This is a genomic window from Caballeronia mineralivorans PML1(12), assembly GCF_001028175.1.
In the GTDB taxonomy this organism is placed as follows: Bacteria; Pseudomonadota; Gammaproteobacteria; order Burkholderiales; family Burkholderiaceae; genus Caballeronia; species Caballeronia mineralivorans.
On sequence record NZ_AEJF01000173.1, the window covers coordinates 1 to 56,844 of the forward strand.

The window sequence follows — 56,844 nt, forward strand, 5'->3', positions numbered from 1 at the left end:
AATCGCGCTCGGGGCTCACGTTCGACTGGGCCACCGGCGGCGCTGTTGCCGGCATCGCGTGCGGCACGCTGGCGGGTTTGTTGTCCCTGCGACGCTCGCGGCCGTGGCGCGCAACGCTCGCTGGCATAGCGCTCGTCGTTGCGCTCGTGCTGGTGAACATGCTGCCGGTGAATCCCTATTTCGATATCGTCCTCGCCGACTGGCGCCAGGGGCGTTATGTGCATTTCAACGGTCTTTCGCAGTGGCTTGCCTGGGTGTGGCCGTATGCCGCACTTGGCTGGCTGGCATCGACTGCGGAGCGCGCATTTCTTGCCCGGCCGCGTGACGACGGTGAAAAGCGCCGCTCGCTATAATCGGTCGAGATCGACTAAAAATCCTACGACATCACCCTCTTTCGGCCAAGCCCATGGACCCGTTCTACAAATATCACGTGTTCTTCTGTCTCAACCAGCGCGACCCCGACGCCGGGCGCCCGAGCTGCGCGAATTGCAATGCGCAAGCCATGCAGGAGCACGCGAAGAAGCGCGTCAAACAACTCGGACTCGCCGGCGACGGCAAGGTGCGCATCAACAAGGCCGGCTGCCTCGAGCGCTGCGAACAGGGACCGGTGATCGTCGTGTACCCCGAAGGCACCTGGTACACGTATGTGGATGAAGCGGATATCGATGAAATAGTCGATTCGCACCTGGTGAACGGCAAGATCGTCGAGCGTTTGCTTATCGATCAGCCGGTGGTCTGAGGGCTCACGCGATGAACGCACAGACCGACAGGTTCCTGATCGACGGGCCGGTGGGCAAGATCGAAGTCGCGCTGGATCGCCCCGGCGAAGGCGCCGCGACAAGAGGCATTGCGCTGGTCGCGCACCCGCATCCGCTGTACGGCGGCACGATGGACAACAAGGTTGCGCAAACCCTCGCACGCACGCTCGTGCAGCTTGGGTACATCACGTATCGCTCGAATTTCAGGGGCGTGGGTGAAACGCAGGGCGAGCACGATAACGGCACCGGTGAGCGCGACGACCTGCTTGCCGTGGTCGCCCATATGCGCGCGCAACCGGGGCAGGCCGATGTGCCGCTGGTGCTCGCCGGTTTCTCGTTCGGCACCTTCGTGATGTCGCATGTGGCGAAGCAGTTGCGCGAGTCGGGCGAGGTCATCGAACGCATGGTGTTCGTGGGGACGGCGGCAAGTAACTGGCAGGTGGCCGAGGTGCCGGACAACACGCTTGTGATCCATGGCGAAGTTGACGACACCGTGCCCATAACCTCGGTCTACGAGTGGGCGCGGCCGCAGGAATTGCCCGTCGTGGTGATCCCGGGCGGCGAGCATTTCTTTCATCGGAAGCTGCATGTGCTGAAGAAGATTATCGTCGACGCATGGCGTTGAGTTTGGCTCGACGCCGCGCTTCACCGATACAAACCTTCTGTTGAATCAACGCGCGGGGCGAGGCTTTCAAAGGCTTTGCGCCGCGGCCGGTTTTATCCCCGCATTCACGAATCCCCGGCACATCACGCCACTTTCGCGGCAAAAGCCGTTGGACGCGCGCGTATAATGGCGCAGACTTTTGCGCGACCGCCTGTCGGTTTAGCGCTCGCCGTAGCGCATGCGGCACGTATCCGGCGTCTGTATAACCGGGTGCGTATTGCCCATGCGCCGCTCGAGTATCGAAGCGCGCGGAGGTCAGTCCAGCGAGCGTTTTATGCTGCGCCGGCGGATCAAGGATTCGACCGGGCTGCGTCGGGTTTGTCTTGGGTTTTGCTGTGTTGCGTGCTTCACGTCGTGTTTTAAACCTGGCCGCCATTCAGGGTAGTTCAAACGCGATTCAAAAGCGGTCAAACGAAAACCGATACAACCCGAACGGTCCAGACAACGGGTCCAATGAATCCGCTGTCCCGGCGTCGCGTGCGGCGTTGAAAACAAAGCGCTCTACTGGACTGACCCTCCGCCTGTACAACCCGCGAGTCGCGTGTTTCTCCTCGGGAACGCCTGATTCGCCGATGTTTTTTCTGCCGATCCGAACCTATGCGCTTTTCCCCTTCCGGCTTGTCCTTCGTCGCTCCTTCTTCCATTCACCGCGCGGTCACTGCCGCTATCGTTTTGCCTGCGACGCTTGTCGCGGCGAGCGCGTTTGCGCAAGTGCCGCCGCCCGATGTCACGGCGCGCTCGTGGGTTCTCGTCGATGCAACCAGCAACCAGGTGCTCGCTTCCGGCAACCCGGACGAACGTTCGGAGCCGGCGTCGCTGACCAAGCTGATGACCGCTTATCTCGTCTTTGACGCGCTCAAGTCGAAGAAGATCAACATGGACCAGACGGTCATGCCGAGCGAGGCCGTGCGCCGCGTGGGCACGGACGAGTCGCGCATGTTCATCGAGGCGAACAAGCCGGTTACCGTGCACGATCTTGTGTACGGCATGATCATCCAGTCGGGTAACGACGCAGCTATCGCGCTGGCCGAACTGGTGGGCGGCAGCGAGTCGAATTTCGTCGCGCTGATGAACGCTGCGTCGAAACAGATCGGTATGAAGAATACCCATTTCGCCGATGTGAACGGCATGCCCGACCCGCAGCACTACACCACGGCGGGCGATCTGGCCGTGTTGTCCGCGCGCCTGATTCGCGATTTTCCCGAGTACTACGCGATCTTCTCGGTGAAGGATTTCACCTATAACAAGATCAAGCAGCCGAACCGCAACCGCTTGCTGTGGATCGACTCCACCGTCGACGGCCTGAAGACCGGCCACACCAAGGCAGCCGGTTATTGCCTGATCGCTACGGCGAAGCGTCCGCTGGATGGCGTGCCTGACGCCAGCCGGCGTCTCGTCGCCGTCATGATGGGCGAGCCGAAAGAGCACAACCGGGTTCAGGACAGCCTGAAGATGCTGAACTACGGCTACACGGCCTATGACGCGGTGCGCCTTTACAAGGCCGGTCAGGTGATCGAGTCGCCGCGGGTGTACAAGGGCACGGAAAATCTGGTGAAGGCGGGCGTGGAGACGGATCAATACATCACGGTGCCGAAGGGCATGGGCGACAAGGTAAAGCCTACGGTCACGCATAACGACACCATCGTCGCGCCGATCAAGAAGGGTCAGCAGATCGGCACCGTGAAGATGGTGGCCGACGGCAAGGAAGTCGCGCAGTTCCCGCTGGTCGCGCTGCAGGACGTACCGCAAGCCGGATTTGTCGGCCGGACGTGGGACTCGCTGCTGATGATGTGGCAAAAGCGCAAGTAAACGGCAAGGCAGGGCGGTGGTTGGAATTGCATGATCCGGCTCCATCTATGCCTGCTGTATGACGCCCGGGCGGACCGGGCGTCTCGTGATGGAGGACACCATGAGCTCACCCGATATCGACGCCCTGTTCGATTTCCCCTGCGATTTTCCAATCAAGGTCATGGGCGCGACGCATCCGGAATTCCGCGATGCCGTCGTCACTGTGATCCGCGAATTTGACGACCAATTCGACATCGAGCGGATTGAAACGCGCCCGTCGTCGGGCGGTAAATACACTGGTTTGACGGTGACTGTGCGCGCTCAAAGCCGCGCGCATCTGGACGATATCTATCGCGCGCTGACTGGCCACCCGATGGTCAAAGTGGTGCTTTAAGCCTGAGTTCGGGCGCTGCAAGCGGCTGCGCGGGGGCATCGCATGCAGCCGGCGTGCACTCGTAGAGCTGCTTGAAGCGCGCGATTTCATCGAAGAGCCAGGTGCGAAAGTCTTGCACGCGCTGCGTCCCAAGCAGCGCGGGCGGGCACACGAAGTAGTAGTTCCACGGGCTCGGTCCGTCGACATTGAACAGCCGCACGAGCCGGCCCGCCACGATTTCGTGCATGGCAAGCGATCGCCGCACGAGCGCAATTCCCTGGCCTTGAATGGCCGCCTGCAGCAAATTCGACGAATCCTCGTATAAAACCCCGCGCTTCGGCTCTTGAAAGTCCACGAGCCCGGCGGCGTCGAACCACGGTTTCCAGAGCTCGTCGTGCGAGCGCAGCAGTGGCGCGTCGGCCATGTCGGCGGGCGTGCGCGGCAGTTGACCGCCACGGAAATTCGGCGAACACGCGGGGAAAAACACTTCGTCGAGCATTTCCTCTGAGTGCAGTCCGGCATATTTGCCCAAGCTGCTGAAACGGATGGCGACGTCCACGTCGTCACGCGTGAAATCGGTCAGCGTGTTGGTCGAGAGCAGTTCCAGATTGATTTCCGGATGCTCCTCGATAAACCCGCCTATGCGCGGCGTCACCCAGCGCGCCGAAAACGACGACAGCATCGATACAACCAGCCGCCGATGCCGGTCGCCGGCTCGTACCCGTTGCGTGGCGTCGGCAAGCGCGACCAGCGTGGCGCGAACCTCGGTGGCGTACTGGCGGCCGATGTCCGACAGCCGCACGCGTTTGCCGTCGCGAGCGAACAGCGTGATGCCGAGATCGGCTTCCAGCGCGCGGATCTGGTGGCTGACGGCGCCGTGGGTGACGAAGAGTTCATCCGCGGCGCGCGAAAAGCTTTCATGGCGCGCGGCGGCTTCGAAGGCGCGCAGCGCGTTGAGGGCGGGAAGTTGTCGAAGGTCCACGGGCGTTCACTCGAGTTGCGTATGTGAATTTATCTCACAAACCCAAGAAAATTGCTCGTTTTGCTTAAAGCCATGCTGAGCCTAACCTTGTAGCCATCAAGACGATTTTTGGCGGAGGCTGTCATGCGAGAAATATCTACAAGCATCACGTTTGAAATTGGCGATGGCGAAACCGTGCCGATGAGAATTGGCCACAGCGTCAAGCTGGTCGTTCAAGGTGCGCCCGTCTGGGCGACGCGTAGCAACGACACCGAAGACTATTGGCTCGTTCCCGGCGATTCGTTGAAACTGCGCTCGCGTGAGCGGCTGTGGCTCAGCACGGAAAAGGGACGCACGGCGCAGGTCGTATTTACGCTGGCGCCACGGCCGGATCAGCGTGCGATTGGGTGGCTGGCGCGCGGGTTCGAGAAACTTGCCGGGCGGTTCCGGTCGGGATGGCGGACGGTTTGAGTTCATTCGCACCGGGGTCATAAAGGGGTTCTGCCAGCGGCTAATTTGGGACGAATGTTGCCCGACGTTGGCGATTGGCAGAACCCGCCCGAGTGCCGGCCAAAACGCTCCTCGGCGAGGGCGGCGGGATTTCGGTAAACTGACGAGATCATGTCCGCCACGCCGGTAATAACTTCCCCCGTCGCCGAAACCGAGCGAGTGCGCCCTGCAAGCGGCGCGCTGACGCAGCCGGTCAACATCCACTGGCGCGGCCTGGAGCCCTACTCCAGCAGCTTCGACGCCATGCGCGCCTTCACGGAAGCGCGCACACCCGACACCGTCGATGAAATCTGGCTCGTCGAACATCCGGCCGTTTTCACGCTAGGCCTCGCGGGCGATCCGGCACATCTGCTTAATCCCGATAGCGACATTCCGCTCGTCAAAGTCGATCGCGGCGGCCAGATCACCTATCACGGGCCCGGACAAGTTGTCGCGTACCTGCTGCTCGACCTGCGCCGCCGCAAGCTGATGGTGCGCGAACTCGTGCAGAGAATCGAGGCTGGCGTGATCGAAACGCTCGCATCGTATAATCTCGCCACGGAACGCAAGGAGCGCGCGCCTGGCATCTACGTGGCGCCAACGCCGCCGCAGCTTGCCCACGCGGGCGCGAAGATCGCGGCGCTCGGGCTGAAGATTCGCAACGGCTGCAGTTATCACGGTGTGAGCCTCAACGTGAAAATGGACCTGCAACCGTTCCTCGCGATCAACCCGTGCGGCTACGCAGGACTCGAGACCGTCGACATGGCAACGCTCGGCGTGGCAGCAGACTGGAACGACGTGGCTCAAACGCTGGCTGAAAACCTCACTCACCATATCGGCGGCCATCGCGCGACCGCCGCCCAACCGCAGAACGGCGTGGCCGTCTGAATGGACCGATCGAATGACTGACGTAACCGGAAACCTGGCTGGCGGTGCTGCTGCATCGAACCCTGCTGCCGCACCCTACGACGCCACCGCCAAACAAAAAGCGCAAGCGAAAACGGCACGCATCCCGATCAAGATCATCCCGATCGAAAAGCTGAAGAAGCCGGAATGGATCCGCGTAAAGGCCGCAACGGGAAGCTCGCGTTTCACCGAGATCAAACAGATCCTGCGCGAGCACAACCTCCACACGGTTTGTGAAGAGGCGAGCTGCCCGAATATCGGCGAATGTTTCGGCAAGGGCACCGCGACCTTCATGATCATGGGCGACAAATGCACGCGCCGTTGCCCGTTCTGCGACGTGGGCCATGGCCGCCCCGATCCGCTCGATGCTGACGAACCGCTGAACCTTGCACGTACTATCGGTGCATTGAAGCTGAAGTACGTGGTGATCACGAGCGTTGACCGCGACGACTTGCGTGACGGTGGCGCGGCGCACTTCGTGGAATGTATCCGGCAAGTGCGTGAGCATTCGCCGATGACGCGCATCGAAATCCTGACGCCGGATTTCCGCGGCCGTCTGGATCGCGCAATCGGCATCCTGACTGCCGCGCCGCCGGATGTGATGAACCACAATCTTGAAACGGTGCCGCGTTTGTACAAGGAAGCGCGCCCGGGTTCGGACTACGCGCACTCGCTGAAGCTCCTGAAGGACTTCAAGGCGCTGCATCCGGAAGTGGCGACCAAGTCCGGCCTGATGGTGGGCCTGGGCGAAACGGAAGAAGAGATTCTCCAGGTGATGCGCGACCTGCGCGCACATAACGTCGATATGCTGACGATCGGCCAGTATCTGCAGCCCTCCGAACATCATCTTCCGGTGCGTTCGTACGTGCATCCGGATACCTTCAAGATGTATGAGGAAGAAGCGTACAAGATGGGCTTCACCCACGCCGCTGTGGGGGCAATGGTTCGTTCGAGCTACCACGCGGATCAGCAGGCGCACGACGCGGGTCTGGTCGGCGCGATGTAACTCTTCTGGCGCCGAGCTGGCGATTAAGAAAAACCCACGGAAAACGTGGGTTTTTTCGTTTCTGGGCCTGTCTGTTTGCCCGGAATCCGTCACGCTCCCCAACGCGATTCAAAAGAGCCAAAAACCTCGGGAAAGCCCGTAGATAAAGCGTCTTAGGGATTACCCGAATACCGTCCGGATGGTCGGACACCGTTCATCGCGAATTCTGGAAACGCGGATTTATGCTGCGGTGAAGCAACAAAAAACCCTTAAGAATCAATGCTTCACAAGTGTCAAAAACTGGCATCGACCTTGCAATAAGAAAGGCAGGCCAAACAGGCCGAAAAAAATACAGGGAGACGATTCGATGCAACCCATCCCATCCAGCTTGACCTGATTTTGCCGACGCCAGACGCGCATCGCCGCAGCCAAGCGCCGGCGCGTTTTTGTCTCACCCCATTTGCTCTACGCCGACCATGCCCGGAACCACTGTGAAGAAACCCTTTTATAAAGTCCTGTACGTGCAGGTGCTTGTGGCTATTGCCCTTGGCATTGCGCTCGGGCATTTTTATCCCGCGCTCGCCACCGAGATGAAGCCGCTCGGCGATGGGTTCATCAAGCTCATCAAGATGGTGATCGGCCCGATCATCTTCTGTACGGTCGTGACCGGGATTGCCGGCATGGAAGACATGAAGAAAGTCGGGCGCGTGGGCGGCAAGGCGCTGCTCTACTTCGAAATCGTCTCGACGTTCGCGCTCGTGCTCGGCCTCGCCGCTACGCACATCTTGAAACCGGGCGTGGGCTTCAACATCGATCCGGCTACGCTCGACGCCAAGGCAGTCGCTTCATACGCCGCCAAGGCGCACGGCCAGACGACCACCGACTTCCTGCTGCACATCATCCCGGACACGATCTCGTCGGCGTTCGCACAAGGCGAAATCCTGCAGATCCTGCTGGTCGCGCTGCTGTTCGGCGCGGTGCTCGCTACTGCGGGTGAGAAGGGCCGCGTGGTGACCGGGTTTATCGAAGGGCTGTCGCATATCCTGTTCGGCATCGTGCGCATCATCACGAAGCTGGCACCGATCGGCGCGTTCGGCGCAATGGCGTTCACCATCGGCAAGTACGGCATCGGCTCGCTCGTGCCCATGCTCAAGCTGATCGGCACGTTCTATCTGACGTCCATCGTGTTCGTTGTGGTCGTGCTCGGGATCATCGCGCGGATGGTGGGGTTCAACATCCTGCGGTTCGTTGCGTACATCAAGGAAGAAATGCTGATCGTGCTGGGCACGAGCTCGTCGGAAGCCGCGCTGCCGCAACTGATGCTCAAGCTCGAAAAGCTCGGCTGCTCGCGCTCGGTGGTGGGCCTCGTGGTGCCGACCGGTTATTCGTTCAACCTTGACGGCACCAACATCTACATGACGATGGCCGTCCTGTTCATCGCGCAGGCCACCAACACGGACCTGACGTGGACGCAGCAACTGACGCTGCTCGCCGTGACCATGCTGACGTCGAAGGGCGCAAGCGGCGTGACCGGCGCAGGCTTCATCACGCTGGCCGCAACGCTCGCTGTCGTGCCGACCATTCCGCTGTCGGGCATGGTGCTGATTCTTGGCATCGACCGCTTCATGAGCGAGTGCCGCGCGCTGACGAATATTGTCGGTAACGGCGTGGCGACGGTCGTGGTGTCGGCGTGGGAAAAGGAACTCGATCGTAACAAACTGCGCGATCAGCTCAAGCACGGCGCGGTGGATACCGAAGCCGAAACCGTGTCCTGACGGTTTGTGATCCATCAAGCAGCGATTAGTTGATCGCAGAAAGGAACACACGGCAATGAAAGCGGCGAAGCATTCTGTGGCGGATGCTTCGCCGCGTCCGTTTACGGAGGTATCGACGCAGGCATCGACGCAGGCATCGACGAAGGCGTCGACGAAGGCGTCGTTCGAAGCAGCGCGTGCCACAATCGCGGGATTGCATCGTCTGGAACCCGTTCACGTGACGCGTCGTTTGCTGGTTTTCCTGCTCCTTCTCGCCGCGCTTGGCGGCGTGTGCGCGCTCACCTGGAGCATCGCGTGGCAACGTGGCCTCGACGCATTGCGTCAAAACGCTGCGGCGCGCGTCGACCGCACGACGGCCGAGCTGAAAAGTACGCTCGACCGTTACGAATATCTTCCTTATCTGCTCGCGCGCCATCCGTTCGTGCAGGAAGTTCTCGCCGATCCAAACCCGCGCTTCACTGCGCGCGCGGACCGTTATCTCGAGGACCTGAACACGCACGCGCGCGCGACAGCGACGTACATCATCCAGTCGAACGGCCGCTGCGTGGCGGCGAGCAACTGGAACAGCCCGGATAGTTTCGTCGGCGCCGAATATTTGTTCCGGCCATATTTCGTCGATGCCGTCAAAGGCGGCACCGGCCGCTTTTTCGGGCTCGGCACGATCTCGCGCGAGCCGGGCTATTTCATCTCGCAGCCGGTTTTCAAAGAGGGCACGCGCGACATCATCGGCGTGGCGGTGGTCAAGCTGAACCTGGAGTGGCTGCAAGGCGCCGATGCCTCCGAGCCGCTGCTTGTCACCGACGATCACGGCGTGATCTTCCTGTCGTCGGTGCCGGCGTGGAAATATCACACGCTGCGGCCGTTGCCGAAGGACATCGAGGCGTCGGTGTATTCCGCGCGGCAGTACGCCCAGCATCCCATCACTGCGTTGCCGATCACCATCGTGCGCACGCTTGCGGGCGGCGCGCAGATTGTGCGGGTGGGGGGCGGGCGCGATGCGCCGAGCTTTCTCGCCACGCAGCGCGCGCTGGGCGAACCGGACTGGCACCTGATGACGATGGCATCGCTCGATCCGGCGGTCGATGCGGCGTGGAGCGCGACCATTGTGACGGCGCTGGTGTTTGTGTCGCTGTGTTTGCTCGCGTTCTACTGGCGCATGCGGCGTGCGCGCGTGCGCGAAATGATCCGCAGCCGCGCGCTGTTGCAGACCGCGTATGCCGAGTTGAACGAGCGCGTAGCGGAGCGGACGGCGGATTTATCGGAGACGAACGCGTTGTTGACCAAGGAGGTCGGTGAGCGCACGCGGGCCGAACAGGACCTGCGCGCCGCGCACCACGAACTGATCCAGGCGAGCAAACTGGCGGCGCTCGGTCAGATGGCGGCGGGCATCACGCATGAGCTGAACCAGCCGCTCGCGGCGTTGCGCAGTTTCTCCGACAACACGCGCGTGCTGATCGAGCGCGGCGATCATGTGGCGGCCAATGAGAATCTGGAGGCGATTGCCGCGCTCACGGAGCGGATGGGGAAGATCACGAATCAGTTGAAATTATTTGTGTCGAAGGCGCGTCCGAAAAGCGCGCGCACTGATGTTGGCCGCGCATTGCGCAACGTGCTCGCGATGCTGCAGCCACGGATGAAGAACGTGGCGCTTGCCTTCGATGCCGAACAACGCGCTGATGCCGGTCCACCGCTGTATGTGGGCTGCGAGGATCTGCGGCTCGAGCAGATCCTGATCAACCTGATTGGCAACGCGCTGGACGCGGTGGCCGCGTGCGATGCCCCGCGCATCGAGATTGAGTTGGTGATGCACCAATCGACCGTCGACATCGTGGTGCGAGACAATGGGCCGGGCATTCCGCCTGATGTCTTGCCGCGTCTTTTCGAGCCTTTTTTCACGACGAAGGAGATGGGACACGGCTTGGGATTGGGACTGGCGATCTCGTCTGCCATAGCGCGGGACTACGGCGGCACCCTGGTGGCGCGTAATCTGGTCCCGCAGATGGAAGTGGATGGACCGGAGGGCGGCACGCAGGCGGACGCGGACCGTTCGCACGGGGCAGAATTCGTGATTACGCTGAGGCGCGCGTGACGAGAGGTGAGTCGGCACGGGCCACATGCTGAGAAAATACGTCCTTTCGCGCCGAAAAGAGCAACACCCAGCAGGAACACCCAGCAGGAGTAAAAACCGATGACCACAGGCCTTCAGGTGATCTTCATCGAAGACGATGAACTGGTACGCCGCGCAAGCGTGCAAAGCCTCCAGCTCGCCGGTTTCGACGTCACTGCATTCGGCAGTGTGGAGGGCGCATCGCGCCTGATCGATGCGAGTTTCCCCGGCGTGATCGTGAGCGATATCCGCCTTCCGGGCGCGAGCGGGCTCGACCTTCTGGCGCAGTGCCACGAACGAGCGCCCGAAGTACCGGTCATCCTTGTGACAGGCCACGGCGACATCTCGATGGCCGTCCAGGCGATGCGCGACGGCGCCTACGATTTCATCGAAAAGCCATTCGCGTCAGAGCGGTTGATAGAAGCGGTGCGCCGTGCGCTGGAGCGCCGCAAGCTCGTGCTGGAAAACCGCGCTCTTCGGCGTGAACTTGCCGGCCAGAGCAGCGTGGCGCCGAGAATCATCGGACGCAGCCCGGCTATCGAACAGGTGCGCAAGCTGATTGCGAACGTCGCGCCGACCGATGCCTCCGTGCTGATCAACGGCGATACCGGGGCCGGCAAGGAATTGATCGCGCGCAGCCTGCACGACTTGTCGCCACGTCGCGACAAACCGTTTATCGCGGTGAATTGCGGCGCGCTGCCCGAGCAGATGTTCGAGTCGGAGATGTTCGGCTACGAGGCCGGTGCGTTCACCGGCGCGCAGAAACGGCGTATCGGCAAGCTCGAACATGCGTCGGGCGGCACGCTGTTCCTCGATGAAATTGAAAGCATGCCGCTCGCGCTGCAAGTCAAACTGCTGCGCGTGTTGCAGGACGGCGTGCTGGAGCGGCTTGGTTCGAACCAGCCGATTCGCGCGAATTGCCGAGTGATCGCGGCCGTGAAGGGCGATATGGCGGAGCACGTCGCGGCGGGTACGTTCCGGCGCGACCTGATGTACCGGCTGAACGTGGTGACGATCACGCTGCCGCCGCTCGCTGAACGCCGTGAAGACGTGGTGCCGCTGTTCGAACACTTTTTACTCGATGCCGCCGTGCGCTACGAGCGCCCCGCACCGTTGCTCAGCGATCGCCAGCGCGCTGAACTGATGCAGCGCGACTGGCCGGGTAATGTGCGTGAACTGCGTAACGCGGCGGACCGGATGGTGCTGGGCATTATCGATGAAACCGGCGTGCCGCTCGAAGCCGCCACGCAGTCGCTCAAAGAGCGCACGGAGCATTTCGAGCGCGCGGTGATCGGGGAGGCGCTGGAGCAGTGCGGTGGCGTGGTCGCTGCGGCGGCTGACCGGCTGCAGCTCGGCAAGGCCACGCTCTACGAGAAGATCAAGCGGTATGGGCTGGCGGTGAAGGGCGAAGGGGAGCGGTAGAGGATTCTTGATCGTCATCGCACGCCTCCCAAAGACAAAACGCCCGCTGACCAGTCAGCGGGCGTTTTCACTTCTCACAACGTCAAGCCCGAACCGCCTTCAAGCTGCGTTCAGTGCCTTGTCCAGAAGCGCATCGAGTTCTTCGAACGTCGGCTCACCGACATAACGCTTCAGGATCTTGCCGTCCTTATCCACGACAAACGTCGTCGGCGTCAGTTGGACATTGCCGAACTGCTTCGCGGCGCTGCCGTCGTCCATGGCGACCTTGAACGGCAGGTTGCGCGTCTGTGCGTAGTTGGTCACGTACATCGGCGCGTCGTATTTCATCGCGACCGCGACGAATTCCAGTCCCCGGCCCTTGAAGCGGTTGTACGTGTTGACCATGGCCGGCATCTCTTTCATGCAGGTTTCACAGTCGGTCGCCCAGAAGTTGATCAGGTAGACCTTGCCCTTGAGATCCGTCGATGTCGATATTTTCTGGCCCGACAACAGCGTGAACGTGGCGTCCGGAACACGTTGTTGTCCGCCGAACGCAAAATAGCCGGTGCACGCGATCACGCCGGCGACGATCGCCATCACGATGTAGCGCAGCGGGCTCTTGCTGCGTCCCGGTGAAACCTGTGAATTCTCTGACATGAAAACCTCGAGCGTGCTCGGTTGAATCGCGACGACGCCAGCCTGACTGGATGCTCCGCATTTTAGCGCCAATCTCTGAAAAGCGTTTCTGCGTGCGGCTTGGTGTGAGGCGTTTGCAAGGCAGGGCGTTATCCAGCGCAAAACTCGCTGCCAACGTATCAGGGGCCAGCAGCGGATAATCACGGTTTTCCTCGCAACATTTCTCATGATCCGAGTTTTCCCACGCGCCTTGAAGCGCGTCGTCACGCAAAATTCCCCGCGCGCCCTGTTCAAATCGGCCGCTTCGACCACCACGCTCCTGTTCGTCGCCGCCGCGCTGTTGGCCTGCACGCCGGCTTACGACTGGCGCACGATCCAGAACAACGACGACGCCTACGAAGTCACCTTCCCGGCCAAGCCGCGTTCCGACGCACGCGATATCGACATCGCCGGGAAGCCGATGCACATGAAGATGCAGATGGCCGAGGCGGGCGACGCCGTGTTCGCCGTCGGTACCGTCGACTTGCCCGATGCCGATCCGGCGACCCAGCGCGCCGCGCTCGATTTTCTTCAGCAAGGGTTGGCACGCAATCTCAATACCGTGCCCGCGATACATCCGGTCCAGATTGACGTGGCGGCAGGCGGACACTTGGCTGGCGCCGAAATTGCCGTGAGCGGCACGAGCGCTGATGGCCAAAAAAGCGGAACACGTCAGATCCGGGCGCGTTTCATCGCCAAGGGCACACACGCGTACCAAGTCGCGATCGTCTCGACCAAGGCGCCGCCGCCCGATCAAATCGATCAGTTTTTCTCCTCGTTCAAACTTTTTTAAGTATTTGCACGAAACAGCGCCCATTCGTTCGCCGATATTTCTCTAATTGGCAGACACGCAGCGAACGTTTCAGGCCTGAGAAATCGCACAAGCATTTTGGGCTAAAACTAGGATTTATCTCAGTTTTTTAAACTATCCACAGAGGTTGTGGATAACTTTGTGGAAAACTTCACCGCACCCTCGCCAAGTGCCCGTCCGACGCGGCTTTCCTTACTTTGACTCGATTCGTGGCAGTCTAAAATAATCAATAAAATCAATGGTCTGCGGATCATTGCCAAAATTGGTGTTTGATCAGATGTTAAAGAAACAAGGAACGATGCAATGTGCATAAGTCAAGTCTTGACAGGCGATTTTTCTTTTTGTCGAGCGGTGCGGTTCCGGTGGTGTTTTATGCGGTCGTGGATGCACGCCGGTATTGAATCGCTTCGGCGAGGTGGGCAGCGGTCGGCGAATCGGCTATAGGCAGGTCGAAGCGGCCCGATTCCTTCGGTAGATCGGCGGGGGCGAGATCATGATGCGGCGGACCGGGAAATCGAAGCCACAATTCTGGAGTGCGGCGCGCACTCGCTCGCGGCTTTCACGGACGTCGAGATCGGGCAGGCCGACGATTGAACTCGGGCGCGCGCCCAGGGGCGGGCGCGCGGCTGCGCACCACGGCAAGCGACATGATTTTTCCCCGCTGCCGGCGCCTCGTCAATCCGAGGCAACGGCTCAATGAGCCAACATCACGGCTCGCTTAGCCGATGACACGCTTTAGCAAAACCAGATAGTCAGTCCTGAGGGCTGGACGACGGCCCGCCGCCTAACTTCGCTTCCAGTTGCGCGACTCGTTGTTCGAGTTCCTCTAGCCGGGCGCGCGTGCGCACGAGCACTTGCGTCTGGGTATCGAATTCTTCGCGCGTCACCAGATCCAGCTTCGAAAAGCCCTGGGACAGCATGGCTTTCATATTCCGTTCAATGTCTTTTGCCGGCGAATTCTTAAGCAGTTCGCTCATCTTGGCCTGGAAGTCATTGAATACGTCGTTGGGTTGTTTCATGCGGTTTTCCTCTTGCGCACCATGAAGGTGCATTCATTGTTAGCTCAGTGCTCCGGCAAACCGGATGATCCATTTTGGTGCGCGCGATAGGGCGCCCCGTCAGAACCGGGACACATCCACGCAGCACGATGCTGCGCTTGCGAACACACCTGTTTGCCCGGACCTTGCGAGCACTCTAGCAACGATCCACGGTGCGCGCCAGCGCACGCAGGCGTTGCTGGCCGTTCGGTCTACGCCCGCGCACGGCGTGCGCCGCAGCCTTGTTCTACATACCTAGACGCGTGCATGGCATACGAGTTGCATAAGTGGCCCGGGCCTCGTCCGTGCGCGCTTTTCCGGGCGGTCGGTAACGCGGCGTGGCGCATCAGACGCTGCTCGCGACGGGCACGAGGCAACGAGGGATCAGGCATGGGACCAGATTAAAGCGCTAAAGCGCCAACTCTGTTCGACACACAGCGAGGGATACATGAAGCTCATTACCGCAATCATCAAGCCGTTCAAGCTCGACGAAGCACGCGAAGCGCTATCGGCTATTGGCGTCTCGGGCATTACCGTGACCGAGGTAAAAGGCTTCGGCCGCCAGAAGGGCCACACGGAGCTGTATCGCGGCGCCGAGTACGTGGTCGACTTTCTGCCGAAAGTGAAGATCGAAGCGGCGGTCTCCGACGACATCGTTGACCAGGCGATCGAGGCGGTAGAGCGCGCGGCCCGCACGGGCAAGATCGGCGACGGCAAGATCTTCGTCACCCCGATTGAACAAGTCATTCGCATTCGCACCGGTGAGACCGGCGCGGACGCTCTCTAAAAAAAGATTCGGCGATAAGAGGAAACAGAAGAATGCGTAAATTATTGATGTCCTTGTTGATGGCGGGGTCGCTGCTAGGAGTCAGCGTCGGCACCGTGATGGCGCAGGATGCATCCGCACCAGCGGCTGCATCCGCCGCGGCTTCAGACACGGCCGCAGCAGCACCTGCAAGCGCACCAGACACCGCCAGCGCGGCAACGGCAGCCTCGGCCGCCGCTCCGGCTTCCGGTGCATCCGACGCAGCACCCGCTGCGCCGACGGAACCGTTCTCCGTGGATTCATCGAAGATCAGCGCTGGCGATACCGCCTGGATGCTGACCTCCACCGCACTCGTTCTGTTCATGACGATCCCGGGCCTCGCGCTCTTCTACGCGGGTATGGTCCGCAAGAAGAACGTGCTCGCGACCGTGATGCAATCGTTCGCAATCTGCTGCCTGGTCACGATCATCTGGACGGTCGTCGGCTACAGCCTCGCCTTCACTCCGGGTAACTCGTTCATCGGCGGCTTCTCGCGGGTGTTCCTGCACGGCATGAACTACATCAAGGGCGACAAGGCGACCACCCTGACCGTCAGCCACCTGGCTCCGACGATTCCGGAAACCGTCTACTTCGTCTATCAGATGACGTTCGCGATCATCACCCCGGCGCTGATCGCCGGCGCGTTCGCCGACCGGATGAAGTTCTCGGCCATGCTCGTGTTCATGGGCCTGTGGTCGCTCGTCGTCTACTCGCCGATCGCTCACATGGTCTGGGAACCGACGGGCTGGCTGTCGGCTGCTGGCATCCTCGACTTCGCGGGCGGCACGGTGGTTCACATCAACGCCGGTATCGCAGGTCTGGTGTGCTGTCTGGTGCTCGGCAAGCGGGTCGGTTATGGCCGCGAAGTCATGGCGCCGCACAACCTGGTGCTCTCGCTGATCGGTGCTTCGATGCTGTGGGTCGGCTGGTTCGGCTTCAACGCGGGTTCGGCAGTGGCCGCTGATGGCCGTGCCGGTTTCGCGATGCTCACGACACAAATCGCGACCGCATGTGCTGCATTCGGCTGGATGTTCGCGGAGTGGCTGGCGAAGGGCAAGCCTTCGGTGCTCGGCATCATCTCGGGCGCGGTTGCAGGTCTGGTGGCCATTACGCCGGCATCGGGTTATGTCGGCGTGACCGGCGCGCTCGTGATCGGCGTCCTGGCTGGCGTGGTCTGCTTCTGGTCGGCAACGTGGCTCAAGACGAAGCTCGGCTACGACGATTCGCTCGACGCGTTCGGCGTCCACGGCATAGGCGGTATTCTCGGCGCGCTCCTGACCGGCATCTTCGCGGTCAAGGACATCGGCGGCGCGGACGGCAGCGTCCTGCTGCAAGCCAAGGGCGTGCTCACCACGCTGGTCTACAGCGGCGTGGTCAGCTTCATCCTGCTGAAGGTTATCGACATGGTCATGGGTCTGCGTGTCACAGAAGAAGAGGAACGTGAAGGTCTCGACGTGACGCTGCATGGCGAACACGTCGAATAAGAAATGTTTTCGAAGGGGGTGAAACCGGGCGCGAGAGGCCGCGGTTTTATCCTCTGAATCGAGCGCCAAGCTATAGCAGCACGGCTCCGAGACAAGCGCAGCGATTTTGCCCGCCCACTTACCGGCGGGCATTTTTTTGTCTGATTTTTGTGCAAAGTGACTGTTTCTGGCAGACGGGATTGGTGCAAACGGCGACACGAACCGTGCTAATAGGCTTGGGAAAAGGGAGTTCATACCCAAATACGTGAGGCGTTTGCTCTACAATCTTTCCTCTTAAGTCCGCGAGTCATCAATGGTTCCGCACCTCGTTACGGCTTTAAACGGCCCTTTGCTCGATCTCGAGCGGAAGATACTCGACGCGACGCCGTCCATCGAACGCTGGTTCCGGCTGGAGTGGCAAGAACACACACCGCCGTTCTATTGCTCGGTAGACCTGCGCAACGCCGGTTTCAAGCTCGCTCCCGTCGATACCAACTTGTTCCCCGGCGGTTTCAATAACCTGCCGGTGGAAGTGCTGCCGCTTGCCGTGCAGGCCGCGATGGCGTCGATCGAAAAGATCTGCCCCGACGCGAAGAATCTGCTGGTGATTCCCGAGCGCCATACGCGCAACGCGTTTTATCTCGAGAACGTCGCGCGGCTCGCCACGATCATGCGTCAGGCCGGGCTGAACATCCGCTTCGGCACGCTCGACGAGAACATCCACGGACCGGTCACCATCGCGCTCGCCGATGGCCAGAAGATCGTCCTCGAACCGCTCGAGCGCACGCCGCGCCGGCTGGGGCTGAAAAACTTCGATCCCTGCTCGATCCTGCTGAACAACGACTTGTCCGGCGGCATCCCGCCCGTGCTGGAAAATCTCCACGAGCAATATCTGTTGCCGCCGCTGCACGCGGGTTGGGCCGTGCGCCGCAAGTCCAATCACTTTTCCTGTTATGACGACGTCGCGAAGAAGTTTTCCAAGCTTGTCGAGATCGATCCGTGGATGATCAACCCGTATTTCGCGCATGTGGAAGGCGTGGACTACGAGGCGCGCACGGGCGAGGAAGCGCTGGCTGAAGCCATCGACGGCGTGTTGAAGAAGATCGCGAAGAAGTATCGCGAGTATGGGATCAGCGAGAAGCCGTACGTCGTGATCAAGGCCGATGCCGGCACGTACGGCAAAGGCGTCATGACAGTGCACGATGCATGTGAAGTCGCCGCGCTGACCAAACGCGAGCGCGTGAAGATGAACGACGCGAAGGACGGCCTCGAAGTCCACGACGTGATCGTGCAGGAAGGCGTGCATACGTTCGAGCGCGTGGAAAACGCGGTTGCCGAGCCGGTCGTGTACATGATCGACCGGTACGTGGTGGGCGGGTTTTATCGGGTACACGACTCTCGTGAGCGCGACCAGAACCTCAACGCGCCGGGCATGCATTTCGTGCCGCTCGGTTTCGAGCACACCGCGCTCCCCGATACTCACGCAAAGCCCGGCGCCGCACCGCCGAACCGCTTTTATATGTATGGCGTGGTGGCGCGGCTCGGGTTGCTCGCGGCGTCGTTGGAACTGGAAAAGACCGATCCCGAAGCGATTCAGGTCTAAGCTTCACTGCAAAACGACGGCCGCACGAGGTTGCGGCCGTTTGCACTTCAGGCGCGAAGGCGCGCGACGTGTTAAAAATCGGCTGCTGCAAGACCGGCAGCAACGCGCATTCACACCGATCAAATCAAGGCCAAACGGCCGCTCTGGACGCTTATGGACATCCTTTTTATCGCCGATCCGCTCGATCATTTCAAGATCTACAAAGACACGACCTACGCGATGATGGCCGAAGCCGCGCGTCGCGCACACACGCTCTACGCGTGCGAGCCGCAGCATCTGGCGTGGGTCGGCGGCAAGGTGGAAGGGACGGTCCAGCGCGTGAAGATCGTCGGCGACGAAGCCGATTCGGCGCGCTCACCGTGGTACATAGCTGAAGCGCCGGAGGTGCTCGATCTCAAGCATTTCGATGCCGTCCTGATGCGCAAAGACCCGCCGTTCGATATGGAATATGTGACGTCCACATGGCTGCTGGAGCTGGCCGAGCGCACCGGCGCGCGCGTCTTCAACAAGCCCAGCGCGATCCGCGATCACTCGGAGAAACTGGCTATTGGCGAATGGCCGCAATTCGTCGTGCCCACGCTCGTCACCCGCGACGCCGCGCGTCTGCGCTCTTTCCACGCAGAACACGGCGATGTGATCCTGAAGCCGCTCGACGGCATGGGCGGCATGGGCGTGTTTCGCGTGAAGGCCGACGGCATGAACCTCGGCACGATCGTGGAAATGCTCAGCGACAACGGCGCGCGCAGCGTCATGGCGCAGAAGTTCATCCCGCAAATTGCCGATGGCGACAAACGCATCTTGCTGATCGGCGGACAACCGGTGCCGTATTCACTTGCACGCATTCCGCAAGGCAACGAAGTGCGCGGCAACCTGGCCGCAGGCGGATTGGGCCGCGCTCAACCGCTCACCGAGAACGACCGCCGAATCGCGGAAACGCTGGGGCAAACGCTCTTCGATCGCGGCTTGCTGCTGGTCGGCCTCGATGCCATCGGCGACTACCTGACCGAAGTGAACGTCACGAGCCCGACGTGCTTCCGTGAAATCATGGACCAGACGGGCTTCGATGTAGCCGGCATGTTCATCGATGCATTGGAACGCGCTGCCGCAGCTTAGTACGACCGTGGCAGGACGCTAGAAATTAGAGGTGACTGTCGAAGAGGGCAGTCTGCCCGTTGATTTCTCCCGGACTGTTACAATCTCCCCCTCATGAGATTCGTTTCGTGGCGCGATCCGGCCCCGAAATTGAAAGTGGAAACTTGCTGCAGTGCATAACGCTGCGCATAGCGTGCGAAATCCGACTAAGCTTATGTATTGGCGCTTGTTGACCTTTCCGCACACGGATCGATGTTGCAGTCGCGTTTGGCGCCGCTTGAAGCAGTCTGGCACCGCAATTGGCATATATAAAAGCAAGTTCCCGCAATTTCCGACGCATCTCGTCGTTTTGGGGCAGCACACTCTGACATGGCTGGCATTCTAATCATTGCGCACGCTCCGTTCGCTTCGGCGTTACGGGAGTGCATTACCCACATTTATGGCGGTTTGCCCGCACGCATTGGTGTGATCGATGTGATGCCGGATTGCGATCCCGTCGAAGTCCGTGCGTTCGCGCGTTCCGAAATCGACCGTCTGAAGGAAGAGAACGGCGCTGTCGTACTCACGGACGTGTTCGGTGCAACGCCTGCGAATATCGCGCAAAGCCTGGCAAGCAGCACGGTTCGCGTGCTCGCCGGCGTCAATTTGCCGATGCTCGTGCGCGCGGTCTGCTACAGGACCACACCGCTCGACACGCTGGCTGAAAAATCGCTGCAAGGTGGATCAAAGGGCATCCAGGAACTCGATGCCTCGACGCCCGCCAATCCTTGCGCGATGGCGAGCGCAGCCGCTGCTGCTGCAAATTGCGCAGTCGGTGCTGCCGCGACCAGTTGCATGCCCGCCAAGGTGGCAACTCACTGAGTCGAGCGCGCCAGCAGCACGTTGAAAAGACCGTTAAGAAGCATTGACCAAGCTGCATTGCGTCAGCCCTCTCACCTAGCGCCCGGAGCATCATGCTGCAACAGGAAACAACTATCGTGAACAAGCTGGGGTTGCACGCGCGTGCCTCAGCCAAGCTAACGCAACTGGCAGGAAATTTTCAATGTGAGATCTGGATGAGCCGCAACGGCCGCCGGATCAACGCGAAAAGCATCATGGGCGTGATGATGCTCGCGGCGGGAATCGGCAGCACGGTGACAATAGAAACCGAAGGCGCCGACGAAGCCGAAGCAATGAAGGCCATCCTCGCGCTCATCGCAGATAAATTTGGCGAAGGACAATGACCTTGTCCTGCTAGCAGCACTGAAAAAAGCCGCGCATCGACGCGGCTTTTTTGTGTCCATTGCCATGACATATCGTGCAATAACTTGCGTCGTTTTGTGACAGAAAGTTGCTGCGCTGCACAGCGTGCCGGATAGCGTTCGAATTTATAATGGTGCGCGGATCGCATCGTCAGCCGGGGATGCGGCAAAACCGTGAGCCACCCATAACTAGAGAGAGGTGCGCGTGTCGTTCACGCTGCATGGAATTCCCGTCTCGCGCGGTATCGCCATCGGCCGCGCGTATCTGATCGCGGCGGCGGCACTCGATGTCGATCACTATCTGGTCGAGCCGGATGGCATCGACAGTGAAATTGAACGCTTTCACGCAGCGCAGGCGCAGGTGCACGCAGAGCTGGACGCACTGCGCGACGATCTGGCCGCCGACGCCCCCAGCGAGATGGGCGCGTTCATCAACGTCCACTCCATGATCCTGAACGACGCCATGCTCGTTCACGAAACTATCGACCTCGTCCGTACGCGCCGCTACAACGTGGAATGGGCGCTGACCGAGCAGCTTGAAATCCTGAGCCGCCATTTCGACGATATCGAAGACGAGTATTTACGCGAGCGTAAAGCCGACATTCAACAAGTGGTGGAGCGCGTGCTGAAGGCGCTCGCGGGCGCGCCGTCCACGGCGACGCTCGTGGTGGATGGTGCCGCGACCAATGGCCACAACGACATGATCGTGGTCGCCCATGACATCGCGCCCGCCGACATGCTGCAGTTCAAGACCCAGGCGTTCAAGGGATTCGTGACGGACCTCGGCGGCCGTACGTCGCACACCGCTATTGTGGCCCGCAGCCTCGGTATTCCCGCGTCGGTCGGCGTGCAGCAGGCGAGTACGTTGATCCGGCAGAACGACTTGATCATCGTGGACGGGGATCACGGCATTGTGATCGTCGATCCGGCGCCGATCGTACTGGAAGAGTATTCGTATCGGCAAAGTGAGAAGGTGCTGGAGCAGCGCAAGCTGCAGCGCCTCAAGTTCTCGCCGACGCAAACGTTGGACGGCACGAAGATCGATTTGTGCGCGAACATCGAATTGCCCGACGACGCCAAGACAGCGCTCGATGCAGGCGCGATGGGCGTGGGCCTGTTCCGCAGCGAGTTCCTGTTCATGAATCACAAGGACAAACTGCCGGAAGAGGAAGAGCAATTCGAGGCTTACCGGCGCGCGATCGAGTTGATGAACGGCCGGCCGGTGACCATCCGCACGATCGATGTGGGCGCAGACAAGCCGCTCGAATCGATGGGCAGCGGCGACGGTTACGAGACCGCGCAGAATCCGGCGCTGGGCTTGCGCGCGATCCGCTGGAGCCTGTCCGAGCCGCAGATGTTCATGACGCAATTGCGGGCGATCTTGCGGGCATCGGCGTTTGGTCGTGCGAAGATCCTGATCCCGATGCTCGCGCACGCGCAGGAAATCGACCAGACGCTCGATCTGATCCACGAAGCGAAGCGTCAGCTTGACGACGCCGGTATCGACTACGATCGCAACGTGCAGATCGGCGCAATGATCGAGATTCCGGCTGCCGCGATCGCCGTGCGTTTGTTTTTGAAGCGGCTGGATTTCCTGTCGATCGGGACCAACGACCTGATCCAGTACACGCTCGCCATCGATCGCGCGGATAACGCCGTTGCGCATCTCTACGACCCGCTGCATCCGGCGGTGCTGCACTTGATTGCGTTCACGCTGCGTGAGGCGAAAGCTGCTGGCGTCCCGGTCTCGGTGTGCGGTGAAATGGCTGGCGATCCGACCGTGACGCGCCTGCTGCTCGGCATGGGGCTGACCGAGTTTTCGATGCACCCAAGCCAGTTGCTGGTGGTCAAGCAGGAGATCTTGCGTGCGGACCTGAAGGCGTTGCAAAAGCCGGTCGAGGACGTGCTCGCCGCTTATGAACCCGCGGAGTTGCTCGCTGCGCTGGCGTTGCTTCAGAAGATCTGAGCGAGGCCGCGCTCGGCCATGAGTTTGTCAACCACACGCATCACGAACTCCGGCGTGATGATGGCCGTGCATTGAAACGGCTGCGCCCTGTCGAAGCGGCGTGGGCACCAGGCGAAATTCTGCGGATCGAACCCGGTGGTCATGTCGTTGAAGCAGCTATTGCAGCCGTGGAAATTGACTACGCGATACGGCGTGCTGAACTCCGTCGACGGGTGCGAAAAACCGCTGATCATGACCACGGGCGTGCCCACGGCCCATGCAAGCCACGACAGTCCACTCCCCAATCCGTTGACGTCCTCCCCGTCCTCAGCCATCGGCTGCCGCTTACGCGGAAAGGGCGGGGATTCCTCCAGCGAGACGGCCACGTCCGACCGCGAGAATGTTGATAGCGGCGGGAGAGTTCATCACACTATTTCTTCGCATGCGTTCCGCACACCGGGCACGTCGCTTGCCGTGCGATGCGCATCGTGTTCCATTCCATGCGTAACGAGTCGAGCATCATCAGGCGGCCTTCGAGCGTCGTACCGAACCTGCCTATCACCCGTAACGCCTCGGCCGCCTGCATAGCGCCGATGATGCCTACCGTCGGCGAGAAGACGCCCATGGTCGAGCACGCGACTTCCTCGAACGCTTCGTCCGGCGGGAACACGCATGCATAGCAGGGCGATTCGGCCGAGCGGAAGTCGAAGGTGCTGATCTGGCCGTCGAAGCGCAGTGCCGCGCCCGACACGAGCGGCACGCCGTGGGCGAAGCATGCAGCGTTGATGGCGTGGCGCGTGGCGAAGTTATCCGTGCAATCGAGTACGACGGAGGCACGCGGGACGTGGGCGTTGAGCCACGCGGCATCGGCGCGAAGGGCTGCCGTATTGACCTTCACGCCCGGGTTGAGCGCGGCGAGCGTGTTGCGGGCGGAGTCCACCTTGGGTTCACCGACCGATGCACTCACGTGCAGGAGTTGACGCTGGAGATTGGTGAGATCGACGGAATCGGCATCGACCAGCGTGATCTCACCGACACCCGCCGCTGCCAGGTACATGGCAGCAGGCGACCCGAGCCCACCCGCGCCAATGACGATGGCGTGCGCATCGAGAAAGCGTTGTTGCGCTTCGATGCCAATTTCATCGACGAGGATGTGTCGGGAATAGCGAAGAAGCTGATCGTCGTTCATCGAGCGCTCAAGTGGGCTTCGACCGGCACGCCGCGAAGTTGGAAACAGGCGGACGGTCGCGAAACCCCTATTTTAATCGCGTGAAGCGAATCACACGATGCGGTGGTGCAGCCGGAGAACTAGCGATGTGGGGCGTGAGGGGTACGGCGGGGGCGGAAGGGTACTACGGCGATACGATTTCTTTGCTTAGTGCTGAATCAGTCAGCGCGGACATCGACTCCGCGCTGACTGAAACCGAAACAAAACTTACTGTGTAGCCGAAGCCGGCACGGGTGCCGACGCGGGCACCGGTGCCGCGTTCGCTCCCTGCGCGCCCGAGGCAGGCGTTGCATCTGCCCCTGGCGTTGCCGGCAAGGCCGGTTTGACAATAATAGGAGCAGACGCCGATGGAGCCGGCTTGTCCTGCGCCAGTTTCCTTTCGGAATAAGACTTCGATTCCATCACCGGCTTGCCTTCGAGCCTGTTCAGCCCTTGCTGGAGCATGAAGTCGTCGGGCGTGCCGAACTCGACCGGCTTGCGCTCGCGATCCTTGCGGCGCTGCTCCGGCGTCTTCTTGTCGTTTTGCTCCTCAAGAAGCCGCAGTTGCTCGAGCCGGTCCGCTTCACGGGCTTCCTGTTCCTTCTTCTCGTTCGGATCCTGCGTATTGGCCAGGTGGTTCGAATAGTCCACTTCGCGGGTGACGAGTGCGTCGTCCGGATCGCCTTCTGCGTACTGATCGACCGGAACGTCCGGGCGAATGCCCTTGTTCTGGATCGACTTGCCGCTTGGCGTGTAGTAATACGCGGTGGTCAGGCGCAGCGCGGTGTCGGCGGTCATCGGACGCACGGTCTGCACCGAACCCTTGCCGAACGTGGTCTTACCGACAATCAACGCGCGATGATGATCCTGCAGCGCGCCCGCGACAATCTCGGAGGCCGATGCGGAATACGCATTGGTCAACACGACCATTGGCACCTTCTTGAAGATTTCCGGCAGGTTCTTCAGCGGATCGGAGTCAAAGGAAGGCAGGCGATAATTGTCGTAGGTATCGCGGAAGGTTTGCTTCGCGTCCGCGATTTGTCCATTCGTCGACACCACCACGGCGTTATCCGGCAGGAACGCGCCAGCCACGCCGACCGCGCTCTGCAGCAAACCGCCGCCGTTGTTACGCAGGTCGACTACGAGGCCCTTCAGGTCGGGTTGCTGGCGCGCGAGATCCTGCAACTTCGCGGCGAGATCAGGCACCGTGCGTTCCTGGAAGCTCGTGATCCGGATGTAGCCGTAACCCGGAGCCGGAATCTTCATCTTCACGCTCTGCACGCGGATGAGCGCACGCGTGACCGTGATCGGGAAGGTGCGGTCGTCGGTCTTGCGGAAGATGGTCAGCGTGACCTTGGTGCCCGGATCGCCGCGCATTTGCTTGACGGCGTTATCCAGCGTCATGCCGCGTACCGGCTTGTCGTTGATGCGCGTGATCAGGTCGCCCGGACGAATGCCGGCGCGGAACGCAGGCGTATCTTCGATAGGCGAAATCACCTTGATCAAGCCATCTTCCGACGAAATCTCGATACCGAGCCCCGCGAAGCGACCCTTGGTCTGCTCCTGAAGCTCCTCGTAATCGGTTTTGTCGAGGTATGACGAATGCGGATCGAGGCTCGACACCATGCCTTTGATAGCAGCGGTGAGCAGTTTCTTATCGTCGACCGGTTCGACGTATTCATGCTTGATTTGCCCGAATACTTCGGCAAACAACCGCAATTGATCGAGCGGAAGAGGCGCGGTGGCGGCTTGCTGGGCTGATGCGGAGAGTTGCAGCGTTGCAAATACGCCGGTAGCAAGGCCCGCGGCGATCAGGCCGATGTTTTTCAGGTTCTTTCGCATAGAGTCTGTTGCGGTCGGAAGCGGATTAGGCTGCGTCGTGGTTGATTGGGCAGTATAACTGCAAGCCTTGGACCACGACTTAATCGCAGCTTAAAGGACTCACCGGGAAATGAATGGACGGGTTCTTTTTAGGGGCGGTAGTTTGAAAATCGTTATCCGGGCGCAAATGTCGGGCCCGGTTAAAGGATGCATTCGCCTAGTTCAGGTCGGGCCGTTTATTTTCGCGTCTTTGGGCGATAAACGTTGGTGAGTCGGTGCAGCGTCATCGCTCTTTAGCCGGGGCCGATGCTTTGGCGCTGCGCGGGGTGAACGTATGAGGACAGTAACAAAGCTGACAGCCGCGAATGCTGCATCAAAGCATCCACGGCCGTCGGCCAAGCATAAAACAGAGCGCTGTTAACCCGCTTTCCCTTGTTTCGCAACCGCCGCTTGCGCCTTGGCGATGGCTTCCGGGTCGCCGAGATAATAGTGCTTGATCGGCTTCAGGTCTTCGTCGAGTTCATAGACGAGCGGCACGCCATTCGGGACGTTCAGGCCGACGATGTCGTCGTCGGAAATTCCGTCCAGGTACTTGATCAGCGCGCGCATGGAATTGCCATGCGCGGCAATCAGTACACGCCTGCCCGACTTGACGGCTGGCGCGATGGACTCATTCCAGAAAGGCAGCACGCGTGCGACCGTGTCCTTCAGGCATTCGGTCAGCGGCAACTGCTCACGCGGCACTTTCGCATAGCGCGGATCGTTGTACGACGTGCGTTCGTCAGACGGATCGAGCGCGGGGGGCGGCGTGTCGTAGCTTCTGCGCCAGATCAGCACTTGCTCGTCGCCGTATTTCTTGGCGGTCTCGGCTTTGTTCAGCCCGGAGAGCGCACCGTAATGTCGCTCGTTCAGCCGCCACGAATGGACGACCGGCAAGTACATTTCGTCCATTTGATCCTGCACGTGCCAGAGCGTGCGGATCGCGCGCTTGAGCACCGATGTGTACGCAATGTCGAAGCTGAAGCCGGCCTCCTTTAGCAGCAAGCCGGCCTGCTGCGCTTCACGGTTGCCTTGTTCAGTCAGGTCGACGTCGACCCAGCCTGTGAATCGGTTTTCCTTGTTCCACGTGGATTCGCCGTGGCGGATGAGCACTAGCTTGTACATGATGTCCGTTGAGAGGTCGGTTAGTTAGGAAGCGGGAAACTGGCATCGATTCTGTGCGGCAACGCGTTCTGGCGCAACTCGGCCGATCGGCCGAGGCCATCGCGGCGGACGGTTATTTTATAATGGCAGGATTGTCCCGATTTTTTTCGACCTTTCATTTTTCCACACTCCCAATCCGGCGGTCCCGACGTGAAGTTTTTCACCGATTACACCAACCTTGTTCTTATCGCGGTCGCCCTCATTTCTGGTGGGTTGCTGCTTTGGCCAACGCTTGTCCGGCGCGGCCGCGGCGGTGTTTCGGCGCCAGAAGCCATTCAGCTGATCAACCGGCGTAACGCCGCGGTGATCGACGTGCGGCCGGCCGCCGAGTATTCGCAGGGGCACCTGCCGGCGGCGCGAAACTTCGAGCTCACGGAGCTCCAAGCAAAAATTGGCCAAATCGCGAAGAATAAGAGCAATCCGGTCTTGCTCGTGTGTCAGACCGGCCAGCAGTCCCAGAAGGCGAGCCGGATCGTGAGCGATGCAGGTTATGCCGAAGTCCATGTATTGCAGGGCGGACTGGATGCCTGGCAGAAAGCCGGCATGCCGGTCGTGAAACAAGGAGCGGTAAAGTGAATAAAGTGATCATGTACAGCACGCAGGTGTGCCCGTATTGCCAGATGGCCGAACGTCTACTAAAGTCGCGCGGCGTCGAAAATGTTGAGAAGGTGCTGATCGACCGTGATCCGGCGCGACGTGAAGAAATGATGACGCGTACGGGGCGCCGTACGGTGCCGCAAGTGTTTATCGGTGAGACGCATGTTGGCGGTTACGACGATCTGTCGGCGCTTGATCGCAAAGGCGGCCTGATGCCGCTGCTCGAGGCTGCCTGACACGTCGGACCCGGAGCGTCGGCGTCGGCCTGAATGCGTTCGCTACGCAATTAAGCAGCTCGCGGCTTTCAGCCGGAAAAACCGGAAAAGCCGTGAGCTGCACATTAAATAATCAAGGGAATCAACCATGTCTGACGACAACAACCAGCCGTTCTTCAACATCCAGCGCATCTACTTGAAGGACATGTCGCTCGAGCAGCCCAACTCGCCGGGCATCTTCCTCGAGCAGGAAATGCCGTCGGTGGAAGTGGAAGTGGACGTGAAGGCCGAGCGCCTTGCGGAAAGCGTGTTCGAAGTGCTGGTAACGGGCACCGTGACCGCGAAGGTGTCCGACAAGGTCGCGTTCCTGATCGAAGCCAAGCAAGCCGGTATTTTCGATATCCGCAACATTCCCGCCGATCAAATCGATCCGCTGGTCGGCATTGCGTGCCCGACCATCCTGTTCCCGTACTTGCGCTCGAATATTGCCGACGCCATCACCCGCGCCGGTTTCCCGCCGATCCACCTCGCCGAGATCAATTTCCAGGCGCTGTACGAACAACGTATTTCGCAGTTGTCGGCGGCTCAGGAAGGCGTGGCCAACGGCGCGACGCTGAACTAAATCCCGCACATTCCGGAGCCGGGCATGCAAGTAGCCGTTCTCGGCGCCGGTGCGTGGGGCACCGCACTGGCTGGCCATCTGGCCACTCGCCACTCTACGGTGCTCTGGGCGCGCGATCGCGCGCTCGTCGAGTCGCTGTCCCATTCGCATGAAAACGAGCGCTATCTGCGCGGCATAACGCTGCCCGCATCGCTTCAATACGATCCCGATCTCGCTTCCGCCCTGACCCATGGCGCGGCGAAAGACGCACTGTGCGTGGTTGCCGCGCCGGTCGCGGGCCTGCGCGCGTTATGTCGGAACATGCGTGAATTGGGCGTTGTGCCGGCGCATATCGTCTGGTTGTGCAAAGGCTTCGAAGCGGACACGCAATGTCTGCCGAACGAGGTGGTTGCGGCCGAATTGCCGCAACACGCGAGCAGCGGCACGTTATCCGGACCGAGCTTCGCGCGCGAAGTCGGGCAAGGCTTACCTGTGGCGCTGACGATCGCGAGCGCGTCGGCAACGCTTGTCGAGCGCACGGTCGCGGCTTTTCATCACGGGGCCATGCGAATCTATACCGGTGACGACGTTATCGGTGTCGAAGTGGGCGGCGCGGTGAAGAATGTGCTGGCGATTGCAACCGGAATTGCCGATGGACTCGGTCTGGGCCTGAACGCCCGGGCCGCGTTGATTACGCGCGGACTGGCCGAGATGTCGCGGCTCGGCGTGGCGCTCGGCGGGCGCGCGGAAACCTTCAATGGCCTGACCGGACTCGGCGATCTGATTCTGACGGCGACAGGGGATTTGTCGCGCAATCGCACGGTCGGAATGCAGTTGGCAACGGGCCGTTCGCTCACCGATATCCTCGCGGCGCTCGGCCATGTAGCCGAAGGCGTGCGATGCGCGCGGGCCGTGCTGGCGCTCGCTGAGGCCCATGGCATCGATATGCCGATCACACACGCCGTGTGCCGCGTGTTATTCGAGAATGTTGCTCCGGGTGACGCGGTTCAGGCGCTGCTGAGCCGCGATTCCAAAGCGGAGTGATAGGCGTGGCGAAGCCTATTCGCCACCCTCGAACCCTGTCTGACGCCACGCTTCGAACGTTACGACCGCCACCGTATTCGACAAATTCAAACTTCGATTGCCCGGCCGCATCGGCAGACGCACACGGCGCTCGTTGGTGAACTGCGTGAGCACCGCGTCCGGCAGGCCCCGGGTTTCGGCGCCGAACACAAACCAGTCACCGGCCTTGAACGTGTGCCCGAAAAACGGCGTCGAGCCGCGCGTGGTGAAGGCAAACATGCGGCTCACGTCAGGTGTTTCGGTTTCCAGGAACGTCTCCCAGTTCGCATGCACATGCATCTGCGCGTACTCGTGGTAATCGAGGCCGGCGCGGCGCATTTTGGCGTCGTCGAGAGGAAAACCGAGCGGCTCGATCAGATGCAGGCGGGCGCCCGTATTGGCGCACAGCCGGATCACGTTGCCGGTGTTCGGCGGAATTTCAGGTTCGACCAGTACGACGTTAAACATTAGCGATAACTCTTGAAATTTAGTCTTGCGGGGTGCGCAGCGCGACGAAGTTGCTCACGCGCCGCACACCGGCTGCTTTCAGCGTAAAGGCCAGCGCGTCCAGCGTGGCGCCGGAGCTCATGACGTCGCCGACGATAGCCACGTGCTGGCCGCGTAGTGCGCGCTACACCTTGAACGCCTCGCCGACGTTGCGGCGCCGCGTATCCAGATCGAGCTTCGCTTGCGGCGCGGTGTCCCGGGTGCGCTCGATCAGCGCTGCGTCGGCACGCGCGCCGAGCAGGCGGGCGAGCGGTTTGCCGATCGACCAGGCCTGGTTGTAGCCGCGAACCCTCAGGCGCCGACGCGACACCGGCACCGGTGAGACGATATCCGGGGCCGCTGCGTCGGTTGCCTCGAATGCGGCCTGCAACTGGCGGGCGAATTCCTCTGCGGTTGCCCGCCGGGCGTGAAACTTGAGATCGAGCGCGAGTGTATCGAGTGGCGCGTGGTAATCGGCCAGCGCGATAGTCGCGTCGAAATGCGGCGGCTGCGCAATACAACGTCTGCAAGGTGGCTGCGCTTCACGTTTAACGCCCTTGACTGCGGCAAAAAACGGCATGGACAAAGCACAAACCGGGCACCGCATGCATGTCTGGTTCCAATGCTGTTCGTCGCAGCCCGCACACAACACCTTCTGCGACAAATTGCCACACAATGCGCACTGATTGGGCAACGCGATGTCGCGGATCCGGTCGAGCTGCCGCACGACGGCGACAGAAGCTGCGCGTAGCGAGCCTGGAGCGCGCGATACGACGCAAAACCGTAGATTCATACGTTCGATCCAAATAATGCGTGGCAGCACAACAGGCCGCCGGGAGTGCGCCGATAGCCGAGCATAAAAACAGGCGGAAACCGTTGCGCTGTCTGGTTTGGCCGAACGTTTCAGGAATCGACCGAGTATACTTCGCACTCTTATAAAGCAGGTTGTCATGTCCCCAACTCCCGCCAACGCTGGCCGTCCGGCCTACGATTCGCGCCGTCTGAAGCGCATTTTCGACCGTCGCGCCGCGACGTTCGATGACGTCGCTTTCCTGCCGCGCGAGATTGCGCAGCGCATGCGCGAGCGGCTCGACTACATCAAGGTAACGCCTGTGCGCGTGCTCGACGCGGGCTGCGGCATGGGTGCCGACCTGCCCGGTCTGCGCGAGCGTTTCGCTGAGGCCTCAGTGCTCGGCATGGATTTATCGGCGGCGATGCTGGCCCGGGCGAACAAGGCCGAGATGGCCGAATCCGAAGCCAACGCCGGCTGGCGGCGGTTTCTTCCCGCCACGCTGGGCAAGGCATTCGGCGCGCGCGGCCCGCAACTGGCGCAGGCCGACTTCGCAGAACTCCCGTTTGCTGCCAGCGCCTTCGAAATGCTCTGGTCGAATCTCGCGCTGCACTGGCATGCGCGGCCCGACCTCGTGTTTCCGGAATGGGCGCGCGTGCTCAAGGTGAACGGCCTGCTGATGTTCAGCACCCTGGGTCCCGACACGCTGAAAGAGCTCACCGGCGCGTACGCGCAGGCGGAAAAATCGCTGGGCTTGGCGCCGCAGCGGCACACCATCGAATTCGTCGATATGCACGATCTCGGCGACATGCTGGTCGAGAGCGGCTTCGAGATTCCCGTGATGGATCAGGAGGTGCTGACGATCACGTACAAGTCGCCGGAATCGCTGTTAAAAGACGTGCGCCGATGGGGCGCTTATCCGCGCGACGTGGCCCCGCAAACCCATGCTCGCGCGGTGCGTGATGCGCTTCACGCGGCGCTCGAAGCGCGTCGTCGTGAAGACGGCACGATCCCGCTGACCTTTGAAGTGATCTATGGACACGCATGGAAGGCGGTGCCGCGAATGACGGCGGAAGGGCACGGTATTGTGAGGCTCGAAGACATAGGGCGAGGCTCAAAACGAAGCAAGTAAACAAGTCACAAACGCCTTTATCACCCCTCGAATGCGCGCGTTGACAAGCATCCAAAAGGATGCGGCAAAAGGGCGCAGAGGCTTGTGCGGCTTGGCTTTGCGGCGTGCACCACCTTGCTTGTGGATGCTGGGCAACGCGCCTATAATGCGTCAGTTTGTCGCCTGGCTGGCACGATTTTGGGTGCATTCCGAGCGACTTGCGAACAATACGTGAGCAGTGAGCGAGCAATAAGCGAGCAGCACATGAGCGGGACGCGGCGCGGGTGAGACAAATCTGACGCGGGAGACGGCGATGCAAGCAACGGATCTGCCGATGGACACCGAACCGGTCGTCAAGGACTGGTTGATCAAGCGGAACTGTTCTGTCTCGCCGCGGCAATTCGTGGCCTTTTATGTGTCGCTGGCGCTGTTTTCGTTGCTGATCGCGAGTTTGCTGGTGTGGGCAGGCGCTTGGCTGGTGCTGCCTTTTACTGGTATCGAGTTGCTGGCGGTCGGTATCGCGTTCGTCATCTACGCGCGGCATGCTGTCGACTACGAGCGGATTCTGCTGTTTCACGACCGGCTTCTGATCGAACGGATGGACGCCGAAACGCTGACGCAGTTGGAGTTCAATCCGCGCTGGGTGCGAGTCGAACCGGGAGCCACGCCGAGAGATCCGGTGAAGCTCGTGTCACGGGGACAGTCGGTGCCTGTCGGGATACATTTGGCGCAGCATCGTCGCAAGCAGTTTGCCGTCGAGTTGCGCACGTGGCTGATGCGCTGCAACTGAAACGCGCTGGTGCGTGCAGGCAAGGCGGCGTTGCACAGTTTTGGCAGATCAATGCGCAGGAAAAGCAGGAAGCGGCACACGCATCGACACGCGCCGCCGAGTAAATCGTTTCCTGAGGAGACGATGCATGAATCGGACGAGTGCATACGGGGGTCGAGGGTCTGAATGGAAATTTTGGGTAAGGAAGCTATGAAAACAATCAAGCGAGCCCTGTCGGGCGTGCTGGCGTTAAGCGGACTCCTGTTCGCCGGCGCAGCCCTGGCGGTCAGTGACGTTCCCGGCGGTCCTGGAGTGAATGAACTCAACTTCCAGACGCCAGTGACGAAGATCGCCGAAGAGCTCTACGGCCTCCATACGTTCATGCTGATCATCTGTACGGTGATTTTCCTCGGCGTGTTCGGCGTGATGTTCTATTCCGTCCTGATGCATCGCAAGTCGAAAGGCCATAAGGCTTCGAACTTCCACGAAAGCACCACCGTCGAAATCATCTGGACCATCGTCCCGTTTGTGATCGTCGTGCTGATGGCGCTGCCGGCCACCAAGGCCGTGGTTGCCATGAAAGACACCACCAACGCTGATCTGACCGTGAAAGTGACCGGTTATCAGTGGAAGTGGGGTTATGACTACGTGAAGGGGCCGGGCGAAGGCATCAACTTCCTGTCCACGCTGTCCACGCCGCGTAGCCAGGTAAATGGCCAGGAGCCCATTGGCGAGCTGTATCTGCAAGAAGTCGACAACCCGCTCGTGGTTCCGGTCGACAAGAAAATCCGCATCATCACCACCGCTAACGACGTCGTCCACTCGTGGTACGTCCCGGCATTCGGCGTGAAGCAGGACGCGATCCCCGGTTTCGTGCGCGACACATGGTTCAAGGCCGAGAAGACCGGCACGTTCCGCGGCTTCTGTACCGAGTTGTGCGGCAAGGAACACGCGTACATGCCGGTCGTGGTCGAAGTACTGTCGGCTGATGACTACGCAGCATGGGTCGATGGCCAGAAGAAGAAAATGGCCGCCAGCGCGGACGATCCCAACAAGACCTACACAATGGACGAGCTGAAGGCGCGTGGCGCGCAGGTCTATACGTCCAATTGCGCGGTCTGCCACCAGCCGACCGGCAAGGGCGCGGGCCAGTTTCCGGCGCTCGATGGCAGCAAGATTGCCAATGGTCCGATTGCTGAACACGTGAGCATTGTGTTGAAGGGCAAGGGCGCGATGCCGAATTGGGGCGCGACGCTAAACGACGTCGAGATTGCTTCGGTGATCACGTACGAACGCAATACCTGGGGCAACCATACGGGCGACATCCTGCAGCCGATGCAAGTCGCTGATGCACGTAACGGCAAGATGCCCGCAGGTGGCGATCATCTGGCGGCAGCGGGTGCGGCGGCGGGTTCCGACGCAGCGGCGAGCGGCGCGGAAGCAGCAAGCGCTGCTCCGGCAGCGCCTGCAGCACCGGCATCGGACACTGCGGCTCAGTCGGCTTCGCTGCCAGCGAGCGTGTACTTCGAGACGGGCAAGGATGTTTTGCCCGCCGACGCGGCCAGCGCAGTCCAGGCTGCTGCCGATTACGCGAAGGCGCATCCGGACGCGAAGCTGACGTTGTCCGGTTTCACCGACGCAACCGGCTCTGCCGCCAAGAACGCGGAACTCGCGAAGGCGCGTGCGCAGGCCGTTCGCGACGCGCTGAAAGCCGCGGGTGTAGCGGAAGACCGCATTATTTTGAAGAAGCCGGAAACGATCACGGGCGGTGCTGACGCGAGAGAAGCACGGCGTGTAGAGATTAGTCCGGCTGCCTGACGTACCCGGTTCGTCCAGTTTCTTTCTGAAAGGAAGCTGGCGTAGCGTAACGCCAAGTGCCGCAGTATTCGCTTTAGGAGATTGTCATGTCTAGCATCGGACACGATGTAACCGCGGGCCACGAACATGGTCACGCTCACGACGAGCACGCGCACGAACTGCCGTACGGCTGGCGTCGCTGGCTGTTCGCGACGAACCACAAGGACATCGGTACCTTGTACCTGTTGTTCTCGTTCATCATGTTCCTCTCCGGGGGCGTGATGGCGCTGATGATCCGCGCCGAGCTCTTCGAGCCGGGCCTGCAGATCATGCGTCCCGAGTTCTTCAACCAGTTGACCACCATGCACGGCCTGATCATGGTGTTCGGCGCGATCATGCCGGCGTTCGTGGGTTTTGCGAACTGGATGATTCCGCTGCAGATCGGCGCCTCGGACATGGCCTTCGCACGGATGAACAACTTCAGCTTCTGGCTGCTGCCGGTGGCCGCCATCCTGCTGATCACGTCGTTCTTCGTTCCCGGCGGCGCGACCGCTGCGGGCTGGACGCTGTACGCACCGCTCTCCACGCAGATGGGCCCGGGCATGGACTTCGCGATTTTCGCGATCCACTTGATGGGCGCGTCGTCGATCATGGGCGGTATCAACATCGTTGTGACGATCCTGAACTTGCGCGCGCCCGGCATGACGCTGATGAAGATGCCGATGTTCGTCTGGACCTGGCTGATCACCGCTTACCTGCTGATTGCCGTGATGCCGGTGCTGGCAGGCGCGATCACCATGGTGCTGTTCGATCGCCACTTCGGCACGTCGTTCTTCAACGCAGCGGGCGGCGGCGACCCAGTGATGTACCAGCATATCTTCTGGTTCTTCGGGCATCCCGAGGTGTACATCATGATCTTGCCGGCGTTCGGGATCGTGTCGCAGGTGATTCCGGCGTTCTCGCGCAAGCCGCTGTTCGGCTATAGCTCGATGGTGTATGCCACTTCGTCCATCGCGATTCTCTCGTTCATGGTCTGGGCGCACCACATGTTCGCCACCGGCATGCCGGTGACGGGCCAGCTCTTCTTCATGTACGCGACCATGCTGATCGCGGTGCCCACGGGCGTGAAGGTGTTCAACTGGGTCGCCACCATGTGGCGCGGTTCGTTGACCTTCGAGACGCCCATGCTGTTCGCCATCGGCTTCCTGTTCGTGTTCACCATGGGCGGGTTCACGGGCCTGATCCTCTCCATGGCGCCGCTCGATATCCAGATGCACGGGACTTATTACGTGGTGGCGCACTTCCACTACGTGCTGGTGGCGGGCTCGCTCTTTGCGCTCTTCTCCGGCTGGTATTACTGGGCGCCGAAGTGGACGGGCTGGATGTATAACGAGACGCGCGGCAAGATCCACTTCTGGGCGTCGATGATCTTCTTCAACATCACGTTCTTCCCGATGCACTTCCTGGGCCTCGCCGGTATGCCGCGTCGTTATGCGGATTACCCGGCGCAGTTCACGGACTTTAACCAGATTGCGACGATCGGCGCGTTTGGTTTCGGTCTGGCGCAGGTGTACTTCCTGTTCGCGGTGGCGCTGCCGGCGTATCGCGGCGGCGGCGAGTTGGTTAAGGCCGACGACAAGCCGTGGGACGGCGCCGAAGGTCTGGAATGGACCGTGCCGAGCCCGGCTCCGTTCCACACGTTCGAACAGCCGCCGCACGTGGAATAAACGCGCGTGGAATGAACTCAGGCAGCGCGTGCCGTCGTTGGATGTTGCAAAACGGGACGTGCGCCACGCAGGACAATGACAGCGAAGCGCATGACTAGCGGAATAAAGCCTGAACGCATGACCCGGAATTCACAGAAGCAACGCACGCCCGCGGAAGTTCGCGCGGGCAACAAGCGGCTCGGCCTGATCCTGCTGGCAGTAGCCGCGGTGTTTTTTCTGGCGGTAGTCGTCGATCAGTACGTGCGCTCAAGAGGTTAAGGAAGGTGTCGAGGCCTCAGGAGATCAAGGAAGACCGCGCGTTCAACCGCTCGATGATGCTCAAGCTGATTGTCGTGGCGGTGGCCATGTTTGGTTTCGGTTTTGCGCTCGTGCCCATGTACCGCGCGATTTGCTCGATTACCGGCATCAACAATCTGGTGCAGCGCGATGTAGGCGCGCGCGAGGCGAAGAACACGCAGGTCGATACGAGCCGCACGATTTCCATCGAATTCGATGCCAATGCGCGCGGCCCGTTGCAGTTCAAGCCGGAACAGAACACGCTTGACGTGCATCCGGGCGAAGTGATGACGGTGATGTACGAGGTGACCAACCAGCAAGGCCGCACGGTGCAGGCGCAAGCCATTCCGAGCTACGCGCCGATGCAGGCCACCGAGTACTTCAAGAAGATTGAGTGTTTTTGTTTTACGCAGCAAACGTTGAAGCCGAACGAGACACGGCGCATGCCCGTCGTGTTCGTGGTGGATCCGAAGCTGCCGAAGGATGTGAAAACGATCACGTTGTCGTACACGTTCTTTGAGTTGAGCACGCCTGCGTCGGTTTCGCGAAGCGGCATTTAGTAAGGCTGCGCCCGTAGCAAACATGCGCGGCTGCAGTTCATAAGCTGCTCCAGGCGGCGGAGACGCAAGATGGTTGAAACACAAAAGCCGGCGCCGAAGAGCAGTTTTCTCCGGTTGCTGAAGGCGGTTTTCTGGTCGTTCTTCGGCGTGCGCCGTCGCCGGGATCTGGAAAGCGATGCCACGCTGAATCCGCTGCATCTGATCGCGGCCGGGATTATCGGGGCGGCGCTGTTTATCGTCGTGTTGCTGGTGGTGGTGCGGGCGGTGGTGGGATAAAGCCAGTGGTGTCGCGGCAGACGGATCGAGCTGCGGCGCCGGTGGCAGCAAAAAATTCAAGCAACTGGATCGAAGTGGAGAATCAATAATGAGCGGTCAAAACGAAAGCACATACTATTTCGTCCCGCACCCGTCGAGACATCCGATCATGGCCGCCACCGGCCTTTTGATCGCGATGGCTTCGCTGGCGTCGTGGGTCAATGGTGAATCGTGGGCGCCGATCACGTTTGTCATCGGCCTGCTTTGGCTGCTGTACACGCTGTGGCACTGGTTCGGCGACTCCATCGGGGAATCCGAAGGCGGGATGTACGGCAAGAACGTGGATTTGTCGTACCGATGGAGCATGAGCTGGTTCATCTTCTCCGAAGTGATGTTCTTCGCGGCGTTCTTCGGTGCGTTGTTCTACGCACGCCAGATTGCGCTGCATGAACTGGGCAGCCTCGATTACAAGTTGATCTGGCCGGACTTCAGCGCCGTGTGGCCGAACAACGGTCCCGCCGCGCTTGTGCCGCACTTTCGTTCCATGACGCCGTGGCCGCTGCCGACGATCAACACCGCGCTGCTGCTGAGTTCGGGCGCGACGCTGACGGTCGCTCACCATGCGCTGCGCGAGAATCATCGGAACAAAACGATTATCTGGCTGGGCGCGACCATTCTGCTCGGCCTATGCTTCCTGTTCTGCCAGGGCTACGAATATTTCCACGCATACAACGAACTGAACCTGACGCTGGCTTCAGGCGTGTACGGTTCCACGTTTTTCCTGTTGACGGGCTTTCACGGTTTCCACGTGTTCCTGGGCGGCACGATGCTCACCGTCGTTCTCGTGCGTGTGATCCGCGGGCACTTCACGGCGGAGCATCATTTCGCGTTCGAAGGCGCCGCGTGGTACTGGCACTTTGTGGACGTGGTGTGGCTCGGGTTGTACGTGGTCGTGTACTGGTTGTAAGCGTTCAGGCTAGACGGGCGCGGCGGGTTGATCCAGCCACGTCCGGTTTGGCGGGATAGTTTGAAGTCGATTGAAAAAGATGCTTTGCAAAGCGCCGCCTCGACCTGACTCGGGCGGCGTTTTGCTTTTGGACGTGGCTTGGCGGGAATGCTGCTGCGGAATCGTTGAAAGTGCGTTGAAAAGTGTTTCCCGATGCGCCGTTTTGTCGCAGCGTCGAGCGCAACGGCCCGCTAGTATTTCGCGAACCTTGGCGCGGCCTGGAAGCCCAACCTCATGCGCTTCTACGCGTGCGTTCTCAGCGTCCGAGCGGAATCCCTGTGGACTGGATCCAGCCCATCCAGTGCGCGAACAGGATGAAGAGAAACAGTGAGATCGACAGCCCGACGCGCATGGCAAGCGACCACACCATGCGCTTGGTCTTGCCCTTGTCGGTCATCATGAAGTACAGCGCTGAACCCAGGCTCGCGATGATGAGAATGAATGCAATGGCAACGAATATGTGCATGAAAACAGCCAGTTGGCCTAAGAAGTTCGATCCTTCGATTATCGCACCGCGAGTAATGTGCCGCGTGGGCGTTCAGGTTTTCATCGGTGGACATGCGGTATGAAAATTCGCTTCTGGCCGGCGCTGATCATCCTGATCGTCATGGCGCTCACCGTGCGCCTTGGCTTCTGGCAACGAGATCGCGCGCATCAGAAAGAGCAGTTGAATGCGCAGATTGTTGCGTTCGAAAACGCGCCCGTGCAACGCGTGGGCGCGTCGCCGCTTGCGTTGAAGGACATCGAGTTTCATCGCGTGCTGGCGCGTGGCACGTTCATGCCCGATCAGGTCGTTTATCTCGATAACCGGCCGTATAACGACCAGCCGGGTTTCTACGTCGTGATGCCGCTCAAGATCGATGGCGGCGGGGTCGTGCTGGTGAATCGCGGCTGGTTGCCGCGTAATCTGGCGGATCGGACGGGTATCGAGCCGTATGACACACCGAGCGGCGAAGTCGAGGTTGAAGGCATTGCGCGGGCGAATGCGTCGCAGGCTTTCGAACTCGGGCACGGCGGCTCCGCGGCGCGGCAAAAGATTCGGCAGAATCTCGATGTCGCCGCGTACGCTGCCGAAACGGATTTACCGCTGCAACCGTTTGTGATCCAGCAGTTGAACAATAGCGGCGACAAGCTGGTGCGTGACTGGCCGGCGCCTACCATGGGCGTGGATACGAACTACGGCTACATGCTGCAATGGTGGGGCATGGCGCTTGCCGCGCTGGGTTTTGGACTGTACGCGGCGCGGCGCGCGGCGAAGAAAGAAAACACCGGGCAGGCTGCTCCGGAAACACTCGATGGGAAGGTTTGATCCAACGGGTTCGCTCACCAAGCGATGACCGTGCGTTTGCCCCAGGCGGGCGTACTCGGAAGTGACAGGCAGAACGCACACTCGATCGAAAACCGAGTCCGACAGGCCGCCATGAAGCGGCCACGAAGCAGGCGCGACACACTTGAATGATTGCATCGCGTGGAAATGAAGTACGCGATGCCGCACACGAATAGAGGCAACATTTTGTCCATGCAAACTCCCCGACCTTCGCCGTCCGCCGTCCACAAGGCGCGTGCCCAGCAGCAGGAACGCACCCCCGGTTCATGGAACAAGGGACGCTGGATGCTGGTCCTGCTCGCGGCTGTTTGCGCGGCGCCGGTGATCGCGTCGTATCTGATGTACTACGTGGTCAAGCCGGCCGGCGGCACCACGAGCTATGGCGCGCTGATCGAGCCGCAACGCCCTATCCCTGAGCAAATGGTCGTCACCGACGAACAAGGCAAGTCGATGCCGCTCACCGCCATGCGCGGCAAATGGCTGATGGTCACGGTCAACGGCAGCGACTGCAACGAGCAATGCGTGACGCGCCTGTTCTTCATGCGGCAAGTGCGCGCGCTGCAATCGGCGGAGCGCGAACGCGTGGTCGACGTCTGGCTACGCACCGACGACAAACCCGTCTCGAGCGTGATTCGCACGGCTTATCCGCAGCCGGACACGCGCATGCTGGTCGCCGACCCCGCAGCCGTGGCTGCTTGGCTGCCGGCGGGCGCCGATTCGCAACTCACCGATCACATCTTCCTCGTCGATCCCAACGGCAACCTCATGATGCGTTTCCCGAAGAATCCGGAGCCGGAGAAGATCAAGGCGGATCTGGCGAAGCTGCTGAAGTGGTCACGTATCGGTTGAGCATGAGTTGAGGACAGCGCGCGCATGACTTACGTTTTACAACTCGGATTGATCGGCATCTGCATTGCGTTATTGCCGCTTTCGTACGTGTGGGTGAAAGCCGACGACAACAAGTTTCGCAAGCTCGTCTGGCTAACCACGTTCTTGACGCTGGATCTGGTGATGTTCGGCGGTTTTACGCGGCTCACGGATTCCGGCCTCGGTTGTCCCGACTGGCCGGGTTGTTACGGCACCTCGTCGCCGTTTATCGCGCATGCGGCCATTACCGCTGCCCATCAGGCGATGCCGACGGGACCGGTGAGTATCGGCAAGGCGTGGATTGAAATGATTCACCGCTACTTCGCGATGGCGATCGGCGTACTGATCATCGCGCAGGTGCTGATCGCGTGGACGGCGCGTTTCAAGCGACGGCCGCTGCACGTCTCGCCGTGGTGGCCGACGGCGATCCTGATGCTGATCGTGGTTCAAGGTGCGTTCGGCGCCTGGACGGTCACGATGAAGCTGCAGCCAGTGATTGTCACCACCCATCTGTTGCTCGGTCTGGCGCTGCTCGGTTCGCTCGGTTGGCTGGCCGCGCGCCAGACGCCGATTCCCGCCATCGATCCCGCCGCCGCCCGCTGGCTGCCCGCGGCGCTCGTCGGATTGTTGCTGCTGGTGTTCCAGATCGCGCTGGGCGGCTGGGTCAGCACGAACTACGCGGTACTCGCCTGCACGGACTTTCCGCTGTGCAACGGCGCCTGGATCCCGCCGATGAACTTCGAACACGGCTTCCACCTGTGGCGCGCGCTAGGCATGACGGGCGACGGCGATGTCATTTCACAGGACGCACTGGTCGCGATTCACTGGACGCACCGAACGTTTGCGCTAGTCGTGGTGCTGTACGTGCTGTGGCTCGCGGCGAAACTGCGTCGATTTGAGTCATTGAGAAAACCCGCTAACGGCATCATGCTCGTGATCGTTATCCAGTTTCTGACGGGACTGTCCAACATCCTGCTGCAGTGGCCGCTGCCCATTGCCGTAGCGCACAACGGCGGGGCGGCCATCCTTTTGCTGTTGCTCGTTATGGTAAACTTTCGAATCTCCTCCAGCCGTCCCGGCCACACCGTGGGGTCGTCTGCCACCACCGCCCCGCGCGACGCCGTTCCTGCATCACTCCCGCGCCAAGCTCCGTGAGTTTCTATGGACAGCACGACACTGATTTCCCCCTCCGGTAGCCGCCTCTCGCAGTACATTGCGTTGACCAAACCGCGCGTGACGCAACTCGCGGTTTTCTGCGCTGTGATCGGCATGTTCCTTTCAACGCCGGGCATGGTGCCGTGGACCGTGTTGATCGGCGGAACGGTGGGTATCTGGCTGCTGGCCGGCGCCGCGTTCGCCATCAACTGCCTGATGGAGCAAAAGATCGATGCCATGATGCGCCGCACCGCGTGGCGTCCGTCCGCGCGCGGCGAGATCACGCCCGTGCAGATCCTGCTGTTCTCAGCGGTGCTTGGCGGTGCGGGCATGTGGACCCTCCACACGTTCACGAATGCGTTGACCATGTGGCTCACGATCGCGACGTTTGTTGGCTACGCGGTGATTTATACGTGCTTGCTGAAGCCGGCCACGCCGCAGAACATTGTGATCGGCGGCGCCTCGGGTGCAATGCCTCCGGCCTTGGGCTGGGCTGCGGTTACAGGCCACGTCCCCGGCGATGCATGGATCCTCGTGCTGATCATCTTCGTGTGGACGCCGCCGCATTTTTGGGCGCTGGCGTTGTACAGGAGGAAGGATTACGAGAACGCCGGCTTGCCGATGCTGCCGAACACGCACGGCGAGAAATACACGCGCCTGCATATCCTTTTGTACACGGTGATCCTGTTCGCCGTGACCATGATGCCGTTCATCTCCGGCATGAGCGGTGCGCTCTATCTTGCGTCGGCCGTGGTGCTCGGCGGCATGTTCCTCGGTTATGCGTGGAAGATTTATCGTGAATATTCCGATGCCTTGGCGCGCAAGACCTTTCGGTTCTCCATCGTGTATTTGTCGCTGCTGTTCGGCGCGCTGCTCGTGGATCATTACGTGCGGACGGTGATCGGAGTATGAAGTTTTCAGCTCGAGAGATCGCTGTCTGGATGGGATTCGTATTGGCCGCCGTGCTGCTCGCAGGATGCGACAGCAAACCAGCGTTCACGAATCTCGATATCACCGGCAATACGCAGTTCGGCAGCGATTTCTCGCTACCCGACACCAGCGGCAAACCGCGCACGCTAGGCGATTTCAAAGGCAAGGCCGTCGTACTGTTTTTCGGCTATACCCATTGCCCGGATGTCTGCCCGACCACGCTTGCTGAACTCTCGCAGGCGCTGCAAAAACTCGGCGATGACGGCAAGCGCGTCCAGGTGCTGATGGTCACTGTCGATCCCGCTCGCGATACGGCGCCGTTGCTGAGCGAATATGTATCGGCGTTTAGTCCGAGGTTCATCGGTTTGCGTCCCGCGGACACTGCGGAACTCGTCAAGATCACGAAGGATTTTCGCGTGTATTACGCGCAGGTTCCGGGCAAGACGGCCGGCGAATACACGATGGACCACACGGCCGCGAGTTACGTCTTCGACCCGCAAGGGAGGCTCAGGCTGTTCGCACGCGACGGGCAGGGCGTGGATACGTGGGTACATGATCTGAAGTTGTTGCTCGACTGAGCCAGCACAGCAAGCTGTGACAAGAAGGCCGTTCCAACGTGGGTTGGAACGGCCTTTTGCTTGGGCATTCCGATCGCTTTCTACGCTCAATCGCCCTTAACGACGCGGCGCTCCATGAACTCTCCCGCCTGGCGAATCGATCTCACTCAATGTGCTAATAAAAAGCATGACCGTGCGTAATGGCTGGCGCCGCACATCTTGCGGCACTCGCAGGGCGTCCATAGTGTGTAGACCAGCCGCATGGAAGTGGGCTTCATTTTAGGGTAATTACCGATACGAAAGAGGCCGTGAAATCAATTTGAGATACATTCAACTTATTGATAATTAACGAATTTGTTCAATGGGAGAGAATTGATTTCGTAAATTGACTGGTATTATTTTGGTTATATAATGGGCTCGCCAAAGACGCCTGCTTTGCGACCATTCTTATGGACATTCGGTTAGCCAAACGATCCTAAAAAATGATCGCAAAGTGTCGATCAAGGTGTCCGGAAGGTGTTCTGCTCATCCGCTGTTCTTGCATCAAGCATCGCGCCAGAGTCCGTCGGCTATCGGACCAGCGAGACGTCGAAACAGGCGTCGCAAAACAATTCCAGAGGCGAAAAACGCCATCGCGGGGAATCGCTACGGATCGTTTCACCGGCGAATTCCGGCCTGCTCGCAGCAGGTGCGACGGTTGATGGAGCTTCATCACGCGGCAGACGCGCGTCACGCTGCACGTTTCACGAGAGAGATTCATGCTGAAAGGAAACATCCTGACGACCGACGGCTGGATATACGGCTCGATCGAGTTCGAGAACGGACGGGTGACGGCGCTCGAAGGAGCGCGCGTGGACCCGAAGACCAACGACGCGCCGTACGTCCTGCCGGGTTTCGTCGACTGCCACGTGCATGGCGGCGGCGGCGCGGACATCATGGAGGGCGGCGAGGCCGCCACGATCATCGCGCGCGAGCACGCGAAGCACGGCACCACCAGCATGCTGGCTACCACCATGACCGCTCCGCGCGACGAACTGATGGCGGTCGTCGCAGGTCTCGGCGAACAATCCATTCGCCGCGCGCCCGGCGGCGCGCGCGTGCTCGGCGTGCATCTGGAAGGTCCCTACATCAATCCCGGCAAGCTCGGCGCACAACCGGATGCGGCGGCAGTCGCCGTGCGCGACGAAGTGCTCAAGTACTTGTCGCTCGCGCCCATCCGCGTGGTCACGATCGCGCCGGAAATCTCCGGGCATATTGAAGTAATCCAGGAAATGGCTGCGCGCGGCGTGCGTGTGCAACTGGGCCATTCGCTCGGTACTTACGACGACGCTGTCAACGCGCTCAAACACGGCGCACGCGGTTTCACGCACTTGTTCAACGCCATGTCGCCGCTGCATCACCGCGATCCCGGCATGGTTGGTGCCGCGCTCGCACATGCCGAGTACGCCGAACTGATTCCCGATCTTCTGCATGTGCATCCCGGTGCGATCCGGGCCGCGCTGCGTGCCATTCCGCGCCTCTATGTGGTCACCGACAGCACCTCCGCGTCCGGCATGCCCGATGGCGAATATCGCCTGGGCAGCCAGCACGTCACGAAGTGCATGGGCGGCGTGCGCCTCGCCGACGGCACGCTCGCCGGCAGCACCCTGACCATGGATCAGGCGCTGCGCAATCTTGTCTCCATCGGCTTGCCGATGGCGGACGTTTCCAATCGCCTGTCACGCTACGCCGCCGATTATCTCGGCCTCGAAGACAGAGGCCGGATCGCGCGCGGCGCGTGGGCCGACCTTGTCGTTTTCGATCGCGATCTGGCGTTGACGGCTACTTATGTAGAGGGTGAATCAATTGTCGAATATGCTTGATGAGGCACTGGCTTCCGCCGATGTGGTGGTTGCCCAGCTCGCCGATACTTCCCACATTGAAGCACTCGCCGCACGCCTCGCCGAGGAGCCGCGTCATGTCGCGCTGACGGTTGCACGCGGTTCATCGGATCACGCCGCCAGTTACTTCGCAGGCCTGACGATGAGCCGAATCGGCGTGCCGGTTGCGTCGCTGCCAATGTCGGTGGCGACCCTGCAGCAAGCGCCATTGCGTGTGAAAGGCCAACTGGCCGTGGCGTTCTCCCAGTCGGGCAAGAGCCCCGATCTGATCGGCACGATGCAGGCATTGCGTGCCGCGGGCGCGCTGACCGTGGCCGCCGTCAACGCGCCCGGTTCGCCACTTGCCGAAGCTTGCGAGTGGAATCTGCCGCTGCTGGCCGGGCCGGAACTATCCGTTGCCGCGACCAAAAGCTATATCGCGATGTTGTCGCTGTCGGCGATCGTGATTGCGCATGTGCAGAAGGACGTCGAATTGCTGGGCGCGCTCAAAACGCTGCCGGATGCATTGCGCGCGGCAGGCAAGCTCGACTGGTCGCACGCAGTCGATGAACTGAAAAACGTCGAACGCATGATCGTGATCGGCCGTGGACTGGGTCTTGCGATCGCCCAGGAAGCGGCACTGAAGCTGAAGGAAACGTCGGGAATACAAGCCGAAGCGTTCTCCAGCGCGGAAGTGCGGCACGGACCGATGGAACTCATCGGCGAGGACTATCCGCTGCTCGTGTTCGCACCGCGCGGTCCGGAGCAGGCTGGTTTGATCCAGCTCGCCCGCGACATGCGCGCTCGCGGCGCCCGTGTGCTGCTCGCCGCGCCCGCCGACGTCCCCGAAGCCACGCTGCCGCTCGTCGAGACTGCCCATTTCGCGCTGGATCCGATCGCCGCGATCCTGTCCTTTTATGTGATGGCCGATGGCCTGGCTGCCGCGCGCGGGCGTAATCCCGACGCGCCGCGCCACCTGGCCAAAGTCACCGAAACCCGTTAATCGAGAGTCATCCGATGCGCCGTGCCGAGGAGTCCCTGTTGAATCATTCCCCCGAAAACCCGAACGACGTCGTGCTGCTCGCACCGTTCACCGGCCCGATGGTGCCGCTCGCCGATGTCCCCGATCCTGTGTTTGCGGACGGCATGTTCGGCGATGGTATCGGCATCGATCCGCTGGAAGGCGTGCTGCTCGCGCCCTGCGATGGTGTCATCACGCATCTCGCGCGGACCCATCACGCGGTGACTCTGCGCACGTCGCAAGGCGCGGAAATCCTGGTGCATATCGGTATCGATACGGTTGAGCTTGCCGGCAAAGGCTTTACGCCGAAGATCGAGCAGGGCGCAAGCGTGCGCGCCGGCCAGGTGCTGATCGAATTCGATGCCGACTATGTTGCGCAGCATGCGCCGAGCCTCGTTTCGGTGATTGCAATCGCCAACAGCGACGCGTTCGAGGTTATCGACCGCGCCGGCCGCGGCATGCTGAAGGCGGGCGAAAGCCCGTTGCTCGTGCTGCGCGGCAAGGGTGGCGCGAAAGCGGACGCGGCCCGCAGCGATTCGAATTTCACCGACGAAGCGCGCCGCAACGTGACGCTCGCGCATGCAGGCGGTTTGCACGCGCGGCCTGCTGCACGCGCCCGCGAAGCGGCGCGTGGTTTCGACGCCAAGGTGGAAGTGCGTTTCAACGGCCGTAAGGCGCCGATTGAAAGTGTTGTCGGTTTGCTCGGGCTCGGCGCGGGCGAAGGCGCGACGATCGAATTACTCGGCGTGGGTGCACAAGCGGCGGCGGCGGTCGAAGCGGTCGCGGCGGAATTGCTGCGCGAAGCGCATGGCGAAGTGGAAGAGAAACCGGCGCGCACGCAGTCGCCCGCCCCAATCGCCATCGCACGGGACCCCGGCAAGCCGCTCGATCCGAACACGATTGCGGGCGTGTGCGCATCGCCGGGTGTTGCGGTCGGCAAGCTTGTGCGCTGGGACTATAACGACATCACGCCGCCCGAGCAGGCAACGGGTACATCGGCATCGGAAAGCCGCTTGCTGGACAAAGCGATTGCGGCCATCGACGCGGAACTCGGCGAAACTGTCCGTACTGCTTCGCAACGCGGTGCAGTCGGCGAGGCGGGGATTTTTGCGGTGCATCGTGTGTTGCTCGAAGATCCGACGCTGCTCGATGCAGCCCGCGATCTCATCAGCCTCGGCAAGAGCGCCGGGTTTGCATGGCGTGAAGCGATTCGCGCGCAGATCGTGTTGCTGTCGAATATCGAAGATGCGTTGCTGGCTGAACGTGCTGCCGATCTGCGCGATATCGAAAAGCGTGTGCTGCGCGCGCTCGGTTATACGAACACGGCGGCGCGTGAATTGCCCGACGAAGCCGTGCTCGCCGCCGATGAATTCACGCCTTCCGATTTGTCCTCGCTCGATCGCACGCGCGTTACCGCGTTGCTGATGGCGCGCGGCGGCGCGACGTCGCATGCCGCGATCATCGCGCGCCAGATCGGCATTCCGGCGCTGGTCGCGGTGGGCGATGCACTGCACGCTATTCCCGACGGCACGCAAGTCGTCGTCGATGCGTCGGCTGGACGCCTTGAATACGCACCGACCGCACTCGATGTGGAACGCGCGCGCCTCGAGCGCCAGCGTCTCGCGGGCGTACGTGAGGTGAACCGGCGCACGTCGCAGGAAGCGGCTGCCACGAGCGATGGCCGCACGATCGAAGTCGCGGCGAACATCGCGACACTCGATGACGCAAAGACCGCCGTGGACAACGGCGCCGATGCCGTCGGCCTCCTGCGCACGGAACTGCTGTTCATCCATCGCCAGTCGGCACCTACTGCGGACGAACATAGAGATAGCTATCAATCGATCGTCGGCGCGCTGAACGGCCGCACGGCGATCATCCGTACGCTCGATGTGGGCGCGGACAAGGAAGTGGATTACCTCACGCTGCCGCCCGAAACGAATCCGGCGCTGGGCTTGCGCGGCATTCGTCTTGCACAAGTACGCCCCGATCTGCTCGACGACCAGTTGCGTGGCCTGCTAGCGGTGAAGCCGTTCGGCACAGTGCGCATCCTTCTGCCGATGGTCACCGACTCAGGCGAACTTGTGCGCCTGAGAAAGCGTATCGATGAACTCGCAGCAGAAATCGGCCGGACCGATCCTATTCAAGTCGGCGTGATGATCGAAGTGCCGTCGGCGGCGCTGCTGGCCGATCAACTCGCTCAACACGCGGATTTCCTGTCCATCGGCACGAACGATCTCACGCAATACACGCTCGCGATGGACCGTTGCCAGGCCGATCTCGCCGCTCAAGCCGATGGCTTGCATCCCGCCGTGCTGCGCCTCATCAAGGCCGCAACGGATGGCGCGGCCAAACACGGCAAATGGGTCGGCGTGTGCGGTGCGCTTGGCGGCGACCCGGTCGCCGTGCCCTTGCTCGTGGGCCTTGGCGTGACGGAATTGTCGGTGGACCCGGTTTCGGTTCCCGGCATCAAGGCGCTCGTGCGCAAACTCGATTACCCACTGTGCCGTCAGCGCGCCGAGGACGCCTTGGCGCTCGAATCGGCACAGGCAGTAAGAGCAGCAAGCCGCGAAATCTGGCCGCTGGACTAACACGTCCGTCCGGCAGCCGGCCTTCGCGTTCATTAGTAAAAAAAGCTTCGATCGACGACACGTTTCACCACCACGATCAACGACAAGACACTTATCTCTGGAGAACCTGATGGACGCTAACCTGTTTGCAAGAATGCAGCGTCTCGGCCGCGCGCTGATGCTGCCGATTGCCGTGCTACCGGTGGCCGGGCTGCTACTGCGCCTCGGCCAGCCGGATGTCTTCAACATCAAGATGATCGCCGACGCAGGCGACACGATCTTTTCGAACCTGCCACTCCTGTTCGCCATCGGCGTGGCGGTTGGTTTTGCGAAGGACAATAACGGTACGGCCGGTCTGGCAGGTGCGATCGGTTACCTGATCGAAATCGCGGTGATGAAGGACATCAACGACAAGCTCAACATGGGCGTGCTGTCGGGGATTGCGGCGGGTTGCATGGCCGGGTTTCTCTACAACAAGTACAAAGACATCAAGCTGCCAGAGTACCTCGCGTTCTTCGGAGGGAAACGCTTCGTGCCGATTGTCACGGGGGTGGCCTGTCTGGTGATGGGGATTGTGTTTGGCTATATCTGGACGCCGGTCCAGGCAGCCATTGATGCAGCCGGCGGCTGGCTGACGGGTGCGGGCGCCATCGGCGTGTTCGTGTTCGGCGTGCTCAACCGGATCCTGCTGGTCACGGGCCTGCACCACATCATCAACTCGCTTGCATGGTTCGTGTTTGGTTCGTACACGCCAACCGGCGGCGGCGCGGCGGTGACCGGCGATTTGCATCGCTTCTTCGCAGGCGACAAAACCGCGGGCGGCTTCATGACGGGTTTCTTCCCGATCATGATGTTCGGCTTGCCGGCTGCCTGCCTGGCCATGTTCCATGAAGCGCCGAAGGAACGTCGTGCGGTCGTGGGCGGCTTGCTGTTCTCGATGGCGCTGACCGCGTTCCTGACGGGCGTGACCGAGCCGATCGAATACAGCTTCATGTTCTTGGCGCCTGCGCTGTACGCGATCCACGCGGTGCTGACGGGCCTGTCGCTTGCCATTTGCTCGGCGTTGGGCATCCACCTCGGCTTCACGTTCTCGGCCGGTGCAATCGACTATGTGCTGAACTACGGGCTTTCGCAGCGCGGCTGGCTGGCGATTCCCGTCGGCCTGGTCTACGGTCTGGTCTATTACGGGCTGTTCCGCTTCTTCATCCGCAAGTTCAACATGGCAACGCCGGGCCGTGAGCCTGCTACGACCGACGCAGAAATCGAGTCGTACGAATCCACTGGCTTTGTTTCCCCGACAGCCGGCGCTACGGTGCCGCGCGCAGTACGCTACATCGCGGCTTTGGGCGGTGCGTCGAACCTGACGCTCGTCGATGCCTGCACGACCCGTCTGCGTCTTTCGGTAGTGGATTCGGCGAAGGTTTCGGAACCCGAGTTGAAGTCGATTGGTGCTCGTGGTGTGTTAAAGCGTGGCGCGACGAGTGTGCAGGTCATCATCGGGCCGGAAGCCGATCTCATCTCCGATGAAATCCGCACCGAACTCGAACGTTCGTCCACGCGCGGTGGAACGCCGGCTTCGTCTGCATCGGCTGCTGCTTCATCCGCTGCACCGGTTGCTCCGGGCGAACAAGGCCCGCTCGATCCGGACCCGGTGCGCTGGCTCGCTGTGTTCGGCGGCGCAACCAACGTGGCCTCGCTCGATGCGGTTGCCGCCACGCGGCTGCGGGTAGTCGTGCGCGATCCGTCGTCGGTGGATCGCCAGCGGCTGTCGACGCTCGACGTAGCCTGGGTTTCCGCCGATACGTTCCACATTGTCGTGGGTAATGCGGCGCAACGCTATGCAGACACCATGGCAAAGCGTCTTTCTTCTGGCGGTGGTGCATCGCCGCTGCCTGCGTAATTTTGTCGTAAGCGGCTTGCTGCTGAGGTTTCAAAGGCTTAGCCGCTGACAACGCGAATTTTTTGCACAGATGGGTTCGCGCGTTTCTAATTCCTTTGGTTTACTTTAAGACCCGGCATGGCGAAAACCATGATCCGGGTCGTTTATTTTTTTGATAAAATAGTATGTTAACCTAACTATATAGTCGTTGGTAACGAGTTCGATATTCGTCTATTTTTACCGCGCGTTGCACGCAGGAAACATGGGCATTGGCTCCGTCGTTGCGAATCAATTAACACTGCTGAATAACCAAGTCATATCGAGGATCCGGTTTGTTTATTTGACGAGCGTCGTATAAATGGCAAACGCACATTCAATCGATACCGGCGCGGGCCACGGCAGCGTGCGCTCGTATGTCATCGGCTTCATCCTGTCGGTCGTGCTGACGGTCGCGGCTTTCGGATTGGTCACGCAGCAGGTCATGGGGCCGACAGAATCGATCATCGCTATTGCGGTGCTCGCGTTCACCCAGATCCTTGTGCACCTCGTGTTCTTTTTGCACATGAATACGTCGTCGTCGCAGCGATGGAGCGTGGTCGCTTGCGGATTCACCGTGATGGTGGCGGTGATCGTGATCGGCGGGACTTTGCGGGTACTGCATAACGTCGGCGCGCATATGATGTCGCGCTAAGCGGCCGAGGTTTTGCAAGCGGCATAAAAAGAACGCGGTGTCTGAGGGAAACCTCCGGCGCCGCTTTTCATTGGCTCGTACCCTAGCGCGTTGCGCGGGCCAAAGAAAAAGCCCGCCGTCTTTCGACGGCGGGCCTTCCAAGTTTTCGGCGAGCGACTTACCGCTACAAAAACATCAAGCGTATTCGTGCAGCGCCGAGCGCATTTTCTTCATTGCGCTGGCTTCGATCTGACGAATCCGTTCCGCCGATACCCCGAATTCATCGGCAAGTTCATGCAGCGTCTTGCCGCCCGAGCCATCATCTTCCACTTCGAGCCAGCGCGCCTGAACGATCCGGCGGCTACGTTCGTCTAGCGATTCGAGCGCGCTCGACAACCCCTCGCTCTGCAGCTTGTCGAACTGACGCGATGCAAGCACGTTGGTCGGCTCATTGTGCGAGTCCGCCAGATACGCGATTGGCGCGTACGATTCCTCGCCGTCGTCAATCTGGCCTTCCAGCGCAATGTCACCGCCGGAGAGACGCGTTTCCATTTCCGCGACTTCCTCGCGCTTCACGTTGAGCTCTTTCGCCAGGCCATCGATCTCGCCCGGCGTGAACGCGTTGTGCCCGGTTTTATGGCTACGCAAGTTGAAGAACAGCTTGCGCTGCGCCTTCGTGGTCGCCACCTTCACCGTGCGCCAGTTGCGCAAGATGTACTCGTGAATCTCAGCCTTGATCCAGTGCATGGCATACGACACCAGCCGCACGTTCTGTTGCGGATCGAAGCGTTTCACGGCTTTCATCAAGCCGATATTGCCTTCCTGAATCAGGTCGGCGTGGGGCAGGCCATAGCCCAGATAATTGCGGGCGATCGATACCACCAGGCGCAGGTGCGACAGCACGAGCTGACGGGCTGCGTCCAGGTTGTCGTTCTCGCGGAATTCGGTGGCGTACTGACGTTCTTCCGACGGCGTAAGCATCGGAATCCGGTTGACAGCCGAAATGTAGGCGTCGATGTTGCCGATCTGGCCAGTCAACATGGACGACTGCGCAAACGTCAGCGCACCTGCCGAAGCGGCCTTGGCCGGCGCCGAGTGTCCAATATTCGGAAGGGTCATCGCATTGGTCACGCTTGTGTGCTCCTTATCAACAAAAAACCCGATGAGAAACCGGGTCCAGCCACGATATTAGCACTCTGTCATTTCGAGTGCTAAGGATTAGAGGGCCGTTGCGCGCTCAAGTTCCCATACGCTATTAGAATCCATACTCCAATAGCCAATAAGTGCTTTCCCGTACTGTTGTGCGCCGCGAAACGCTTTCTTTGTCAAAGTTACCGTAAGAAACATGCAAGATTTCGCACGATTTGGCTTCCAACCGCCATTCGACGAAACTTAATTCCGCGTTTTCCCTATTGCGCAGAACTGTTCTAAGCATTTTTTTGAGACCGTCTCTAAAATGGCTGCGTGCTGCGTAACAAAGCTGGCCGGCTGGCGAGCTTGGCGGCGAGTCTGTTTGTGAAAAACCCGCTCCGGAGTCTTCATGCAGAAGAACAAAAGTGCCTGGAAAAAGCGCTCTTTCTACGTTGCCCTGTTCGGGGCGCTTGCCATGATTTCGGCGAGTGCCCGTGCCGATCAGTTCGGCATTCAGATCGCCGGCGGCGAAGCCGACCACGACATCAGAAAAGCGGATGTCGGCGTGGTCTGGGACCCCAATTGGACCTGGTGGGAAATCGCAGGTTTCCACTTCACGGTCGTTGGCGAAGCCCACGTGGCCTACTGGGACATCCGTGAAAGCCAGGCATCGCATCCGAACATCTGGGAATTTGGCCTCACACCGATGTTCCGTTTCATCAAGAGCTCGGGATGGTTCCGGCCGTATGTGGAAGCAGGCGTTGGCGTACGCCTTTTGTCGCACGTTCGCGAGACCCCGGACCGCACCTTCTCTTCATCCTTTCAGTTCGCTGACGTCGTGGGCGTCGGGGCTCAGTTCGGCGCGCATCAGAACTATCAGGCAGGCTTCCGGTTTCAGCATTTATCCAACGCCGGTATCGAACACCCGAATCCTGGTATAAATTTCAGCCAGATATATTTGCAATACAACTTCTGACGAGGGCCGCGTCGATCGGTTCCTCAAGTGCGAACGGAAAGGAACCGACAGATGCCGGCACAACCCATCGAGACGCTCATCGAGGCAATACGTGAACTCGAGCGCGACCGTTTCCGCGCGATGGTCGACGGCGACGGGGAATTGCTCGACACGCTGCTGGCGGAGAACGCCAGCTACGTCCACACCAACGGCAAGCGCGAGACGAAGCGGCAGTTCATTGACGCGATTACGGCGGGGCGCCGGCGCTATCGGCAGATCGAGATCCAGTCGCAGGAGCTGATACCGGGCGGGCGGGACACGTGGATCGTGTATGGGCGCGCGTTGCTCGAGATGGAATCGAAGAATGGCGCGTTGCTGTTTCCCATCGCGTACACGGCCATCCACATTCAGCTCGATGGGCAATGGCAGTTGCTCGCGATGCAGGCGACACGCGTGGCGCTGGATTAGCGCTGGTTCGATGCCGTTCGGTCGGGCATCGCGGTTCGGCCGGCGGGACGGCGCCTTGTGAGCGCCGGTCGCCATGCCAATACCGGTTGTCGCGGTTTTATCGCCTGCTTCGCTAACGTCTGCCGCGCTGGGGGAGAAGGCGGTGGTTCAACGGCATCACCGAATTCTGCTGGCGGCGCGCTTAACTCACCTTACTTACTTCTAAAAGCCGCTTCCTTCAAGCCGCGACCGCTTCGCTTTCCACTTCCTTGCGCCCGCTCCAGCGCCCACGATTGACCGCGCTGACGATGGCGTCCGCGACCGCCTGCGCCGCGTTCGCATGCACCGCGACGCCAAAGCGCATAGCCTGATCGCCGATCCGGCAGCCGATGAACACTGCCGTCTCGCCCTTCGCCGTCGCAGCGGTTTCAAACGATGCCACTTCAATCGCGACACCCGCGACCTCGGCCACAGCCGCCGCGACGCGCTGCGCGTGCGCTTCGTCGGCAATCGTAGATACGGGCAGCATCACGTGGCGTCCATCGAAGCGCAACGTCGAGACGTCAGCTCGTGACGCCGGCCCCAGCGCATCGAAGTATTCGCGCCTGAACAATGCGCAAATGGCTTCGCCAGAGACTTCTGCGCCGCAGGCATCGGCGACTTTCTGCACGGCGTGGCTGAATTCGATCTGCACGCGGCGCGGCGGGGTGAAGCCCAGCCCGCGTTCGAGGAGATAAGTCGCGCCGCCTTTGCCGGACTGGCTGTTCACGCGGATCACAGCGTCGTAGCTGCGGCCAAGATCGGCTGGGTCGACGGGGAGATATGGCACATCCCATACGGTGCCGGCTTCGCGCTGCGCGAGGCCTTTGCGGATCGCGTCCTGATGTGAGCCGGAGAAGGCCGTGAACACGAGATCGCCGGCGTACGGATGACGCGGGTGCACGGGAATCCGGTTACAGCGCTCGACCACGCGGCGCACGCCGTCGATATCTGAAAAATCCAGACCTGGGTCGATGCCCTGTGTGTACAGATTCATCGCGAGAGTGACGAGATCCACGTTGCCCGTGCGCTCGCCGTTGCCAAACAGGCAGCCTTCCACGCGATCGGCGCCCGCGAGGATCGCGAGTTCCGCGGCGGCCACTGCCGTGCCGCGATCGTTATGCGGATGCACGGAGAGCACGATGCTGTCCCGATAACCCATGTTGCGATCCATCCACTCGATCTGATCGGCGAACACGTTCGGCATGGCCGCTTCCACTGTGGCTGGCAAATTCACGATCATTTTGTGATCGGGCGTGGGGCACCACATTTGCGCGACGGCGTCGCAGACTTCGCGGGAAAAGGAGAGCTCGGTCATGCTGAACGTTTCCGGCGAATACTGGTAGATCCAGTGCGTGTTGGGGCGCGCGGCGGCACACTCCTTGATGATGCGTGTGCCTTGCACGGCCAGCGCTTTGGTCTCTTCCTTCGACATCCCGAACACGATCTTGCGGAACGACGGCGAAATCGCGTTGTAGAGGTGCACGATCACGCGGGACGCGCCTTCCACGGCTTCAAACGTGCGCTCGATGAGATCCTGGCGCGACTGCACGAGCACTTCGATGGTTACGTCGGCGGGAATGCGATTTTCGGTGATCAGCTTGCGCACGAAGTCGAAATCCGTCTGCGATGCCGACGGAAAGCCCACTTCGATTTCCTTGAAACCCACCGCTACCAGCATCTCGAAGAATTCGAGCTTGGCGTCAATGCTCATCGGGTCGATCAGCGCCTGGTTGCCGTCGCGCAGGTCGGTGCTCATCCAGATGGGGGCGCGCTCAATCGTGCGAGTCGGCCATCGGCGGCCGTTGAGTTTGACCTGGGGGAAAGGGCGGTATTTCTCGGAAGGGTTGCGCATCATCATCGTGGGCCTCGGCTGAACGCGTTGTACGCGTGAAAGCGCAGTCGTTGCGAGGCGGATGAGCGGCCGGCGGCTTGCCGGCATCGTTCCAGTGCGCGCTGGTCAGGCTCGCGTTGTTCCATGGCGTGGGTGACGCCGGTGACGAACGTGAACGATGCAAATGCAGCGTGCATGTGATCCTCGCGTTTTCGCGCCGCGGATGAACGGACGAAAGCAGACGACTACGGGTGGTGAAAAAAAGGGGAACTACGAAACTGCGGGAGGGACCGCGCAAGGAATGCGCGGCGCCACGTTTAGCGACTTACGCTAGACGTAGCGATAGGGGCCGCGCTAGGCGACCCTGAGTAATTCGAAGGGAGGGGAATTGGGTAAAGCTCATTGCTGCACATTAGCGTAGCGCGATCGGGTTTGTCAACCTTGAGCGCCTATCGACTGAAGAATGTCTTTGTGGTCATTGCCGCCTGACGATGTCCGTAATCAGCTCCGCCTGGCGAGCGAGCGCAGGCGGAATAGGCGCCTCGCCGCGCAGCACGGTTTCGATCCAGCGCGCGGTGGTCGCGGCGTCGAGGGCGCTGGGCATAGCCACCGCGGGCGCTTCCGGAGAAGAGCGCTCCGGCGATATCAGTGTCTCCGAGTGACCATCGTGGAACCAGTCCACCTGCACTTGCCGACGCGTGTCCGCCACCGCTTCGCCTTCCGTCCCGCGTGCGAGCAGGGCGCCGCCCGCGGCCGCGTCGGGATGTTCGGTGAACAGTCCCGTCAGGCTCTCGCGATACTCCGGATGCGTGTAGTTCACCAGTCGCAAGCCCGGCTGCGCGAACGGTTGCAGGATCTTGACCAGTGTATGCGTGGAATTTCTCACGCCCATGATTCGCCGGATCGCCAGCAGGCGCGCGAGCTTCGGTGCGAGCACGGCGATCGGCGCGAACGCCAGCCGTCGCGAGGCTAGGTTGTCCTCGATTTCATCGTGGGAAGCGCATTGCTCGATGCCCAGTTCGGCAAAAATCGCGGCGCTGGTCACGCGGCCGGGATCGTCGGTGACGCCATGCACCAGCACCGGCACGCCTTCCCGTGCGAGCAGCAATGCCAGTAGCGGCGTCAGGTTGGGCTGCTTGCGCGCGCCGTTATAAGTGGGGATGGAGACGGGCCGCGCGTGGTCACGGCCGTTCTGGATATGCAGCGGCTCGAACGAGCGATGTGCGGCCGCCAGCATCGCGGCC

53 protein-coding genes and 4 pseudogenes (1 of these 57 only partly in view) are annotated in these 56,844 nt (G+C 60.9%); 43 read left to right on the top strand and 14 right to left on the bottom strand.

The genetic code is table 11. The features are described from left to right. The 5 genes and pseudogenes from EOS_RS28485 to EOS_RS28505 all read left to right on the top strand — a co-directional run. Positions 1 to 353: pseudogene (locus tag EOS_RS28485) on the top strand (VanZ family protein); the annotation flags it as partial. Positions 354 to 406: 53 nt separating this feature from the next. Continuing rightward, a complete protein-coding gene (locus tag EOS_RS28490; RefSeq protein WP_047895540.1) occupies positions 407 to 739 on the top strand; it encodes a (2Fe-2S) ferredoxin domain-containing protein in 333 nt (110 codons plus the stop codon). Positions 740 to 750: 11 nt separating this feature from the next. After that, a complete protein-coding gene (locus EOS_RS28495) occupies positions 751 to 1,383 on the top strand; it encodes an alpha/beta hydrolase (RefSeq protein ID WP_047895541.1) in 633 nt (210 codons plus the stop codon). A gap of 636 nt (positions 1,384 to 2,019) precedes the next feature. Then, positions 2,020 to 3,231, top strand: coding sequence for a D-alanyl-D-alanine carboxypeptidase family protein (locus EOS_RS28500; RefSeq protein ID WP_047895542.1), 1,212 nt, complete (start codon positions 2,020 to 2,022; stop codon positions 3,229 to 3,231). A 100-nt stretch (positions 3,232 to 3,331) separates the two neighbouring features. Next, positions 3,332 to 3,604, top strand: coding sequence for a DUF493 family protein (locus tag EOS_RS28505; RefSeq protein ID WP_047895688.1), 273 nt, complete (start codon positions 3,332 to 3,334; stop codon positions 3,602 to 3,604). On the opposite strand, the gene EOS_RS28510 is transcribed toward EOS_RS28505, so the two are convergent. Continuing rightward, a complete protein-coding gene (locus EOS_RS28510; protein WP_047895543.1) occupies positions 3,588 to 4,565 on the bottom strand; it encodes a transcriptional regulator GcvA in 978 nt (325 codons plus the stop codon). The genes EOS_RS28505 and EOS_RS28510 overlap by 17 nt on opposite strands. A gap of 123 nt (positions 4,566 to 4,688) precedes the next feature. Between EOS_RS28510 and EOS_RS28515 the strand changes: the two genes are divergently transcribed. The 6 genes from EOS_RS28515 to EOS_RS28540 all read left to right on the top strand — a co-directional run bounded on the left by EOS_RS28515 (position 4,689) and on the right by EOS_RS28540 (position 12,228). Further along, positions 4,689 to 5,015 carry a DUF2917 domain-containing protein gene (locus tag EOS_RS28515; protein WP_047895544.1) on the top strand — a complete coding sequence of 109 codons (327 nt, stop codon included), beginning with the start codon at positions 4,689 to 4,691 and terminating at the stop codon, positions 5,013 to 5,015. 150 nt (positions 5,016 to 5,165) lie between these two features. Next, positions 5,166 to 5,921, top strand: coding sequence for a lipoyl(octanoyl) transferase LipB (lipB, locus tag EOS_RS28520; protein WP_047895545.1), 756 nt, complete (start codon positions 5,166 to 5,168; stop codon positions 5,919 to 5,921). Positions 5,922 to 5,934: 13 nt separating this feature from the next. Next, on the top strand, positions 5,935 to 6,945 hold the full coding sequence (lipA, locus tag EOS_RS28525; RefSeq protein WP_047895546.1) for a lipoyl synthase: 1,011 nt from the start codon (positions 5,935 to 5,937) through the stop codon (positions 6,943 to 6,945). Between the two features lie 470 nt (positions 6,946 to 7,415). Further along, positions 7,416 to 8,699, top strand: a complete 1,284-nt coding sequence (locus EOS_RS28530) for a dicarboxylate/amino acid:cation symporter (RefSeq protein WP_047895547.1) — start codon at positions 7,416 to 7,418, stop codon at positions 8,697 to 8,699. A gap of 55 nt (positions 8,700 to 8,754) precedes the next feature. Continuing rightward, entirely contained in the window at positions 8,755 to 10,788 is a 2,034-nt protein-coding gene (locus EOS_RS28535; RefSeq protein ID WP_082163550.1) for a sensor histidine kinase, read from the top strand. 99 nt (positions 10,789 to 10,887) lie between these two features. Further along, complete coding sequence (locus tag EOS_RS28540; protein ID WP_047895548.1) at positions 10,888 to 12,228, top strand: sigma-54-dependent transcriptional regulator; 1,341 nt, start codon at positions 10,888 to 10,890, stop codon at positions 12,226 to 12,228. Between the two features lie 99 nt (positions 12,229 to 12,327). On the opposite strand, the gene EOS_RS28545 is transcribed toward EOS_RS28540, so the two are convergent. Beyond that, complete coding sequence (locus EOS_RS28545; protein WP_047895549.1) at positions 12,328 to 12,864, bottom strand: TlpA disulfide reductase family protein; 537 nt, start codon at positions 12,862 to 12,864, stop codon at positions 12,328 to 12,330. A 205-nt stretch (positions 12,865 to 13,069) separates the two neighbouring features. Between EOS_RS28545 and EOS_RS28550 the strand changes: the two genes are divergently transcribed. Further along, positions 13,070 to 13,675, top strand: a complete 606-nt coding sequence (locus EOS_RS28550) for a hypothetical protein (protein WP_235442997.1) — start codon at positions 13,070 to 13,072, stop codon at positions 13,673 to 13,675. 433 nt (positions 13,676 to 14,108) lie between these two features. Here the strand turns inward: EOS_RS28550 and EOS_RS44955 are convergent. Both EOS_RS44955 and EOS_RS28555 read right to left on the bottom strand, forming a co-directional pair. Next, positions 14,109 to 14,342 (bottom strand): annotated as a pseudogene (locus tag EOS_RS44955) (magnesium chelatase domain-containing protein); the annotation flags it as partial. A 103-nt stretch (positions 14,343 to 14,445) separates the two neighbouring features. After that, entirely contained in the window at positions 14,446 to 14,712 is a 267-nt protein-coding gene (locus EOS_RS28555) for an accessory factor UbiK family protein (RefSeq protein ID WP_047895550.1), read from the bottom strand. Positions 14,713 to 15,178: 466 nt separating this feature from the next. Here EOS_RS28555 and EOS_RS28560 point away from each other — a divergent pair, with 466 nt between their 5' ends. From EOS_RS28560 to ptsP (EOS_RS28590), 7 genes are all read left to right on the top strand, one after another. Then, complete coding sequence (locus EOS_RS28560; protein WP_031364354.1) at positions 15,179 to 15,517, top strand: P-II family nitrogen regulator; 339 nt, start codon at positions 15,179 to 15,181, stop codon at positions 15,515 to 15,517. A 32-nt stretch (positions 15,518 to 15,549) separates the two neighbouring features. Continuing rightward, a complete protein-coding gene (locus EOS_RS28565; protein WP_047895551.1) occupies positions 15,550 to 17,019 on the top strand; it encodes an ammonium transporter in 1,470 nt (489 codons plus the stop codon). A gap of 292 nt (positions 17,020 to 17,311) precedes the next feature. Further along, positions 17,312 to 18,601 (top strand): glutamate--cysteine ligase, encoded by a 1,290-nt coding sequence (gene gshA, locus EOS_RS28570; RefSeq protein ID WP_047895552.1) that lies wholly within the window; start codon positions 17,312 to 17,314, stop codon positions 18,599 to 18,601. 153 nt (positions 18,602 to 18,754) lie between these two features. Continuing rightward, positions 18,755 to 19,714, top strand: coding sequence for a glutathione synthase (gene gshB, locus EOS_RS28575; RefSeq protein ID WP_047895553.1), 960 nt, complete (start codon positions 18,755 to 18,757; stop codon positions 19,712 to 19,714). Positions 19,715 to 20,062: 348 nt separating this feature from the next. Further along, a complete protein-coding gene (locus EOS_RS28580) occupies positions 20,063 to 20,554 on the top strand; it encodes a PTS sugar transporter subunit IIA (protein WP_047895554.1) in 492 nt (163 codons plus the stop codon). A 92-nt stretch (positions 20,555 to 20,646) separates the two neighbouring features. After that, complete coding sequence (locus EOS_RS28585; RefSeq protein WP_047895555.1) at positions 20,647 to 20,916, top strand: HPr family phosphocarrier protein; 270 nt, start codon at positions 20,647 to 20,649, stop codon at positions 20,914 to 20,916. Between the two features lie 223 nt (positions 20,917 to 21,139). Then, the gene (gene ptsP, locus EOS_RS28590; protein ID WP_200908714.1) at positions 21,140 to 22,900 is read left to right on the top strand and encodes a phosphoenolpyruvate--protein phosphotransferase; all 1,761 of its coding nucleotides are present in this window, start codon (positions 21,140 to 21,142) and stop codon (positions 22,898 to 22,900) included. On the opposite strand, the pseudogene EOS_RS28595 reads toward ptsP (EOS_RS28590), so the two are convergent. The 4 genes and pseudogenes from EOS_RS28595 to gpmA all read right to left on the bottom strand — a co-directional run. After that, positions 22,888 to 23,172, bottom strand: a pseudogene (locus EOS_RS28595) (autotransporter strand-loop-strand O-heptosyltransferase); the annotation flags it as partial. The gene ptsP (EOS_RS28590) and the pseudogene EOS_RS28595 overlap by 13 nt on opposite strands. Before the next feature lie 137 nt (positions 23,173 to 23,309). Next, complete coding sequence (locus EOS_RS28600; protein WP_047895558.1) at positions 23,310 to 24,068, bottom strand: HesA/MoeB/ThiF family protein; 759 nt, start codon at positions 24,066 to 24,068, stop codon at positions 23,310 to 23,312. 246 nt (positions 24,069 to 24,314) lie between these two features. Next, the gene (locus EOS_RS28605; RefSeq protein ID WP_047895559.1) at positions 24,315 to 25,928 is read right to left on the bottom strand and encodes a S41 family peptidase; all 1,614 of its coding nucleotides are present in this window, start codon (positions 25,926 to 25,928) and stop codon (positions 24,315 to 24,317) included. 396 nt (positions 25,929 to 26,324) lie between these two features. After that, positions 26,325 to 27,071, bottom strand: coding sequence for a 2,3-diphosphoglycerate-dependent phosphoglycerate mutase (gpmA, locus tag EOS_RS28610; RefSeq protein WP_047895560.1), 747 nt, complete (start codon positions 27,069 to 27,071; stop codon positions 26,325 to 26,327). A 189-nt stretch (positions 27,072 to 27,260) separates the two neighbouring features. Here gpmA and EOS_RS28615 point away from each other — a divergent pair, with 189 nt between their 5' ends. The 4 genes from EOS_RS28615 to EOS_RS28630 all read left to right on the top strand — a co-directional run bounded on the left by EOS_RS28615 (position 27,261) and on the right by EOS_RS28630 (position 29,567). Beyond that, positions 27,261 to 27,686, top strand: coding sequence for a rhodanese-like domain-containing protein (locus tag EOS_RS28615; protein WP_047895561.1), 426 nt, complete (start codon positions 27,261 to 27,263; stop codon positions 27,684 to 27,686). Beyond that, positions 27,683 to 27,943: a glutaredoxin 3 gene (gene grxC, locus EOS_RS28620; protein ID WP_047895562.1), complete on the top strand. Its 261-nt coding sequence runs from the start codon at positions 27,683 to 27,685 to the stop codon at positions 27,941 to 27,943. Before EOS_RS28615 ends, grxC begins: the two co-directional genes overlap by 4 nt. A gap of 127 nt (positions 27,944 to 28,070) precedes the next feature. After that, on the top strand, positions 28,071 to 28,544 hold the full coding sequence (gene secB, locus EOS_RS28625; protein WP_047895563.1) for a protein-export chaperone SecB: 474 nt from the start codon (positions 28,071 to 28,073) through the stop codon (positions 28,542 to 28,544). A gap of 24 nt (positions 28,545 to 28,568) precedes the next feature. After that, on the top strand, positions 28,569 to 29,567 hold the full coding sequence (locus EOS_RS28630; RefSeq protein WP_047895564.1) for an NAD(P)H-dependent glycerol-3-phosphate dehydrogenase: 999 nt from the start codon (positions 28,569 to 28,571) through the stop codon (positions 29,565 to 29,567). Positions 29,568 to 29,582: 15 nt separating this feature from the next. Here the strand turns inward: EOS_RS28630 and trmL are convergent, their stop codons facing one another. Both trmL and EOS_RS28640 read right to left on the bottom strand, forming a co-directional pair. Beyond that, complete coding sequence (gene trmL, locus EOS_RS28635) at positions 29,583 to 30,053, bottom strand: tRNA (uridine(34)/cytosine(34)/5-carboxymethylaminomethyluridine(34)-2'-O)-methyltransferase TrmL (RefSeq protein ID WP_047895565.1); 471 nt, start codon at positions 30,051 to 30,053, stop codon at positions 29,583 to 29,585. Positions 30,054 to 30,072: 19 nt separating this feature from the next. After that, positions 30,073 to 30,864 (bottom strand): annotated as a pseudogene (locus EOS_RS28640) (ComF family protein). 157 nt (positions 30,865 to 31,021) lie between these two features. On the opposite strand from EOS_RS28640, the gene EOS_RS28645 reads away from it, so the two are divergent. The 8 genes from EOS_RS28645 (at position 31,022) to EOS_RS28680 (ending at position 38,323) form a co-directional block, all read left to right on the top strand. Next, entirely contained in the window at positions 31,022 to 31,993 is a 972-nt protein-coding gene (locus tag EOS_RS28645; protein ID WP_047895566.1) for a methyltransferase domain-containing protein, read from the top strand. 292 nt (positions 31,994 to 32,285) lie between these two features. Next, a complete protein-coding gene (locus tag EOS_RS28650; protein ID WP_047895567.1) occupies positions 32,286 to 32,762 on the top strand; it encodes a DUF2244 domain-containing protein in 477 nt (158 codons plus the stop codon). Positions 32,763 to 32,927: 165 nt separating this feature from the next. Further along, positions 32,928 to 34,559, top strand: a complete 1,632-nt coding sequence (gene coxB / locus EOS_RS28655; RefSeq protein WP_047895568.1) for a cytochrome c oxidase subunit II — start codon at positions 32,928 to 32,930, stop codon at positions 34,557 to 34,559. Between the two features lie 86 nt (positions 34,560 to 34,645). Further along, complete coding sequence (gene ctaD, locus EOS_RS28660) at positions 34,646 to 36,265, top strand: cytochrome c oxidase subunit I (RefSeq protein ID WP_047895569.1); 1,620 nt, start codon at positions 34,646 to 34,648, stop codon at positions 36,263 to 36,265. Positions 36,266 to 36,382: 117 nt separating this feature from the next. Continuing rightward, the gene (locus EOS_RS47205; RefSeq protein ID WP_047895570.1) at positions 36,383 to 36,523 is read left to right on the top strand and encodes a cytochrome oxidase small assembly protein; all 141 of its coding nucleotides are present in this window, start codon (positions 36,383 to 36,385) and stop codon (positions 36,521 to 36,523) included. 5 nt (positions 36,524 to 36,528) lie between these two features. Continuing rightward, positions 36,529 to 37,101 (top strand): cytochrome c oxidase assembly protein, encoded by a 573-nt coding sequence (locus tag EOS_RS28670; RefSeq protein WP_075645409.1) that lies wholly within the window; start codon positions 36,529 to 36,531, stop codon positions 37,099 to 37,101. A 69-nt stretch (positions 37,102 to 37,170) separates the two neighbouring features. Continuing rightward, positions 37,171 to 37,377, top strand: a complete 207-nt coding sequence (locus EOS_RS28675) for a DUF2970 domain-containing protein (protein ID WP_047895572.1) — start codon at positions 37,171 to 37,173, stop codon at positions 37,375 to 37,377. A gap of 88 nt (positions 37,378 to 37,465) precedes the next feature. Then, positions 37,466 to 38,323 (top strand): cytochrome c oxidase subunit 3, encoded by an 858-nt coding sequence (locus tag EOS_RS28680; RefSeq protein ID WP_047895573.1) that lies wholly within the window; start codon positions 37,466 to 37,468, stop codon positions 38,321 to 38,323. A 295-nt stretch (positions 38,324 to 38,618) separates the two neighbouring features. On the opposite strand, the gene EOS_RS28685 is transcribed toward EOS_RS28680, so the two are convergent. Continuing rightward, the gene (locus tag EOS_RS28685; protein WP_047895574.1) at positions 38,619 to 38,828 is read right to left on the bottom strand and encodes a twin transmembrane helix small protein; all 210 of its coding nucleotides are present in this window, start codon (positions 38,826 to 38,828) and stop codon (positions 38,619 to 38,621) included. 99 nt (positions 38,829 to 38,927) lie between these two features. Between EOS_RS28685 and EOS_RS28690 the strand changes: the two genes are divergently transcribed. The 10 genes from EOS_RS28690 to cyoD all read left to right on the top strand — a co-directional run bounded on the left by EOS_RS28690 (position 38,928) and on the right by cyoD (position 51,215). Next, a complete protein-coding gene (locus EOS_RS28690; RefSeq protein ID WP_047895575.1) occupies positions 38,928 to 39,671 on the top strand; it encodes an SURF1 family protein in 744 nt (247 codons plus the stop codon). Between the two features lie 204 nt (positions 39,672 to 39,875). Continuing rightward, the gene (locus EOS_RS28695; protein ID WP_407639190.1) at positions 39,876 to 40,538 is read left to right on the top strand and encodes an SCO family protein; all 663 of its coding nucleotides are present in this window, start codon (positions 39,876 to 39,878) and stop codon (positions 40,536 to 40,538) included. Between the two features lie 24 nt (positions 40,539 to 40,562). Continuing rightward, positions 40,563 to 41,711, top strand: coding sequence for a COX15/CtaA family protein (locus EOS_RS28700; protein WP_047895576.1), 1,149 nt, complete (start codon positions 40,563 to 40,565; stop codon positions 41,709 to 41,711). 6 nt (positions 41,712 to 41,717) lie between these two features. Continuing rightward, positions 41,718 to 42,623, top strand: a complete 906-nt coding sequence (cyoE, locus tag EOS_RS28705; RefSeq protein ID WP_047895577.1) for a heme o synthase — start codon at positions 41,718 to 41,720, stop codon at positions 42,621 to 42,623. After that, positions 42,620 to 43,219, top strand: coding sequence for an SCO family protein (locus tag EOS_RS28710; RefSeq protein ID WP_047895578.1), 600 nt, complete (start codon positions 42,620 to 42,622; stop codon positions 43,217 to 43,219). The genes cyoE and EOS_RS28710 overlap by 4 nt, the downstream gene beginning before the upstream one ends. 737 nt (positions 43,220 to 43,956) lie before the next feature. Next, positions 43,957 to 45,060: an N-acetylglucosamine-6-phosphate deacetylase gene (gene nagA / locus EOS_RS28715; protein ID WP_047895579.1), complete on the top strand. Its 1,104-nt coding sequence runs from the start codon at positions 43,957 to 43,959 to the stop codon at positions 45,058 to 45,060. Continuing rightward, entirely contained in the window at positions 45,053 to 46,060 is a 1,008-nt protein-coding gene (locus EOS_RS28720; protein ID WP_047895580.1) for an SIS domain-containing protein, read from the top strand. Before nagA ends, EOS_RS28720 begins: the two co-directional genes overlap by 8 nt. Positions 46,061 to 46,074: 14 nt before the next feature. Then, entirely contained in the window at positions 46,075 to 48,666 is a 2,592-nt protein-coding gene (gene ptsP, locus EOS_RS28725) for a phosphoenolpyruvate--protein phosphotransferase (RefSeq protein WP_047895581.1), read from the top strand. Positions 48,667 to 48,775: 109 nt separating this feature from the next. Next, a complete protein-coding gene (gene nagE / locus EOS_RS28730) occupies positions 48,776 to 50,545 on the top strand; it encodes an N-acetylglucosamine-specific PTS transporter subunit IIBC (RefSeq protein WP_047895582.1) in 1,770 nt (589 codons plus the stop codon). A gap of 337 nt (positions 50,546 to 50,882) precedes the next feature. Further along, positions 50,883 to 51,215, top strand: a complete 333-nt coding sequence (cyoD, locus tag EOS_RS28735; RefSeq protein ID WP_047895583.1) for a cytochrome o ubiquinol oxidase subunit IV — start codon at positions 50,883 to 50,885, stop codon at positions 51,213 to 51,215. Positions 51,216 to 51,389: 174 nt separating this feature from the next. Here cyoD and rpoH read toward each other — a convergent pair whose 3' ends face one another. Then, positions 51,390 to 52,325, bottom strand: coding sequence for an RNA polymerase sigma factor RpoH (gene rpoH, locus EOS_RS28740; RefSeq protein WP_047895584.1), 936 nt, complete (start codon positions 52,323 to 52,325; stop codon positions 51,390 to 51,392). A gap of 409 nt (positions 52,326 to 52,734) precedes the next feature. On the opposite strand from rpoH, the gene EOS_RS28745 reads away from it, so the two are divergent. After that, the gene (locus EOS_RS28745; RefSeq protein ID WP_047895585.1) at positions 52,735 to 53,301 is read left to right on the top strand and encodes an acyloxyacyl hydrolase; all 567 of its coding nucleotides are present in this window, start codon (positions 52,735 to 52,737) and stop codon (positions 53,299 to 53,301) included. 51 nt (positions 53,302 to 53,352) lie between these two features. Further along, positions 53,353 to 53,748 carry a nuclear transport factor 2 family protein gene (locus EOS_RS28750; RefSeq protein WP_047895586.1) on the top strand — a complete coding sequence of 132 codons (396 nt, stop codon included), beginning with the start codon at positions 53,353 to 53,355 and terminating at the stop codon, positions 53,746 to 53,748. Between the two features lie 217 nt (positions 53,749 to 53,965). Here the strand turns inward: EOS_RS28750 and leuA are convergent, their stop codons facing one another. Together leuA and ybiB are read right to left on the bottom strand one after the other, a co-directional pair. Then, the gene (gene leuA, locus EOS_RS28755) at positions 53,966 to 55,624 is read right to left on the bottom strand and encodes a 2-isopropylmalate synthase (protein ID WP_047895692.1); all 1,659 of its coding nucleotides are present in this window, start codon (positions 55,622 to 55,624) and stop codon (positions 53,966 to 53,968) included. A gap of 451 nt (positions 55,625 to 56,075) precedes the next feature. Further along, positions 56,076 to 56,844, bottom strand: partial view of a DNA-binding protein YbiB gene (gene ybiB, locus EOS_RS28760; protein WP_047895587.1) — the 3' portion only. Its footprint extends 194 nt past the window's final position; 769 of the gene's 963 nt are visible here — the last part of the coding sequence; its start codon lies beyond the right edge, outside the window; its stop codon occupies positions 56,076 to 56,078.

Excerpts from the sequence above, each read along its gene's own strand:
- EOS_RS28650 (WP_047895567.1), top strand. The coding sequence starts at position 32,286 with ATGCAAGCAACGGATCTGCCGATGGACACCGAACCGGTCGTCAAGGAC.
- EOS_RS28545 (WP_047895549.1), bottom strand. The coding sequence starts at position 12,864 with ATGTCAGAGAATTCACAGGTTTCACCGGGACGCAGCAAGAGCCCGCTG.
- EOS_RS28505 (WP_047895688.1), top strand. The coding sequence starts at position 3,332 with ATGAGCTCACCCGATATCGACGCCCTGTTCGATTTCCCCTGCGATTTT.
- nagE (WP_047895582.1), top strand. The coding sequence starts at position 48,776 with ATGGACGCTAACCTGTTTGCAAGAATGCAGCGTCTCGGCCGCGCGCTG.
- EOS_RS28720 (WP_047895580.1), top strand. The coding sequence starts at position 45,053 with ATGCTTGATGAGGCACTGGCTTCCGCCGATGTGGTGGTTGCCCAGCTC.
- EOS_RS28515 (WP_047895544.1), top strand. The coding sequence starts at position 4,689 with ATGCGAGAAATATCTACAAGCATCACGTTTGAAATTGGCGATGGCGAA.
- gshB (WP_047895553.1), top strand. The coding sequence starts at position 18,755 with ATGGACATCCTTTTTATCGCCGATCCGCTCGATCATTTCAAGATCTAC.
- EOS_RS28645 (WP_047895566.1), top strand. The coding sequence starts at position 31,022 with ATGTCCCCAACTCCCGCCAACGCTGGCCGTCCGGCCTACGATTCGCGC.
- cyoD (WP_047895583.1), top strand. The coding sequence starts at position 50,883 with ATGGCAAACGCACATTCAATCGATACCGGCGCGGGCCACGGCAGCGTG.
- EOS_RS28535 (WP_082163550.1), top strand. The coding sequence starts at position 8,755 with ATGAAAGCGGCGAAGCATTCTGTGGCGGATGCTTCGCCGCGTCCGTTT.
- cyoE (WP_047895577.1), top strand. The coding sequence starts at position 41,718 with ATGGACAGCACGACACTGATTTCCCCCTCCGGTAGCCGCCTCTCGCAG.
- EOS_RS28580 (WP_047895554.1), top strand. The coding sequence starts at position 20,063 with ATGGCTGGCATTCTAATCATTGCGCACGCTCCGTTCGCTTCGGCGTTA.
- EOS_RS28690 (WP_047895575.1), top strand. The coding sequence starts at position 38,928 with ATGAAAATTCGCTTCTGGCCGGCGCTGATCATCCTGATCGTCATGGCG.
- ptsP (WP_047895581.1), top strand. The coding sequence starts at position 46,075 with ATGCGCCGTGCCGAGGAGTCCCTGTTGAATCATTCCCCCGAAAACCCG.
- EOS_RS28560 (WP_031364354.1), top strand. The coding sequence starts at position 15,179 with ATGAAGCTCATTACCGCAATCATCAAGCCGTTCAAGCTCGACGAAGCA.
- EOS_RS28745 (WP_047895585.1), top strand. The coding sequence starts at position 52,735 with ATGCAGAAGAACAAAAGTGCCTGGAAAAAGCGCTCTTTCTACGTTGCC.
- EOS_RS28495 (WP_047895541.1), top strand. The coding sequence starts at position 751 with ATGAACGCACAGACCGACAGGTTCCTGATCGACGGGCCGGTGGGCAAG.
- EOS_RS28675 (WP_047895572.1), top strand. The coding sequence starts at position 37,171 with ATGGTTGAAACACAAAAGCCGGCGCCGAAGAGCAGTTTTCTCCGGTTG.
- EOS_RS28630 (WP_047895564.1), top strand. The coding sequence starts at position 28,569 with ATGCAAGTAGCCGTTCTCGGCGCCGGTGCGTGGGGCACCGCACTGGCT.
- gshA (WP_047895552.1), top strand. The coding sequence starts at position 17,312 with ATGGTTCCGCACCTCGTTACGGCTTTAAACGGCCCTTTGCTCGATCTC.
- leuA (WP_047895692.1), bottom strand. The coding sequence starts at position 55,624 with ATGATGCGCAACCCTTCCGAGAAATACCGCCCTTTCCCCCAGGTCAAA.
- EOS_RS28700 (WP_047895576.1), top strand. The coding sequence starts at position 40,563 with ATGACTTACGTTTTACAACTCGGATTGATCGGCATCTGCATTGCGTTA.
- EOS_RS28540 (WP_047895548.1), top strand. The coding sequence starts at position 10,888 with ATGACCACAGGCCTTCAGGTGATCTTCATCGAAGACGATGAACTGGTA.
- EOS_RS28490 (WP_047895540.1), top strand. The coding sequence starts at position 407 with ATGGACCCGTTCTACAAATATCACGTGTTCTTCTGTCTCAACCAGCGC.
- lipA (WP_047895546.1), top strand. The coding sequence starts at position 5,935 with ATGACTGACGTAACCGGAAACCTGGCTGGCGGTGCTGCTGCATCGAAC.
- EOS_RS28500 (WP_047895542.1), top strand. The coding sequence starts at position 2,020 with ATGCGCTTTTCCCCTTCCGGCTTGTCCTTCGTCGCTCCTTCTTCCATT.
- EOS_RS28605 (WP_047895559.1), bottom strand. The coding sequence starts at position 25,928 with ATGCGAAAGAACCTGAAAAACATCGGCCTGATCGCCGCGGGCCTTGCT.
- EOS_RS28600 (WP_047895558.1), bottom strand. The coding sequence starts at position 24,068 with ATGAACGACGATCAGCTTCTTCGCTATTCCCGACACATCCTCGTCGAT.
- EOS_RS28710 (WP_047895578.1), top strand. The coding sequence starts at position 42,620 with ATGAAGTTTTCAGCTCGAGAGATCGCTGTCTGGATGGGATTCGTATTG.
- trmL (WP_047895565.1), bottom strand. The coding sequence starts at position 30,053 with ATGTTTAACGTCGTACTGGTCGAACCTGAAATTCCGCCGAACACCGGC.
- EOS_RS28680 (WP_047895573.1), top strand. The coding sequence starts at position 37,466 with ATGAGCGGTCAAAACGAAAGCACATACTATTTCGTCCCGCACCCGTCG.
- coxB (WP_047895568.1), top strand. The coding sequence starts at position 32,928 with ATGGAAATTTTGGGTAAGGAAGCTATGAAAACAATCAAGCGAGCCCTG.
- EOS_RS47205 (WP_047895570.1), top strand. The coding sequence starts at position 36,383 with ATGACCCGGAATTCACAGAAGCAACGCACGCCCGCGGAAGTTCGCGCG.
- secB (WP_047895563.1), top strand. The coding sequence starts at position 28,071 with ATGTCTGACGACAACAACCAGCCGTTCTTCAACATCCAGCGCATCTAC.
- lipB (WP_047895545.1), top strand. The coding sequence starts at position 5,166 with ATGTCCGCCACGCCGGTAATAACTTCCCCCGTCGCCGAAACCGAGCGA.
- ctaD (WP_047895569.1), top strand. The coding sequence starts at position 34,646 with ATGTCTAGCATCGGACACGATGTAACCGCGGGCCACGAACATGGTCAC.
- gpmA (WP_047895560.1), bottom strand. The coding sequence starts at position 27,071 with ATGTACAAGCTAGTGCTCATCCGCCACGGCGAATCCACGTGGAACAAG.
- EOS_RS28750 (WP_047895586.1), top strand. The coding sequence starts at position 53,353 with ATGCCGGCACAACCCATCGAGACGCTCATCGAGGCAATACGTGAACTC.
- EOS_RS28565 (WP_047895551.1), top strand. The coding sequence starts at position 15,550 with ATGCGTAAATTATTGATGTCCTTGTTGATGGCGGGGTCGCTGCTAGGA.
- EOS_RS28685 (WP_047895574.1), bottom strand. The coding sequence starts at position 38,828 with ATGCACATATTCGTTGCCATTGCATTCATTCTCATCATCGCGAGCCTG.
- EOS_RS28555 (WP_047895550.1), bottom strand. The coding sequence starts at position 14,712 with ATGAAACAACCCAACGACGTATTCAATGACTTCCAGGCCAAGATGAGC.
- nagA (WP_047895579.1), top strand. The coding sequence starts at position 43,957 with ATGCTGAAAGGAAACATCCTGACGACCGACGGCTGGATATACGGCTCG.
- EOS_RS28550 (WP_235442997.1), top strand. The coding sequence starts at position 13,070 with ATGATCCGAGTTTTCCCACGCGCCTTGAAGCGCGTCGTCACGCAAAAT.
- EOS_RS28585 (WP_047895555.1), top strand. The coding sequence starts at position 20,647 with ATGCTGCAACAGGAAACAACTATCGTGAACAAGCTGGGGTTGCACGCG.